The 54,964-nt window shown below is 62.4% G+C and carries 55 protein-coding genes and 2 pseudogenes; 29 read left to right on the top strand and 28 right to left on the bottom strand.

Annotated elements, in window-relative coordinates; all coding sequences use genetic code 11:
• Window positions 1-516 precede the first annotated feature (516 nt).
• The gene (locus D8Y22_RS11130; protein ID WP_141464784.1) at window positions 517-1,209 is read right to left on the bottom strand and encodes a DUF7546 family protein; all 693 of its coding nucleotides are present in this window, start codon (window positions 1,207-1,209) and stop codon (window positions 517-519) included.
• 184 nt (window positions 1,210-1,393) lie between these two features.
• Here D8Y22_RS11130 and D8Y22_RS11125 point away from each other — a divergent pair, with 184 nt between their 5' ends.
• From D8Y22_RS11125 to D8Y22_RS11115, 3 genes are all read left to right on the top strand, one after another.
• A complete protein-coding gene (locus D8Y22_RS11125) occupies window positions 1,394-1,615 on the top strand; it encodes a hypothetical protein (protein WP_141464783.1) in 222 nt (73 codons plus the stop codon).
• A gap of 37 nt (window positions 1,616-1,652) precedes the next feature.
• Window positions 1,653-2,936 (top strand): histidinol dehydrogenase, encoded by a 1,284-nt coding sequence (gene hisD, locus D8Y22_RS11120; protein WP_141464782.1) that lies wholly within the window; start codon window positions 1,653-1,655, stop codon window positions 2,934-2,936.
• 273 nt (window positions 2,937-3,209) lie between these two features.
• Window positions 3,210-3,584, top strand: a complete 375-nt coding sequence (locus D8Y22_RS11115; protein WP_141464781.1) for a HesB/IscA family protein — start codon at window positions 3,210-3,212, stop codon at window positions 3,582-3,584.
• A 313-nt stretch (window positions 3,585-3,897) separates the two neighbouring features.
• On the opposite strand, the gene D8Y22_RS11110 is transcribed toward D8Y22_RS11115, so the two are convergent.
• Entirely contained in the window at window positions 3,898-4,098 is a 201-nt protein-coding gene (locus D8Y22_RS11110) for a dodecin (protein WP_141464780.1), read from the bottom strand.
• A 181-nt stretch (window positions 4,099-4,279) separates the two neighbouring features.
• On the opposite strand from D8Y22_RS11110, the gene D8Y22_RS11105 reads away from it, so the two are divergent.
• Window positions 4,280-5,485 (top strand): pyridoxal-phosphate-dependent aminotransferase family protein, encoded by a 1,206-nt coding sequence (locus tag D8Y22_RS11105; protein WP_141464779.1) that lies wholly within the window; start codon window positions 4,280-4,282, stop codon window positions 5,483-5,485.
• A gap of 43 nt (window positions 5,486-5,528) precedes the next feature.
• Here the strand turns inward: D8Y22_RS11105 and D8Y22_RS11100 are convergent, their stop codons facing one another.
• Window positions 5,529-5,837 carry a DUF7116 family protein gene (locus D8Y22_RS11100; protein WP_141464786.1) on the bottom strand — a complete coding sequence of 103 codons (309 nt, stop codon included), beginning with the start codon at window positions 5,835-5,837 and terminating at the stop codon, window positions 5,529-5,531.
• 94 nt (window positions 5,838-5,931) lie between these two features.
• Window positions 5,932-6,171 (bottom strand): DUF5816 domain-containing protein, encoded by a 240-nt coding sequence (locus D8Y22_RS11095; RefSeq protein ID WP_141464778.1) that lies wholly within the window; start codon window positions 6,169-6,171, stop codon window positions 5,932-5,934.
• Between the two features lie 146 nt (window positions 6,172-6,317).
• Between D8Y22_RS11095 and D8Y22_RS11090 the strand changes: the two genes are divergently transcribed.
• The gene (locus tag D8Y22_RS11090) at window positions 6,318-6,728 is read left to right on the top strand and encodes a universal stress protein (protein ID WP_141464777.1); all 411 of its coding nucleotides are present in this window, start codon (window positions 6,318-6,320) and stop codon (window positions 6,726-6,728) included.
• A gap of 33 nt (window positions 6,729-6,761) precedes the next feature.
• Here D8Y22_RS11090 and D8Y22_RS11085 read toward each other — a convergent pair whose 3' ends face one another.
• Together D8Y22_RS11085 and D8Y22_RS11080 are read right to left on the bottom strand one after the other, a co-directional pair.
• On the bottom strand, window positions 6,762-7,193 hold the full coding sequence (locus tag D8Y22_RS11085) for a universal stress protein (protein ID WP_141464776.1): 432 nt from the start codon (window positions 7,191-7,193) through the stop codon (window positions 6,762-6,764).
• 98 nt (window positions 7,194-7,291) lie between these two features.
• A complete protein-coding gene (locus D8Y22_RS11080; protein ID WP_141464775.1) occupies window positions 7,292-8,281 on the bottom strand; it encodes a mechanosensitive ion channel family protein in 990 nt (329 codons plus the stop codon).
• 203 nt (window positions 8,282-8,484) lie between these two features.
• Between D8Y22_RS11080 and trmB the strand changes: the two genes are divergently transcribed.
• The 8 genes from trmB to D8Y22_RS11040 all read left to right on the top strand — a co-directional run bounded on the left by trmB (window position 8,485) and on the right by D8Y22_RS11040 (window position 17,258).
• On the top strand, window positions 8,485-9,549 hold the full coding sequence (gene trmB, locus D8Y22_RS11075; RefSeq protein WP_141464774.1) for an HTH-type sugar sensing transcriptional regulator TrmB: 1,065 nt from the start codon (window positions 8,485-8,487) through the stop codon (window positions 9,547-9,549).
• A gap of 198 nt (window positions 9,550-9,747) precedes the next feature.
• On the top strand, window positions 9,748-11,247 hold the full coding sequence (locus tag D8Y22_RS11070) for an extracellular solute-binding protein (protein ID WP_141464773.1): 1,500 nt from the start codon (window positions 9,748-9,750) through the stop codon (window positions 11,245-11,247).
• Window positions 11,237-12,286, top strand: a complete 1,050-nt coding sequence (locus D8Y22_RS11065) for a carbohydrate ABC transporter permease (protein ID WP_141464772.1) — start codon at window positions 11,237-11,239, stop codon at window positions 12,284-12,286. Before D8Y22_RS11070 ends, D8Y22_RS11065 begins: the two co-directional genes overlap by 11 nt.
• Window positions 12,286-13,353 (top strand): carbohydrate ABC transporter permease, encoded by a 1,068-nt coding sequence (locus tag D8Y22_RS11060; RefSeq protein ID WP_141464771.1) that lies wholly within the window; start codon window positions 12,286-12,288, stop codon window positions 13,351-13,353. Before D8Y22_RS11065 ends, D8Y22_RS11060 begins: the two co-directional genes overlap by 1 nt.
• Window positions 13,354-13,355: 2 nt before the next feature.
• A complete protein-coding gene (locus D8Y22_RS11055) occupies window positions 13,356-14,537 on the top strand; it encodes an ABC transporter ATP-binding protein (RefSeq protein ID WP_141464770.1) in 1,182 nt (393 codons plus the stop codon).
• 116 nt (window positions 14,538-14,653) lie between these two features.
• Complete coding sequence (locus D8Y22_RS11050) at window positions 14,654-15,727, top strand: Gfo/Idh/MocA family protein (protein WP_141464769.1); 1,074 nt, start codon at window positions 14,654-14,656, stop codon at window positions 15,725-15,727.
• An 87-nt stretch (window positions 15,728-15,814) separates the two neighbouring features.
• Window positions 15,815-16,111, top strand: a complete 297-nt coding sequence (locus D8Y22_RS11045; RefSeq protein WP_141464768.1) for an Ig-like domain-containing protein — start codon at window positions 15,815-15,817, stop codon at window positions 16,109-16,111.
• A 178-nt stretch (window positions 16,112-16,289) separates the two neighbouring features.
• The gene (locus D8Y22_RS11040; protein WP_141464767.1) at window positions 16,290-17,258 is read left to right on the top strand and encodes a sugar phosphate isomerase/epimerase family protein; all 969 of its coding nucleotides are present in this window, start codon (window positions 16,290-16,292) and stop codon (window positions 17,256-17,258) included.
• Between the two features lie 23 nt (window positions 17,259-17,281).
• On the opposite strand, the gene D8Y22_RS11035 is transcribed toward D8Y22_RS11040, so the two are convergent.
• The 4 genes from D8Y22_RS11035 to D8Y22_RS11020 all read right to left on the bottom strand — a co-directional run bounded on the left by D8Y22_RS11035 (window position 17,282) and on the right by D8Y22_RS11020 (window position 22,103).
• Window positions 17,282-17,590, bottom strand: coding sequence for a HalOD1 output domain-containing protein (locus D8Y22_RS11035; RefSeq protein WP_141464766.1), 309 nt, complete (start codon window positions 17,588-17,590; stop codon window positions 17,282-17,284).
• 168 nt (window positions 17,591-17,758) lie between these two features.
• On the bottom strand, window positions 17,759-19,171 hold the full coding sequence (locus D8Y22_RS11030; protein ID WP_141464765.1) for a cryptochrome/photolyase family protein: 1,413 nt from the start codon (window positions 19,169-19,171) through the stop codon (window positions 17,759-17,761).
• Window positions 19,172-19,312: 141 nt separating this feature from the next.
• The gene (locus D8Y22_RS11025) at window positions 19,313-20,230 is read right to left on the bottom strand and encodes a phosphatase PAP2 family protein (protein WP_141464764.1); all 918 of its coding nucleotides are present in this window, start codon (window positions 20,228-20,230) and stop codon (window positions 19,313-19,315) included.
• Window positions 20,231-20,360: 130 nt separating this feature from the next.
• Complete coding sequence (locus D8Y22_RS11020; RefSeq protein WP_141464763.1) at window positions 20,361-22,103, bottom strand: ABC transporter substrate-binding protein; 1,743 nt, start codon at window positions 22,101-22,103, stop codon at window positions 20,361-20,363.
• A gap of 348 nt (window positions 22,104-22,451) precedes the next feature.
• On the opposite strand from D8Y22_RS11020, the gene D8Y22_RS11015 reads away from it, so the two are divergent.
• Together D8Y22_RS11015 and D8Y22_RS11010 are read left to right on the top strand one after the other, a co-directional pair.
• Window positions 22,452-23,612: a tubulin/FtsZ family protein gene (locus D8Y22_RS11015; RefSeq protein ID WP_141464762.1), complete on the top strand. Its 1,161-nt coding sequence runs from the start codon at window positions 22,452-22,454 to the stop codon at window positions 23,610-23,612.
• A gap of 158 nt (window positions 23,613-23,770) precedes the next feature.
• The gene (locus D8Y22_RS11010; RefSeq protein ID WP_141464761.1) at window positions 23,771-23,962 is read left to right on the top strand and encodes a hypothetical protein; all 192 of its coding nucleotides are present in this window, start codon (window positions 23,771-23,773) and stop codon (window positions 23,960-23,962) included.
• 159 nt (window positions 23,963-24,121) lie between these two features.
• Here the strand turns inward: D8Y22_RS11010 and D8Y22_RS11005 are convergent, their stop codons facing one another.
• From D8Y22_RS11005 to D8Y22_RS10990, 4 genes are all read right to left on the bottom strand, one after another.
• Window positions 24,122-24,820, bottom strand: coding sequence for a 6-hydroxymethylpterin diphosphokinase MptE-like protein (locus tag D8Y22_RS11005; RefSeq protein WP_141464760.1), 699 nt, complete (start codon window positions 24,818-24,820; stop codon window positions 24,122-24,124).
• 214 nt (window positions 24,821-25,034) lie between these two features.
• Window positions 25,035-26,228 carry a dihydropteroate synthase gene (gene folP, locus D8Y22_RS11000; RefSeq protein ID WP_141464759.1) on the bottom strand — a complete coding sequence of 398 codons (1,194 nt, stop codon included), beginning with the start codon at window positions 26,226-26,228 and terminating at the stop codon, window positions 25,035-25,037.
• A gap of 72 nt (window positions 26,229-26,300) precedes the next feature.
• On the bottom strand, window positions 26,301-27,449 hold the full coding sequence (locus D8Y22_RS10995; protein WP_141464758.1) for a class I adenylate-forming enzyme family protein: 1,149 nt from the start codon (window positions 27,447-27,449) through the stop codon (window positions 26,301-26,303).
• Window positions 27,450-27,606: 157 nt separating this feature from the next.
• A complete protein-coding gene (locus D8Y22_RS10990) occupies window positions 27,607-28,866 on the bottom strand; it encodes a Cdc6/Cdc18 family protein (protein WP_141464757.1) in 1,260 nt (419 codons plus the stop codon).
• A gap of 711 nt (window positions 28,867-29,577) precedes the next feature.
• Between D8Y22_RS10990 and D8Y22_RS10985 the strand changes: the two genes are divergently transcribed.
• Window positions 29,578-30,249 (top strand): HAD family hydrolase, encoded by a 672-nt coding sequence (locus tag D8Y22_RS10985; protein ID WP_246084410.1) that lies wholly within the window; start codon window positions 29,578-29,580, stop codon window positions 30,247-30,249.
• 338 nt (window positions 30,250-30,587) lie between these two features.
• A complete protein-coding gene (locus D8Y22_RS10980) occupies window positions 30,588-31,349 on the top strand; it encodes an RNA methyltransferase (RefSeq protein ID WP_141464755.1) in 762 nt (253 codons plus the stop codon).
• On the opposite strand, the gene D8Y22_RS10975 is transcribed toward D8Y22_RS10980, so the two are convergent.
• The 8 genes from D8Y22_RS10975 to btuC form a co-directional block, all read right to left on the bottom strand.
• Window positions 31,350-32,132 carry a DUF7504 family protein gene (locus tag D8Y22_RS10975; RefSeq protein ID WP_246084409.1) on the bottom strand — a complete coding sequence of 261 codons (783 nt, stop codon included), beginning with the start codon at window positions 32,130-32,132 and terminating at the stop codon, window positions 31,350-31,352.
• A 59-nt stretch (window positions 32,133-32,191) separates the two neighbouring features.
• Window positions 32,192-33,457, bottom strand: a complete 1,266-nt coding sequence (locus tag D8Y22_RS10970) for a HEAT repeat domain-containing protein (protein WP_141464753.1) — start codon at window positions 33,455-33,457, stop codon at window positions 32,192-32,194.
• A gap of 171 nt (window positions 33,458-33,628) precedes the next feature.
• Window positions 33,629-34,285 carry an HTH domain-containing protein gene (locus D8Y22_RS10965; protein WP_141464752.1) on the bottom strand — a complete coding sequence of 219 codons (657 nt, stop codon included), beginning with the start codon at window positions 34,283-34,285 and terminating at the stop codon, window positions 33,629-33,631.
• Between the two features lie 100 nt (window positions 34,286-34,385).
• Entirely contained in the window at window positions 34,386-36,272 is a 1,887-nt protein-coding gene (gene gatE, locus D8Y22_RS10960) for a Glu-tRNA(Gln) amidotransferase subunit GatE (RefSeq protein ID WP_141464751.1), read from the bottom strand.
• 105 nt (window positions 36,273-36,377) lie between these two features.
• The gene (locus tag D8Y22_RS10955) at window positions 36,378-37,076 is read right to left on the bottom strand and encodes a class I SAM-dependent methyltransferase (protein ID WP_141464750.1); all 699 of its coding nucleotides are present in this window, start codon (window positions 37,074-37,076) and stop codon (window positions 36,378-36,380) included.
• Window positions 37,073-37,801, bottom strand: coding sequence for a creatininase family protein (locus D8Y22_RS10950; RefSeq protein WP_141464749.1), 729 nt, complete (start codon window positions 37,799-37,801; stop codon window positions 37,073-37,075). Before D8Y22_RS10950 ends, D8Y22_RS10955 begins: the two co-directional genes overlap by 4 nt.
• Window positions 37,802-38,055: 254 nt before the next feature.
• Entirely contained in the window at window positions 38,056-39,564 is a 1,509-nt protein-coding gene (locus D8Y22_RS10945) for a heme ABC transporter ATP-binding protein (RefSeq protein ID WP_141464748.1), read from the bottom strand.
• A complete protein-coding gene (btuC, locus tag D8Y22_RS10940) occupies window positions 39,561-40,661 on the bottom strand; it encodes a vitamin B12 ABC transporter permease BtuC (protein ID WP_141464747.1) in 1,101 nt (366 codons plus the stop codon). The genes D8Y22_RS10945 and btuC overlap by 4 nt, the downstream gene beginning before the upstream one ends.
• A gap of 60 nt (window positions 40,662-40,721) precedes the next feature.
• Here btuC and D8Y22_RS10935 point away from each other — a divergent pair, with 60 nt between their 5' ends.
• From D8Y22_RS10935 to D8Y22_RS10915, 5 genes are all read left to right on the top strand, one after another.
• Window positions 40,722-41,975 (top strand): PGF-CTERM-anchored ABC transporter substrate-binding protein, encoded by a 1,254-nt coding sequence (locus D8Y22_RS10935; protein WP_141464746.1) that lies wholly within the window; start codon window positions 40,722-40,724, stop codon window positions 41,973-41,975.
• An 86-nt stretch (window positions 41,976-42,061) separates the two neighbouring features.
• Window positions 42,062-42,343: a signal recognition particle subunit SRP19 gene (gene srp19 / locus D8Y22_RS10930; RefSeq protein ID WP_141464745.1), complete on the top strand. Its 282-nt coding sequence runs from the start codon at window positions 42,062-42,064 to the stop codon at window positions 42,341-42,343.
• Complete coding sequence (locus tag D8Y22_RS10925) at window positions 42,343-42,594, top strand: H/ACA ribonucleoprotein complex subunit GAR1 (RefSeq protein ID WP_141464744.1); 252 nt, start codon at window positions 42,343-42,345, stop codon at window positions 42,592-42,594. Before srp19 ends, D8Y22_RS10925 begins: the two co-directional genes overlap by 1 nt.
• A gap of 126 nt (window positions 42,595-42,720) precedes the next feature.
• Window positions 42,721-43,761, top strand: coding sequence for a presenilin family intramembrane aspartyl protease PSH (locus D8Y22_RS10920; protein WP_141464743.1), 1,041 nt, complete (start codon window positions 42,721-42,723; stop codon window positions 43,759-43,761).
• A gap of 122 nt (window positions 43,762-43,883) precedes the next feature.
• Complete coding sequence (locus D8Y22_RS10915) at window positions 43,884-44,441, top strand: HD domain-containing protein (protein WP_141464742.1); 558 nt, start codon at window positions 43,884-43,886, stop codon at window positions 44,439-44,441.
• A 21-nt stretch (window positions 44,442-44,462) separates the two neighbouring features.
• Here D8Y22_RS10915 and D8Y22_RS10910 read toward each other — a convergent pair whose 3' ends face one another.
• On the bottom strand, window positions 44,463-45,221 hold the full coding sequence (locus tag D8Y22_RS10910; RefSeq protein ID WP_141464741.1) for a DUF6517 family protein: 759 nt from the start codon (window positions 45,219-45,221) through the stop codon (window positions 44,463-44,465).
• 91 nt (window positions 45,222-45,312) lie between these two features.
• Window positions 45,313-46,830 carry a cysteine--tRNA ligase gene (gene cysS, locus D8Y22_RS10905; RefSeq protein ID WP_141464740.1) on the bottom strand — a complete coding sequence of 506 codons (1,518 nt, stop codon included), beginning with the start codon at window positions 46,828-46,830 and terminating at the stop codon, window positions 45,313-45,315.
• 124 nt (window positions 46,831-46,954) lie between these two features.
• Between cysS and D8Y22_RS23530 the strand changes: the two are divergent.
• A pseudogene (locus D8Y22_RS23530) lies at window positions 46,955-47,089 on the top strand (DUF7861 family protein); the annotation flags it as partial.
• 73 nt (window positions 47,090-47,162) lie between these two features.
• On the opposite strand, the gene D8Y22_RS10895 reads toward D8Y22_RS23530, so the two are convergent.
• The 3 genes from D8Y22_RS10895 to D8Y22_RS10885 form a co-directional block, all read right to left on the bottom strand.
• Window positions 47,163-47,663: a DUF7523 family protein gene (locus D8Y22_RS10895; protein WP_141464739.1), complete on the bottom strand. Its 501-nt coding sequence runs from the start codon at window positions 47,661-47,663 to the stop codon at window positions 47,163-47,165.
• Window positions 47,664-47,859: 196 nt separating this feature from the next.
• Window positions 47,860-48,069, bottom strand: coding sequence for a helix-turn-helix transcriptional regulator (locus D8Y22_RS10890; protein ID WP_141464738.1), 210 nt, complete (start codon window positions 48,067-48,069; stop codon window positions 47,860-47,862).
• Window positions 48,066-48,506 (bottom strand): hypothetical protein, encoded by a 441-nt coding sequence (locus tag D8Y22_RS10885; protein ID WP_141464737.1) that lies wholly within the window; start codon window positions 48,504-48,506, stop codon window positions 48,066-48,068. Before D8Y22_RS10885 ends, D8Y22_RS10890 begins: the two co-directional genes overlap by 4 nt.
• A gap of 182 nt (window positions 48,507-48,688) precedes the next feature.
• Here D8Y22_RS10885 and D8Y22_RS10880 point away from each other — a divergent pair, with 182 nt between their 5' ends.
• From D8Y22_RS10880 to D8Y22_RS23360, 6 genes are all read left to right on the top strand, one after another.
• Window positions 48,689-48,940: a BolA family protein gene (locus D8Y22_RS10880; protein ID WP_141464736.1), complete on the top strand. Its 252-nt coding sequence runs from the start codon at window positions 48,689-48,691 to the stop codon at window positions 48,938-48,940.
• A gap of 112 nt (window positions 48,941-49,052) precedes the next feature.
• Window positions 49,053-49,514 carry a PH domain-containing protein gene (locus tag D8Y22_RS10875; RefSeq protein ID WP_141464735.1) on the top strand — a complete coding sequence of 154 codons (462 nt, stop codon included), beginning with the start codon at window positions 49,053-49,055 and terminating at the stop codon, window positions 49,512-49,514.
• A 28-nt stretch (window positions 49,515-49,542) separates the two neighbouring features.
• Window positions 49,543-51,225, top strand: coding sequence for a PH domain-containing protein (locus D8Y22_RS10870; protein ID WP_141464734.1), 1,683 nt, complete (start codon window positions 49,543-49,545; stop codon window positions 51,223-51,225).
• 101 nt (window positions 51,226-51,326) lie between these two features.
• Entirely contained in the window at window positions 51,327-52,742 is a 1,416-nt protein-coding gene (locus tag D8Y22_RS10865; RefSeq protein WP_141464733.1) for a class II fumarate hydratase, read from the top strand.
• A 248-nt stretch (window positions 52,743-52,990) separates the two neighbouring features.
• The gene (locus tag D8Y22_RS10860) at window positions 52,991-53,224 is read left to right on the top strand and encodes an HVO_2901 family zinc finger protein (RefSeq protein WP_141464732.1); all 234 of its coding nucleotides are present in this window, start codon (window positions 52,991-52,993) and stop codon (window positions 53,222-53,224) included.
• Window positions 53,225-53,464: 240 nt separating this feature from the next.
• Complete coding sequence (locus D8Y22_RS23360) at window positions 53,465-53,791, top strand: DUF4395 family protein (protein ID WP_141464785.1); 327 nt, start codon at window positions 53,465-53,467, stop codon at window positions 53,789-53,791.
• Between the two features lie 578 nt (window positions 53,792-54,369).
• Here the strand turns inward: D8Y22_RS23360 and D8Y22_RS23525 are convergent.
• Window positions 54,370-54,867 (bottom strand): annotated as a pseudogene (locus D8Y22_RS23525) (IS6 family transposase); the annotation flags it as partial.
• Between the last annotated feature and the right edge of the window lie 97 nt (window positions 54,868-54,964).

The following is a 54,964-nucleotide window of genomic DNA, read 5'->3' as shown; positions in this document are numbered from 1 at the left end:
TCAGATCCCATCTGTACGGAAGACCGCAGGGGTAGGATCCTCATTTCCTTCGGACCTAATCGTAAGCCATCCGGGGTACATAACCCCTTCGAACTCTGACGGCCCGAGACGACCGAGCGAGTTGAACGCCCGGTCAGTCACATCGTCTGTTGCATTACCATCCGAGTACCCTAATACACTTAAGGGCGTCGGATCGGGGTCGCCGCCGGAAACCGCATCCGGCGGGCGATTGGTCCGATTTATCGGTACGCCACTGGAGCATATAAGGGCGTCGGTCGAGACCGGCGCCGAATGCCCCGTGTACAGGGTGGATGTGTCAGCCTCCGTGCCGGGAAACGGCCGGAGGGGACGCGGCGACTTGCGCCACGTCGTTCGCATTCAATACGAGGACCGGGTTCGTACATAAGGCCGTCGTCTCGAGCCCGGCGTGGTCTGCGTTGATCAGTGTCGAAGATGCTGGACAGTCCCATAGCCCTCGGTCCAATACCGCTCACACAACGTGGTCTCGAGCAGCCGTTACTCGAGGGGCCGCCAGTAGAGGAGCAAGACTGTCAGGACGAACGCGATCGTCGAGAGTTCGTACGCCTGCGCGTAGATACCCGCTACGAGTGTCGTGGATGTCCCGGCGCCGACGAACGCCGAGGCGATGATCGGCCAGGTGCAACTGATACAGGCGAAGAGTCCGAGGATCCCCGGGGCGGCCGCGTTCGCGGCGTCGAGAACGGTGACGTAGACGAGGTACGCAAGCGTCAGATAGCCGATAAGCGCGTAGGGAGTAATCGAGAGGGCGAGCGTGGGACTGACGTAGAACAGCGCTGGACCGTACCCTGGCGGCAGGGTCACTGCGAGATCGAATCCCTGCATCTGTTCAAAATATTGGAGATGGTGTTCCGGGTGGTCGAACAGAGGGAGCCAGCCGTATAGTCCGCCGAAGAACCCAAGAATTGCGAAGTAGCCGATGGCGATCGACCCGGCGAGGGCGTGTTGTCGGCGGTCCGCCGTTGGGATATCGGTTTGCCAGAAGACCCAGAGGCTGAGGTTGATCCAGACGAACGGATAGACGTGGAAGAGCCCGATTTGAGCGTTACTGGCGGCTGCGTACGTCACAACGAGCACCGTCTGAAAGACCAGGACGGTCAGCCACGTGGCAACCGTAATCGGCGTCGGCCGTGGAATCGTGATCGATCGGCCGGCGACGGAGACCGACATCACGGCTCGTCGACCTCCGGGTGACCGTCGACCGACCATCTGATAATGCGGTCGCGACCGCGCATGCGTATCACGTTGACCGTCGAGCGTAAGTATACTACTGTCTCGAGTCGGCCGTTCGAATCGAGTCGTTCGATCGATAGAATTTAGCCCTTGAGGCCGTAGAGACACCGATACGGGCACTATGAACCAGTCAGGATTCGTCAAGCTCGCGGTGATCGGGTTCGGGTTCGTCATCGCGAGTTTCTTCGTTCGAGGCTTCGGACAGTTGGTGATCGGGCGGCCCACCGCAGAGCTCTTCCAGGCACCGATTCTCCTCGTCGGATTCGGGATCCTCGTCTGTCTCTTCGTGCGGGCGACGCTGGACGCCGTCGGCATCTGGGAAGTCGAACGCACCGACGCGTAAGGAAACCGTTTTTCGGTCGCCATCCGAACGCGTATACATGAGTATCGACGTTCGGGCAGTCGCCGATCTCGGACCGGACGATCGCGCTGCCTTTTTCGAGCGTGATGCAGGTATCGAAGCTGTCACGGACGACGTCGGCGAGATCGTCGACCGGGTTCGCGAGGAGGGCGACGTTGCCGTCCGCGAGTACAGCGAGGAGTTCGACGGCGTCTCGGTCGGCAATCTCGAGATCACCGACGACTGCGAACGAGCACTCGAGGAGATCGACGACGAGTTACGCGAGGCGATCGAGACCGCTATCGCAAACGTCAGGGCGTTTCACGAGGCGCAGCTACCCGAGGACTGGCGGCGGGAGTTCGACGACGGTCGGGAGCTCGGCCGGCGATTCCGACCGATCGATCGGGTCGGCGTCTACGTTCCCGGTGGGTCAGCGGCCTATCCCTCGAGTGCGATCATGGGGATCGTGCCGGCCGTCGTCGCCGGGGTCGGGCACGTCGCGGTCGTCACGCCGCCGGCCGACGAGCTCAATCCGGCGACGCTCGCGGCGATCGACCTCGCGGGCGCGGACGCGGTCTACAGCGTCGGCGGTGCGCAGGCGATCGCGGGACTGGCCTACGGGACGGAGACGATCACGCGCGTCCAGAAGATTGTCGGGCCTGGGAACAAGTGGGTGACCGCAGCCAAGGCGGTAGTTCGCGGTGATGTCGAGATCGACTTCCTCGCGGGCCCGAGCGAAATCGTCGTCGTCGCCGACGAAACGGCCGATCCGGACCTCGTCGCCGCGGACGTAATCGCACAGGCCGAACACGATCCGAACGCGCCGGTCGTCGCGATCACGGACGACGAGGCGACTGCGGAGGCCATCGCCGAGGCCGTCGAGAATCAAGCGGGCGCGCGCGAGCGCGAGGACGTGATTCGGGCGGCCTTGGAGAACGACGCCAGCGCCGTCCTCCACGCACGATCGATGAGCGAGGCGATTCTCTTTACGGAGGCGTACGCGCCCGAACACCTCACGATCGTAGCCGACGACGACGAATCGATCTTGGATCGTATCGACAGCGCCGGCAGCGTCTTCCTCGGGCCGAACACGCCCGTCGCCGCAGGTGACTATGCAAGCGGGACGAACCACGTGCTCCCGACCAACGGCGGTGCACGCGTGACCGGCGGGCTCGCGGTCGAGACCTTTCTGCGTTCGACGACGGTTCAGCGGCTCTCCGGGGACGGACTGGACGCCATCGGCGAAACGATCACGACGCTCGCGGAAGCGGAAGGACTCGAGGCCCACGCCGAGAGCGTACGACGACGACTCGTGGACGACTGATACGGATTGCTGTAACGATTTACCGGCGCAACCGCGACCCGGGCGGCGGTTGCGCCGGCAATGACTTACAGTAAACCGTATGAGACGGCCTATTGGTGCGTTTTACCGGGGTCGCTGGTCCAGTCGAGCGACCACCAGTAACGAATCACAGTAGATGGTATGACACCCGTCCCGTTCGAGTACCGGTATCCTGGGGGACGAAACCAGATGAGACTAGCGACCGGACGAGTTGGTGGCGTCACAGTTAACATCGTTGCGCCGGAATGGGGTGATATGAGCACGGAATCCGTGGACGGCGGGAACGCCGAGACGCGCCCCGAGATCGAAGTGACCGAAACGGCAGCCCAGCAGGCACTCTCGTTGCTTGAGAGAGAGGGCATGGACCCCGGAGAGTCCGGCCTACGGCTGTTCGTTCAACAAGGCGGGTGTGCGGGCCTGTCCTATGGAATGCGGTTCGACGATGCGCCCGACGAGGACGACACGATCTACGAGCACCACGAGCTGCGCGTCTTCGTCGACCCCGCGAGCCTGAAGTATATCGAAGGAAGCGTGCTGGACTACGAGTCCGGCCTCCAGGCCGAAGGGTTCCACGTCGAGAATCCAAACGTGGTGAGCGAATGTGGCTGTGGCGAATCGTTCCGCACGTAACCCGTTTTAACCGCCGGTATCCACGGTCGTGTTCGGAGTTAGTTGCTCGCGGAGTGACGACTCAAATGGGAGTAGCTGGAGGGACCTGCGGACAGTTGGTTCGTGAGCAGTGACCTCCCTCCGAGCCCGCACTCACGGATGTCTGTCTCAGGGAATCTGTTGTTCCCGTGTACCGGCGCGACCGAGGGGCAGGTGACGGTCGCGGCGATACTGTCGTACAGCAGACCGCCTCATACGGTTTACTGTAAGTCATTGCCGGCGCACCCGCGACCCGGGCGGCGGTTGCGCCGGTAAATCGTTACAGCAATCCGTATCAATCCTCGAGTTCGAAGGCGACGGTCACTTCCGCCTGATACTCGCGGTTTTCGACGCTGGCGATTTCGACGCCGAGTTCGTCGATTTCGATCCAGTAGACATTGTCGAGCGTGTCCTCGGCGCGATCGATAGCGTTGTCGGCCGCGTCGTCGAAACTCTCGGTACTCGTTCCGATCAGAGTGATCTTCTTGAAGACCATCGCCTGTCGAACTACGGTGCGAATCCCTATTAATGTGTGTCAGGAGAGCGCAGCCCTCAGCATTCGTGATCGATTCGGTGACGAATACGGTGAGACAGAAGCGCTCGGGCAACGAACTGAGGCGGCGTCGAACTGGCCGAGGCGTGAACGTTTTTGAGGGTGCCGATACCACGTTTCGAACATGCCTGGCGCTGACGATGCGATCGACGTGACCGAAATCGACGAATTGACGCCGCCAAACCGAACGCTGATGGGACCGGGTCCGAGCGACGTCCATCCTCGAGTGCTTCGGGCGATGAGCACGCCGCTGGTGGGCCATCTCGATCCGTCCTTCGTCGAGATCATGGACGAGGTCCAGGAGCTGTTGCGGTATACGTACCGAACGGACAACCAGTGGACGATCCCGGTGTCTGGCACCGGCTCCGCAGCGATGGAGGCGGCGATTGGGAACGTCGTCGAGCCGGGCGATACGATGCTCGTCCCGACGAACGGCTACTTCGGCGGCCGGATGGCCTCGATGGCCCGACGGGCCGGTGGGGAGGTCGTCGAGGTCGATGCGCCATGGGGTGAGCCCCTCGAGCCAGCCGATGTTTCCGATGCGCTTTCCAAACACGACCCTGACGTCTTCGGGTTCGTCCACGCGGAGACGAGTACGGGTGTCCTCCAGCCGTCGGTTCCGGAACTGACCGCGGCGGCTCACGACCACGACGCGCTGGTGATCGCCGACACCGTCACCTCGATCGGCGGGGTCGAACTCCGCGTCGACGACTGGGATATCGACGTTGCCTACGCGGGGCCACAGAAGTGTCTCTCCTGTCCGCCGGGTGCGAGCCCGCTCACCCTCTCGGACGAAGCCATGGAAAAAGTTCTCTCGCGAGACGAAGATCCACGGTCGTGGTACCTCGATCTCTCCTTGCTCGAGGGCTACTGGGGCGACGAGCGGGCCTACCATCACACCGCCCCAATCACGAACGTCTACGCGATCCGAGAGGCGCTGCGGCTGGTCGCCGAGGAGGGAATCGAAGAGCGCTGGAACCGCCACGAGCGGGTAGCTGGCGCGCTGAAAGCAGGTGTCAAGGAGATGGGCCTCGAGATGAACGCGCCCGACGAGTACTGGCTGCCGAGTCTGAACGCCGTCCGCGTGCCAGGCGGTATCGACGACGGCGAGGTCTGTTCGGCGCTGCTCGAGCGCTACGACCTCGAGATCGCAAGCGGTCTGGGCGATCTGGACGGCGAAATCTTCCGGATCGGTTGTATGGGCCACTCCGCGCGGCCGGCAAACGTCATCTACGTCGTGACGGCACTCGGTGATGTCTTGGAGTCGATGGGCGCAGACGTCGATCCGGGCGCCGGTGTGACGGCGACACGGCGTGCGCTCGAGGAGTGAGACGGTCTGTTATAAAAATTCGAGTTGGCGGCGATTCTGACTTCTATACTGATGCGCGTGGTCCTGGTGGGGCTCGTTCGACCTGATAGTCTTCCCCGTCGACGACGATAATCGCCCACTCGTAGCTGGGATCTTCCCGTTCGAGTCGTGTCTCGAGATCGTCGGCATCGTCGGCATCGGCGACGAAACAGTGGAACTGTCCCGACGACGATGTCGGCAACGATCCCTGCTCGAGAACGGTATTGACGTGGACGACTTTCCATGCTCGTTCCGCACGGAACGCCGGCCCGGTTCCTTCGACGGTGTATCCAAGCTCAGCGAAGATCGACCTGGCCTGCTCGACGAGACGCATGTTAACAGGACCCATTCACTACGATGTACGACCCCGTCCATGATAAGTGTTGCCACTGTGGCGATTGTTGTCTATGTCCGAGATATAAGCGACGTTATTCGTGGGCTGCGTCCCATTCGGTTGGCTTTCGGAAGTTTCCACACACGTTGCACTTGATTCGTCCCATCGAGTCCATCGCGTTATCGAGACTTTCGCAGTTCGTACAGAACCAGCCGTATCGGTGGTCCCGTTCTTGAGAGGCGTAGGTGACGAGAAACGGGCCCTTCGATCCTCTATCGCCGTCGGTCTCGGAGACGTAGACCGTCTCCCCATCTTCGATCGAAATCGATCGCATGCCGAGATCTAGCACTGGGATCGGTAAATGACTGTCTCTCCGAATCGGGAACGAGAGGGCTGCCAACGCCCCAGTATTGCGTGGTAATACCACACGAATTGAGGCAACTGAAACCTTTACCCGGACGCACCTCGTTCGCCTTGCTAATGGCGCTGGTCGTGGTTCCTGTTCGATATCCTCTGACGAAACACTCGCGACGCACCCTCGAGAAGGCGATTCAACTCGCCGACGAGCGGGATGCGACGCTGACGGTCTTGCACGTGAATCTCTATCAAAGCGGGAAAAATGTGACCCGGATCGATCTCAAGACTGCCGTCGAACGGGCGTTCGGATCGATCGAGAACGCACGCTACGTCGTTCGATCGGGGTTTTTGGTCGAGGAGAGTATTCTCGACGAGGTCGCAGCCGAAGACGCGGACGCGGTCGTTATCGGCGGCAAGCAGGCCAGTCGCCTCCGACGGCTCTTTCAGCGCTTTACCGACAATCCGGATATCGATCGCTATCTGCGAACGCACCTCGAGTGTGAGGTTATCACCGTCGAGAGCGCCCGCGCGTAGGTGAGCGTAACGCGGCTTGATACGGTCTGGCGTCTACGCGTTTCGAACGACGAACACTGGCACGGATGCGTTGTCGACGACGCGCTCGGAGACGCTGCCGAGTGAGGTGACTTTCTCTCGAGGGCTCTTTCCTTTCGTGCCGATGACGATCAGATCGATCTCGTTGTCCTCGGTGTACTCGAGAATCGTTTTGGCAGGCGTGCCGGTTTCGATCTCGCTGACGGTATCGAGACCGGCGTCGGTCGCCCGCTGTTCGACGTCCGCGAGGGCTGCCTCGCCGTCGGCTTCGAGCGACTGGGTGAGATCGGTCGCGCTATCCTCCGACGCTGCGGCGGTGATACGACTGTCGACGACGTATAGCCCGTGAATGGTCGCGTCGTTGTCCGTTGCGATCGGGAGCGCGTGTGCAAGCGTTTCGGGAACGGTTTCGCTTCCGTCGGTCGGGACGAGAATGTTGTCGTACATGCTATCTCGAGCGTTTGGTCGGAGTCCGTATAAATCACTGCGACACGGAACCCCGAACCACTTCGGCCCTTCATATTCGGCTCGCGTGTATCGCTACGTCACTCGTCGTCGCGGGCCGAGGGTTCGACACCCGGCTCGGCTGACGAGTGTGGAGACTGCCGGGCTGGTCGAGAGCCGTCGAGACCGAGGTGGGACACGCCGCTGGTGTCGTCGAAAACGTGGTGGCGATGCGGGTAGGCGAACTCGACATCGAGATCGCTGTAGCGGTCCCGTATAGCCGACTGTACCGCAGAACGGGCAAGCGCGCGCTTGTACGGCCGTTGGACCCAGAACCGAAGCTCGAGTATAATCCCGTTGTCGGCGTACTCCAAGACCGTACAGACGGGTGCCGCACCGTAGCGTGCGCTGCCGATGCGAATCGCGGGACCGCCGGAGATCACCGAATCGACGTTCCGGGCCGCTCGTTCGGCCGCGTCGCGGGCGGCATCGAGGTCGCTCTCGTAGGTGATTTCGAACTCGACGGAGAGGCGGGTTCGTTCGTCTTCCGCGGAGTAGTTGATGACATCTCGTTGCTGGATCTCGGAGTTCGGAATGACGATGAACGTGTTCTGGAGCGTGAAGATCTTGGTGTAGCGGATCGTGATATTCTCGACGAAACCCGTGTGGCCCTCGTCGGTGATCTCGATCATGTCGCCGATCTCGTAGGGGCGATCGGCGAGCACGAAGAAGCCGTTGATGAAACTGCCCACAAGCGGCGCGAGGACGACGGCGATAACCGCCGAGATGACGGTCACCGAGAGGAGGATTTCGGTACCGCTGACCCCGAGAATCCCGGCTGCGATCGCGCTGGCCAGCAGCAACACGGAGGCCCTGATCCCGCGGAGGACGGTTCGAGTGACGCTTGGGCGCTCGATCTTGCGCGCGACAGTGCGACCCAACACCCGGACGGCGAGTTTCGAGAGGAACCAGCCGATCAGCATTACGGCGATTGCGAGTCCGATCTGATATGGTTCGGGAAACGACGACGGAAGCCACCCCTGGACTTCGTCCGGGACGCCGTTCTCGCCTGCCGCGAGGAGGCCGCGCATGCAAACAGACTCAGTCCCATGGTGGTTAAGGGTTCTGACCGGTCCGTACGTGGCCGACAGCGGGATTCGAATCCCAAACCGAGTCACATCGTCGGCCGCTGTAGAGACGCCGCTCGAGTCGGGCGGTTGACTACTTAATTTCGAAAACAGGTGCTACTCGAAGCATAATAAATCATTTATCCATCGCCACCGTGATGGACAATATGGCACCAGACGAACTGCGCTCGACGGTCGAGCGTGTCGGGGATCGGTTCAACCTCGGGGAGTACGAGATCGACGCCTATCTTACTGTGTTAGAGCAAGGACAGCTCACCGCGAGCGAGATCGCCGACCGAACCGACATCCCACAGCCGCGCGTCTACGACACCGTCCGCAGCCTGAGTGACCGCGGATTGGTCGAACTGCGCGAGTCCCGTCCGATGAAAGTCGTCGCGATCGATCCCGACGAGGCCTTCGACGATGTCCAGACCTCGCTGGCCCAGATGGTCGACGAACTCGAGGCCCGCTATACGGCGCCCGCTCGAGACACGGAGGCCGTCTCGCTGGTCAAGTCCCGATCGACGATCCTGCGCTACGTCGAGGAGGTGATCGACGCCGCCGAGTTCGAACTCTCGCTGTCGTTGACGCCGGATCTGCTCGTTCGCTACGAGGAAGAGCTCGCAGCGGCCGTCGATGCCGGCGTCAGCGTCGACCTGATCGTCACGCCCGCGAGCGAAGCACCCGATCCGTCCGAGTTCGACTACCTCGAGGTTGCGACGACGGCGCGTGCCCGCCGTGGCATCACCACGCCGGTCGTCGCCGTCGCCGACGGTAACTACTCGGTCTATGCCACCCAGGACGCTCTCAGAGACGACCAGGACCGCTACGGCGTCATCTTCAACCGCTCGGCGCTTGGCTTCCTGGTATCGGGGTTCTTCGGGACCGTCCTCTGGACGACGGCCGAACGAACGCTCGGCGAGAACGGCGCCGGACGGTCCTACCCGCGCCGGTACGCCTCGATCAGGCGCTGCGTGAAAGATCTCATGGACGAGGGTGGCGAGTTCTACGCGACGATCGAGGGTCGCGACGTCGAAGTTGGCGGTTCTCGCGTCGTCAGTGGGCGGATCCTCGACGTCTCCTTCGAGGTCAGCGAAGAGGTCGCCTCGCTCACCCTCGAGACGACCGACGGCGACGAACTCTCGGTCGGTGGCCGCGTCGCCGCGCTCGAGGACATCGAGGCCCACGAGATACACATCGGACGCCACGAACCCCCGACACTCGAGGAGTAACCGGTCTGGTGTAACTCGTCACCGGGCCAATCCAGGACGGCTTGCGGTTGTTCCGGGAAAGCGTTACAACAGTCCGTATAACGGGTCGTCGACGGCGTCGATCGATCCCCGCGTTCGGTACCGACGGCAGACTGTTTTCGCCGGTGATAGTGTGCAAGCCCGTCAATTAAGCCCCGAAATGCCCTATAGTAGGGTCGGATGGCCTCAGACAACGCGGGACGGTATCCCCGATCGGTCCTGTCCCGGCGGTCGATGCTCGCGGCAACGACAACATCCGCAGCGACCGGCACCCTGGCGGTGACCGGTTGTCTCGGTCGCGGTCGACAGCCGACTACCGTCGTGATGACCGGTGCGACGGATTTCGAGGAGATTTTGCACACTGACGAAGGCGAGCCGTCGGTCCAGCAGGCGCTGTGGGACGCGGGCCTCGACGAGGACATCTCCGTCGAACTCCAGACCGTCGTCAGCGATTCGGCCCAACGGATGCAGGACGCCCAGTCGACGCTGCAGGCGGGACGCGCGCCGCCGGATATCCACATGATGGACAGCGGGTGGACCATCCCGTTTATCCTCCGCGAACAGACGACGAACCTGAGTGAGGCGTTACCGACCGATATCGTCGGTCGGGTCGAGGACGACTATCTCGAGGCGGCCCTCGAGACCGCTCGTCATCCTGAGACGGGGGACATCCACGCGCTGCCGCTGTGGCCCGACTTCGGAATGCTCCTGTATCGGCAGGATCTCCTCGAGAACGTTGGCTACGATACCGGCGGCTGGGACGTTGAGCCGCCCTCCTGGGAGGAGTTCGCTGCGGCCGTCGCCGACGCACGGGACGAACACGACATCGACTACGGCTACACGACGCAGGCCGCCGCCTACGAGGGGTTGGCCTGCTGTACGTTCACCGAGGTGATGTCGACCTGGGGCGGGGGCTACTTCGGGGGTACCGACGATCTGTTTGCGGCCGGCGATCGCCCGATCACCGTCACCGACGACGCGGTGCTCGACGCGATTCGAATGATGCGGTCGTTCATCCACGGGGAAGCCGACGACTATGCTCTCGAGGGCTACCCCCAGATCGCCCCCTCGTCGATCGTTCAGTGGACCGAAGAGGAGTCACTCGCTCCATTCGAGTCCGGTGACGCCGTGTCCCACCGCAACTGGCCGTTCGCGATCGCCGCGACCGGTGCGGACGACGTCTTCGCGGAGGATCTGGGCGTGATGACCCAACCTTACGCGGTCTCGGCGGACGACGCCGAGTTCGAGGGTGTCGGCGGCACCGCCGCCGCGGTCGGTGGCTGGCATCTCGCGGTCAGTCCCTACAGCGACCGAACCGAACTGGCTCTCGAGGTTCTTGAGGCGTTCACCCACGAGGAAGTCATGTTAACGATTTTCGAACTGCAGGGCTTTCTCCCGCCCCACCTCGAGCTGGTCGAAGAAGCCGACCCCGGCGAAATTGGACCGATCGCACGGTACACCGACCAGCTTCGGTTAGCCGGCGACAACGCCGTCGCGCGGCCGGTCACCGATGTCTGGCCGGAGCAATCGGCGCTGATCTTTCAGGAAGTCCACGCCGCCTACCGCGGTGCGAAGACGCCCGAATCGGCGATGGCGGATCTGGCCGAGCGCCTCGAGCGCAGCGAGGCCGATGTCGCCGAGAGCGAACGACTGGATCAGGAGGAGACCGATGGCGACTGACACCGAATCGGATCGAAACGATGTCTTGATCGGCAGTGAGGAGCCCGATACCGAACGCGACCGGTCGGGCAACGGCGTCGTCAACTGGATGGAAAATCTGAGCGAGGCGGCCTACGCCTATTTGTTGCTTGCTCCCGCGTTCGCGTTGCTCGCGCTGATCGCGTTCTACCCGCTGGTGATGACGTTCGTGATGTCCCTTCGCGAGGACCAGACACGCGGCCTCGAGCCGCTGGGCGGCTTCGTCGGGGTCGAGAACTACGTCGACATCCTGACCGGTAACGCCAGGCTCGCCCGGCAGTTTCTGGACGTGTCGGTGTCGTCGTCCTTTCCGTTTCTCGAGTTGGGAACGCCGTTCCTCCAGCAGGCGCTGTTTGTCACCGTCACGTTCGCGGTGATCAGCGTGGTCGTGGAGACGGTCATCGGCTTCGGGCAGGCCTACGTGCTAGATCAGGACTTTCGCGGGCGGCGCTGGGTGCGGGTCGCGATCATCCTGCCGTGGGCCGTCCCGATCGTCATCCAGGGAATGATCTTCTTCCTGCTGTTTCAGCCGGAGGTCGGCTTCGGCAGTGATCTCATGCAGTGGCTCGGCGTGTTCGGTCCCAACCCGCTTGCAAACAGCCAGGACGCCTTCATCATCATCCTCGTGGCGGACATCTGGAAGTCCGCGGCGTTCATGGCCTTGCTCATCCTCGCGGGTCTCCAGAGCGTCGATCGCAGTCTCTACGATGTCGCCCGGGTTGCCGGCGCATCGCCGTGGCAGCGATTCAAGCTAATTACGCTGCCGCTCGTGCTCCCGGCGCTGCTGGTCGCGATGTTGTTCCGGACGATGGATGCGATGCGGGTCTACGGGTTGATCGAGTCGACCGCCGGCTGTACGACCGTGCCGTCGCTGACCTGTCTCGTCGTCGAGGCGATGTTCGGCGGCACCAGAATCTTCGCGACGGCCGCCGCCGTCGCGTTCGCGACGGCGCTCGTGATCGGGCTGATCATCTCGGTGTACGTGGTCGTCTTCCGCGACACCGAGGGAGGGCTGTACTGATGAGCGAGGAATTCGAGGACGAACCCAGTGAATCCTCGGACCAAGTGAGCGGCGAAGCCGTGAACCGCGTGGACAATCCTCCTACGCCACTTCAGGGTCGAACCGACGGCGGTCACGACGCCCAGCGCAGCGGCGTCCTGCTCGAGGACGAGGACACCGAACTCGACCGGGGGCCACTCCAGCGGTGGGTCGCGCGTTCGATCCAGCGCCCCGAACGCGCGTATCGGGCGATGTTCTACACGGCGACGATCTTCTTTCTGCTCACGACGCTGTTTCCGTTCTACTGGCTGCTCATGGTCGCGCTGACGCCCGAGGGCCAACAGCAAGACATCATCCTCACGCCGAACGGCTTCAACCCCGGCGCGTTCGTCGAGGTCTTTCAGGTGATCCCGTTTCACTGGTACATGTTCAACAGCTTCGTCATCGCGACGGCCTCGACGATCGTCGTCTTGATCATCGGAAGCCTGGCGGGCTACGCCTTCGGCCGCCTCGAGTTTCCGGGCCGGGTTCCCCTGATGTTGCTCGTGCTGGTCATCTCCTTTTTCCCGCCGGCCGCCTTCTTCATCCCGCTCAACGACCTGTTCAACACGTCATTTTTCGTGCTCGAGCCGATCACCGGCGACGGGACGCTGTACAACACGCCGGGGGCGATGGTGTTGCCGCTGTCGGCGATCTTCATGCCGCTCGCCATCTTCATCCTGACGACGTTCTACAGCCAGATTCCGGACGGACTCGAGGACGCCGCCCGCGTCGAGGGCACCACGAGATTGGGCGCGCTGTTTCGGGTCATCATCCCGCTTTCTGCACCCGGCGTCGCGACCGCGGGCGTGTTGACGTTTATCGCCGTCTACAACGAATTCTTCTTCTCTTTCTTGATGACCGACGGCCAGCCGGAGAACTGGGCGCCGATTCTCGAGGGCATTCTCGGGTATCAGGGGCAGTACGAGGTGATGTACCACCTGATGGCTGCCTCGAGTATCATCGGCGTCATCCCGGTCGCGGTCCTCGTAATCGTCGCCCAGGAGAAGATCGTGAGTGGACTGACCGCAGGCGCACTCAAAGAATAAATATGGCACGAGTACGACTCGAGAACGTCACGAAACGCTACGAAGATGTCACCGCGGTCGACGACGTGAGCATGGCGATCGAGGACGGCGAGTTCGTCACCTTCGTCGGCCCCTCGGGCTGTGGCAAGTCGACGACGATGGAGACCGTGGCCGGGCTCACCAGACCTACAGAAGGCTGCGTCTACATCGGCGACGACGACGTCACCGACCTCGCCCCCAAGGATCGGGGCATCGCGATGGTCTTTCAGAACATCGCGCTGTTTCCCCACATGGACGTCTTCGACAACATCTCCTTTGGCCTTCGGCTGCGAACCTACGACGACGAGGAGATCCGCCGACGCGTCGAGCAGGCCGCCGATATCGTCCAGCTCGAGGGGATGCTAGAGCGGATGCCCGACGAGCTCTCGGGCGGTCAGCGCCAGCGTGTCGCGATCGCTCGGGCGATCGTCCGGAACCCCGATGTCTTCCTGATGGACGAACCGCTTGCGAATCTCGACGCGAAGCTTCGGGTGCACATGCGCACCGAACTCCAGCGATTGCACCGCGAACTCGAGACGACGATCATCTACGTGACCCACGATCAGGCGGAAGCGATGACGATGTCCGATCGGATCGCCATCTTGAACGAGGGAAAACTCCAGCAGATCTCGCCGCCGCTTACCTGTTACAATGAACCGACCAATCGGTTCGTCGCGGGATTCATCGGCTCGCCCTCGATGAACTTCCTCGAGGGGACGCTACACGAAGATCGGGTCGAGACGCCGAACTTCGACATCGACCTCGGCCCCGACATCGTTGCGGATGCCGCAGTCGGCGACGAGGTGACCGTCGGCGTCCGCCCGGAGGATGTCCATCTCGCGGAGGCCCAGGCAGTGAGCGAGCCGACCGCGCCGATCGACGCCCAGACCGATGTCCTCGAGCCGATGGGTGACGAGATTTTCGTCTACCTCCTGCTCGCCGACGACGTGCAACGGTCGATGGCAGAGGAACCGGCAGCGGCAGCCGGACAGTTGTTGATGAGTCTCCCCCCGGATACGGACATCCGCGAGGGCGAATCCGTCGAGGTCGTCCTCGACCGCTCGAGAGTCCACCTCTTCGAGCGAGCGACCGGTGTCGCACTGACACACGACGTGACCGGCCACGCCGACCCCGACTCCGGACCGCCAGCGACGGAAGCCGAGTAGGTGTCGGGGCGAGCACGGCAGTTCGTTGGCAACGAAGGGAAGGTGCTGCGGCACGAAGATTCGATATAGCGTTAACGAGTGTATTAGCTCGGAACGAGACCCCCACAGATCTACTGATGACACCCAACGGAACGGACATCGAAACCGGAATCGTCGGCCTCGGCAACATCGGGCAGTACCACGCGGAGCGACTCGTCGATAGCAACCAGTCACTGGCCGGCGGCATGGACGTCGCTGCCGAGGCCCGTGAGCGATTCGCTCGACGGTACAACGTCCCCGTCTACGACGATCACGAGGCGCTCTACGAGGGCGTCGACGCCGTCATCATCACGACGCCGAACCGGTACCACGAGGAATACGCCGTCGATGCCTTCGAGCGCGACCTGCATGTCCTCCTCGAGAAGCCACTCGCACACTCCGTCGAGAGCGCAACGCGGATCGCCGAGGCGGCTGCAGACGCCGAGAGCTACAGCATGGTCGGGTTCAACAACCGGTTTGCGAACACGGTTCAGATCGTCAAACGCAGAATCGAACGCGGCGAGCTCGGGGCAGTGTCACACGTCGAGGCCAACTACGTTCGCCGCCGCGGAATACCTGGACGCGGAACGTGGTTTACGCGCCAGCAGATTGCCGGCGGCGGCGCGCTCATCGATCTCGGCGTCCACGCGGTCGACCTCGCGCTCTATCTTCTCTCGTACCCGCCCGTCGACGAAGTCACCGGCGTCACCCGGGACGAGTTCGGCTCACGCGAGAACTACGCCTACCTCGAGATGTGGGCCGACGACGACGGCCCGGGCGAGTTCGACGTCGACGACTCCGCGAGCGCGTTCGTCCGCTGTGCTGGCGGGCGGACGATCAACCTCGAGGTCGCGTGGGCGACGAACCGGCCGTCAAACCACGAGTTCGTCATCCACGGCACCGAGGCGGCCGCCCGGTTCGATCTTCTCGAGGGCGAACTGAGCTTCCATTCAGCAAGCACCGACGGTCCCGATCACTTCGAGGATACCGCGATCGAAACGCGTCAAAACGACACTCACTCGGTCGAACAGCGCGCATTCTTCGAGGGCATCGAGGCCGGTGCGTTCAATCAAACGAGCATCGAACAAGCGCTCTCCGTACAGCGGGTTATCGACGGCATCTACCGCTCGAGCGAGGACGAGCGAACGATACACATCGACGAGCAATCGTGACCGTCCAACGATTGCATCGCGGACCGTCCCGACCCCCGCGCTGATCACAGCCCGGGGTTTTAGCCCACTGGTGTGGGAGGACTCACCATGAGAGTCGAGCGCCAACTCGTCCTCGAGGTCGAACGCCACGAACTGCCCGTCGGGCGGCCGGTCACGGTCCGCGTTCGCGACCGCAGTGGTCGGCCGGTCGAGGACGCGACCGTCGCGGTGGGTTCGACACGCGAGCGAACCGACGCCCGAGGTTACTGTACGATCTCGCTCCGGTCGCCGGGCTTCTGGAAGATCGTCGCGAGCAAACCGTCGACCGATCGTCACAGTTACCGATCGATATCCGGACTGTTGCGCGTGTTGCCACGGTCCCAACGCGCTCGAGCGATGCCGTAGCTCGACGGCAGCGAGTCGCGGCCGTTCGCTCGAGTCAGCGGAATTGGCGTCGCGTTGGACCGGTACCAACTCGAACGGGAGCGATCACCGGTACGGAACGACAACGGGCCGTACCAGCCGTCGATGCAGGAAACTGCCACCATCGATTTCTTTTCGCTTGCGGTGTCCGTGTCGTCGTATGGATCTCGGCGTTCACACCCCAGCGCTGGCAGACGAATCCCTCGAGGAGACACTCGCGTATCTCAGCGAACGGGGCGTCGACGCGATCGAACCCGGCGTCGGCGGCCATCCCGGCGAGGACCACCTCGTCCGTGAGGTCTATCTGGACGACGAGGACGCACAGGCCGACCTCCAGTCGATCCTCGACGAGTATGACGTCCGTCTCAGTGCCCTGGCGACGCACAACAACCCGTTGCATCCGAACGACGACCGCGCACAGCGTGCCGACACCGAACTGCGCGAGGCGATCCGGCTCGCGAGCCAGCTCGAGGTCGGCGTGATCACCTGTTTTTCGGGGTTACCGGCCGGCGCGCCCGACGATACGGTGCCAAACTGGATCACGGCACCGTGGCCACCGGAACACGCCGACGCCCTCACATACCAGTGGCGCCAGGCTATCGACTACTGGGACGATCTCGCGACGGTCGCCCACGAGCACGGCGTCGATATCGCCATCGAGATGCACCCGAATATGCTAGTCTACGAACCCCACGGGATGGCACGCCTGCGAGCGGAAACCGGGGACCGTATCGGCACGAATTTCGATCCCTCACATCTCTACTGGCAGGGAGTGTCGGTGCTCGATGCGATCCGATATCTCGGCGCACGGGATGCGATCCATCACGTCCACGCCAAGGATACGCGCATCTACGACGCTCAAGCTCGCGAGAAGGGGGTTCTGGATACCACCGCCTACGAAGACGAACCGAACCGATCGTGGATCTTCCGATCGGTCGGCTACGGCCACGACGAATCACACTGGAAAGACATCGTTTCGACGCTTCGAATGGTCGGCTACGACGACGTACTCAGTATCGAACACGAAGATTCGCTGACCAGTCCGCAAGAAGGACTCGAGAAGGCGATCGAACTGCTCGAGCGCGCGATATTCCGGACGCAACCGGGCGAGCCAGACTGGGCGACGTGACTCGGCAAAAACGTCACGCTTGCTTACTCTTCGATGGCGCTGTCGGGGGAATCATCCGACGGAGGAGTCTCGCTGACATCGACATCACCGTCGCTGTGGACGACGATGTCGTAGCCCTCGTACTCGAGAGTGACCCGGACCGGGTTCGGCCGCGAAGCGGACTGGAACAGCGCATCGAGCGCGTCGGGGTTGACGACGGCATAGAGCGGTTCGTACGCCGGGGGTTCGATGTCGGTTACGTCGACACCTTCCCGCTGGGCGACGCGCTCGATGATAGCCTGGGACGGAGGGACAGTGCCACCGGTCGACGGCGAATCGTCCGGGGGAGACATACTAGGCGGTAGGATGTTCACGCGGATAAGAATAGTGGCGGGTTCGAACGACGAGTCCGGGCCGAAGACGGCGCTTCATACGGTTTACTGTCAGTCATTTCCGGCGCACCCGCGATCCGGGCGGCGGGTGCGCCGGTACATCGGTACAGTCATCCGTATCAGACCACCTTACCCGTTTTTCGCCTGTTCGAATCGCTCGATTGCCAGCTCCCGTCGCTCGGCGTGGTCGACGATCGGTCCCGGATACGACGGCGCCAGTCGATTCCGTTCGTCCGTCGACAGTTCGTGCCACTCGTGGATCTGTTCCGGATCGACCGCGGCCAGTTCCGGAACGTAGGTCGTGATGTATTCTGCGTCCGGGTCGTACTCCCGGCCCTGCTTCATCGGATTGAACACCCGGAAATACGGCTGTGCATCCGTCCCAGTCGAGGCCGCCCACTGCCAGCCACCGACATCGTTTGCGGTATCGTGATCCGCGAGGTGTCGCCGGAACCACTCGTAGCCGCGTCGCCAATCGATCAACAGATCCTTGGTCAGAAACGACGCGACCAGCATTCGCACCCGATTGTGCATCCAGGCTTCCGTCCGGAGCTGTCGCATCCCGGCGTCGACGATCGGATATCCGGTCCGGCCGCGCTGCCAGGCCTCGAGTTCGGCTCGTTCGTCGCGCCACTCGATCTCGTTTGGATAGTCGGTGAAATTCTCGGACACCGTTTCGGGATTGAACGCCAGGACGTGTGCGTAAAACTCCCTGAACGCGAGTTGGCGCTGGAACGCGCTGACGTTCTCTCGAGCGGCTTCGTTAGGAGCGTCTGTGGCCGCTCGTTCGGTGGCGGCGTACAGCTCTCGGAGGCCGATCGTCCCCCACTTTAGATGGACGGAGAGTCGCGACGTGGCACTCCGCGCGGGATACTCGCGATCGGTCTCGTATCGGTAGATCGGTCCGCCACAAAACGACGCCACCCGATCTCGAGCCCCCTCGGGTGTCACCGTCGGTCGGTTCGCTTCCGGCGGGTCGACCCCGAGGTCCGTGATCGAGGGGCGTTCCGAACGGCAGCCCTCGATCGATTCAGTAGCGAGCGCTTTGGCCGCCGGCGGGTCGACCGGATCGCGTTTCTCGCGATCGCGCCACTTCTTCCAGAAGTAGGAAAATACCGAATAGTGTTCGCCCGCGTTCGTCGTGATCGACCCGGGTTCGGACAACAGTCCGTCGTGGACCGTCTCGACCTCGATACCGTCCCCCTCGAGCGCCGATCTGACTGCGGCGTCCCGTCGTTGTGCGAGCCCGCTGTAGTCCGCGTTCCAGACGACGGTCGACGAACCTGTTTCGGTTGCGACCGTCGTGAGAACGTCACTCGGCGTCCCCCGTCGAACGAGGAGATCACTTCCGCGGTCGCGATACCACGCCCGAAGAGCCGACAGCCCCTCGAGCAGACACGCCGTCCGAACCGGCGAGGAGTGTTCTAAGACGGCGGGATCGAGGACGAACAGTCCGACGATCGGCTCGTCGACCGATCGCGCACGGTCGAGACCGAGGTTGTCGGCTGGACGGAGATCGCGGCGGTGCCAGTGGATGACCATACTCGAGGGAGGGACTCGAGGGGCAAAGACCTGATACGTAACCGATCGAGCCGTGCGCTCGTATGACGCGCAAACGGACACTGTGGTCCAGACAAACAGAACGGGTGGTCTCGAGGTGTCGGACGGTCGGTCGTACCGATATCAGGAGCGACGGTCGCGGACGAATCGGTTGATTGCGGACAGTCGATCGGCGACGTAGCCGGTGAGTCCGCCCACGTGTGGACCGAGATATCGTCGCCCCATCTCGAGGAGTCCGTTGGCCGTGTAGTTTCGCCCGATGTAGACGCTTATCGCTGCGAGTGCGGTGCCGGCGACGACATCGGAAAACCAGTGAATGCCGAGATACATCGTCGATGCCGCGACGCTCACGGCGAGAACGCCGGAGATCGGCACCCAAAGCGGATACTTCGCTCGGGTGAGCCACGCGAGGAAGAAGACGGTCATCGAGAGCGACGTGTGAAGCGACGGGAAAACGTTCGTGTTCTGGTTGACCCGATTCGTGAGCATCCGCGATTGGGGAAACGCATCGTACAGCAGCCCCTCGAACAGCATCGGATCGAAGTTACGAGGGCCGTAGGCGATAAAGAGAATGTAGAAGAGTAATCCAATCGCGTAGTTCGCCGTAAACGCGAGAATGAGCGTCGAGAAATCGTCCATCGAATCGAGCACAAAGTAGGCGAGAAACGGAAACAGGAGCAAGAATGCGTAGCCATAGATGTAGACGAACACGAAAAACGACGTCAGCTCCGGCGACTGGAACGACTGCAAGACGATGACGGGGTTTTCCGGCAACAGTGCCCGTTCCATGCCGAACAAAAGCGGCGTGATGTTGTTGCCGATGACGCGCCGCTCGAGACGCATCGTGATGTCTACCGTCGACCACCGAATCACGAGCACGACTGCAAGCATGGCCACCGGAAGGGCACACACCTCGAGTCGCCATCGGAACTCCCGGAGCGAAGCGACGAGTCGACGCGGGCCGATCATGGCTAATGCTCCCGTGACGAGCATCGTCGCGACGATGAGGGCGAGCTCGAGGGCGACGGCAACGAGAGACATACGGTCTGTCCGCTAGAGTATGGCTGGACCACACTAATAGCGATCGGTCGACGGAGTCGACGGGACCCATCGAGCGCTGTTTGGGTGAAGTGGATGTCCGTCCGGAAACGACCACGAGCGTGGCTAGTGCTTACTCGATCAGCGCGTCGTTTTCGTACTGATAGCCGGCATCTTCGAAGAGGGATCGAACCTCCTGTGTGGCGATCTCGCCGTCGGTTCCGGGGAAGGTTGTCACCGACGATGCTCGATTGTCGTCCCACGCATCGTCGGTGATCCCGACGAGTGAGTTCCGTGACATTGCTGGCTCGGCGAGTCCGTCGAACAGTTCCGAGACGACGTGTTCGCGGTCGATCAGCCGCGAGAGGATTCGCCGAAAGTGGGGGTTGACGAGCGACGAGTGGTGATAGTTGTAGCCGATCATGTAGAAGGCTCGGCTCTGTGTAGATACGATGGTGGCCCCAGACGCCTCACGGAACGTATCGAGTTCCGATGGCGGGATGTTGCTCGCGGTCAGATCGATCTCACCATCGAGCAACGCGTCGATCATCGCACCGACGTTCGGATCGATCCGAAAGTGGATGCCCGTAAACGCCGACTCCCCGTCGAGGATCTCGGGTTGGGCTACCGGATCGCGAAGGACGTGATCGTCGAACGGCGCAAGCTCGAGCGAGTCAGCGGTGACCGACTCGAACCGAAAGAGGCCAGCGCCGATCGGTTCCTCGTTGTCTGCAAGCACCGCTTCAGTTCGGTGTTCGGCGACGACCTCGCTTCGTGGTTCCCAGATGTGTTCGGGCAACAGCGGTATCGTCAGTACGCGGGCCGCAGCCGATCGACGGGTCGATCCAAACGACAATTCGACCGTCCGCTCGTCGATACGAGTCACCCCTTCGAGAAGGGCCAATCGAGCGCGATATCTCGGTGCCGGAACGCTCCCGTCGATGGCACCGAGTGACGTATCTTCGAGAAACTCCATCGTAAAGACGACATCGTCGGCATCGAGTTCGGCACCGTCGTGCCAGCGAGTGCCTTCGTGTAGGGTAACCGTCGCTCGCGTGTCGTCGGTTTCGTCCCAGGACACGGACTCGGCGAGCCACGGAACGACATCGTCCTCGGATGGAACTCGCCGAGCGAGTGGATCGTACACCAGTCCGAGCAGTCCAGGAATCGAATTTTGATCGACGACGATCGGGTTGAACCGGTTGGTCAACCCTTCGCCGTAGACGCCGATCGCTATCGGTCCGTCTCGAGGGCCGTCAGCGCGTTCGGTAGCCAACACGTCGACGTACTCGAGCGGGTGCCGCGGTGAGATCGAAACGTCGAGATCCGGCCGAACGCCACCGACCTGGTGGGGATACGCGATAGTCGTATACGGTGCTGTTTCCTCGAGAAATTCGAACAGCTCCGCCAACGACTCGTCTCGATCGGCGTTGCTGGATTGTTGTGACTCGAGGAGGTCGTCGATAGTCACGTCGGAGAATCGAAACGGGTTCTGCCACCCTCGCTCGGTGGTAAACGAGGAGTGAAGCAAGCCACGAAGCGCATCGAACTCTTTGAGGCCAGGATGGCGAATAACGAAGACATCGTAGTCGCCCTCGAGAAATATATCGCGATAGAGATCGGCTCTCCCCAGCGGTTCGTGCGTAGCGTCGATGCCGGCTGCGATATAATTCTCCCGGAGCTGACTCATGAGTTTGGCAGCGACCGCGTCGTCGTCAGCCGGGAGGGTCTTGATCGTCAATTCGACCTGTTCCGGGCCGGTGTCTTCGGCTCGCGACCAGAACTGTTCCGAACAGCCAGCAAGGGTACTGGCGCCGAGGCTCCCGGCACCTGCAAGTATCGTTCGCCGACTAACCCGCGACGCACCCTCGTCCATGTGTGGGCCGGTAAGCTATCACAGAGTATAGGACTTACGTCAACGGAAGATGGGTCCGTTCGGGTGGTATCGACGACTGCGTTCGCGGAAACTCGTCGTTCTCACTGTCTGAAAGTAGTAGTCGAGTACACACTCGTTAACCAGCGACTATAGCTCTCAAGCGAATGTCGTTATTCGAAGACAGTGGTTTCTTCGATCGTATGCTGGCCATAACAATGGCTCCGATAGCCGACAAATGGTACGTGGTGCCTGCCCCCACAGTAATCGAACTCGAACGATCTCTAGCGGTCGACGAACGATCGCTAGCGACCGCTTGTGTTCGGCGGGGCGAGCCCACGAGAGACAACCATGAAACTCGCACTAATCGGCTTCGGTCAGGCAGGCGGGAAGATCGTCGACGAGTTCCTGGCGTACGACGATGCGATCGGTGGCGGCTTTATCGAATCAGCGATCGCTGTCAACTCGGCGACGACTGACATTCAGGGACTTGAAAACGTACCACGGGCGAATCGCGTACTCATCGGACAGGCACGCGTGAAAGGACACGGCGTCGGTGCCGACAACGAACTCGGCGCGACGGTAACCGAGGAAGACATCGACGAAATCCAGGGGGCGATCGATCGGATTCCGGTCCACGAGATCGACGCCTTCCTTATCATCGCTGGCATGGGCGGTGGCACCGGTTCGGGCGGCGCGCCCGTCCTCGCGACGCACCTGAAGAAAATCTACAGCCAACCGGTCTTCGGGCTGGGCATCCTCCCGGCGATGGACGAGGGCGGGATCTATACGCTCAACGCCGCCCGCTCGTTCCAGACGTTCGTCCGCGAGGTCGACAACCTGCTCGTCTTCGACAACGATGTCTGGCGCAGCGCCGGGGAATCGGTCGCCGACGGCTACGATCGAATCAACCGCGAGATCGTCGAGCGATTCGGCCTCCTGTTCGCTGCGGGCGAAGTCGGCAACGGCGATCACGTCGCCGAAAGCGTCGTCGACTCCTCGGAGATAATCAACACGCTCAACGACGGAATCTCCACGATCGGCTACGCCAGCGAAACCGTCGATACCACGGGCAACGGGCTTCTCTCGTCGTTCAAAGAGGAGGACGGATTCGACGAGGGGACGGCGACAAATCGCATGACGAGTCTCGTACGTAAGTCTACCCTCGGCCGACTCACCCTCCCCTGTGACGTCTCGAGTGCCGATCGCGGCCTCGTCGTCGCGACTGGCCCACCGGAGGAACTGAATCGGAAAGGTGTCGAACGCGGTCGCCAGTGGCTCGAGGACGAGACGGGCAGCATGGAGATTCGCGGCGGCGACTACCCGATGCCCCACCGCGACGAGGTCGGTGCGATCGTGCTGTTGTCGGGTGTCACCGACGTGCCTCGCATCGAGAAACTCCAGCAAGTTGCGATCGACGCGCAGGATCGCACCGAAAACTTGCAGGCCAACGCCGACGAGGAGTTCACGTCGCTCGTCGACACGGGCGGCGAACTCGACGCGCTGTTTTGAACCGTCGCTTCGCAACATCGGTTACGGACGCAATACCAGTTGGTTAACGGTCGATTTCGGCGATGTTTTCTCGCCGATTCGTACGTCGCATATATCAATAGTCGTGATACTCGTGGTATCGTGAGGATAACGAATTAGGTACAGTCTGTCGTGGCTCTATGGCCAGTTCGAAGCAATCCAAACGAACGGCATCGTCGGCGGTGCGGGAAACGGTCAAATCCGTCCTCTTTCGAACCGACGAGTCGACCACGATCGAAGAGTGTCGCCGCTGTGGGACGACGATCGAATCGCGCGGTCCCGAGTGTCCGACCTGTGGCTGTGAGGACATCGTCACGTATCGGATCCAGTAGCCCCGCGGGATCGACCACGGTCGGTGCCGACAGACGACCGGTTCGGTCGTGATACTGATATGGATTGTTGTAGCGTTTTACCGGTGATCACCGACCCCGTCCGGGTGATCACCGGTAAAGAACTACAACGGTCCGTATGAACGGACGGGTGCTCCGGTGTCACTCGAGTGAAATAGCGCCGCTGTCGATTTCCTCCCGGCGCTCGTCTAACACTCCGAATCGGTCGTTTCGACGCGACTCGAGCCAGTACAGCAGTCGCTCGGCCCACTCGAGTTTTCGAGTTTTCATCTGTCCGACGGCGTCGTCGTCGAAATCCCAGCCGACGAAGATCAGGCGGTCGGCCCCGAGATGATCCGCCAGGAACGCAGCCCGATCGCCGTCGGTGAAGCCGCCGAAGTTTCGGACGGGACCACAAGGCGCTGCTTGGGTAGTTGGCAACACCCACCGGTCGCGACAGGCGGGAACGACGCTCCGCACCGCCTCGAGGTTGTCCCCGTGGGCGTGGACGGCCACTGGTGTGCCCTCGGTCGTCAGTCGCCGGACGGTCGCCGGATTCTTGTCGAGGTCGGTCACCATACAGTCGACCTCGACATCCTTGGACTCGAGGACATCGACCGCCGTGGAGGCGGCGACGACGAGGTCCGCGTCTCGCGCTCGCTCGAGTGACTGCCGGTCCGATAGCGACGGTCCCGCACCCGCGACTGCGACCGTCGCCCCGCGAGCGGCCGAGAGCCGCTCGAGGTCGAACGGGTCACTCAACGATGCGAGTTCGTCGCGTGCACGCTCGTCACCGGCCCGGTCGTAACCGAAGTCACGGCAGATCGCCTCGTAGACGGGTTCCCACTCCTCGAATTCCATCACGTGCTACTCGAGGTTCGATCCGTTTGGCTGTACTGGTTGTGCCGGGAGCCGATCGCGCCACGCGGCTCTGTTCGGTGGTTGCGTCGCTACGGATGAGTAGTGCCACAATAATTCCGTGTTGTGGGCCGGGAGTCGCCTCCAAAGTACCCCTACCCGGGAGGCCGCCCGGCGTCCACTCGCTCATTTCGAAGCCTCCGTCATAAGCTTTCTCTTACTGTAGTAACTCTGCAAGTGCGTCACGAAGGCCGTCAGACGAGTCGTATTCCTCACGTAGACCCCGTGAAATGTCTCGGATATCGGTGACAGAACCGACCAACAATCCGGAGTGGTCCGTCACCGTATGCCAGGACGCGTCTCGGTCGGTGACGAGGGCGTCTATGTGCCGGCGTTCTCCGATCGACAGCCCGTCGATGTCGAGGGCAATGGGCTGGCACTCGTCGGCGACAGCGGGATCGATGCCCCGTTCTCGCAACTGTCGTCGAAGCGCTCGGGGTGATCGGACCTCGAGTCGCGAGACCGACACCGAGTCGGATATCGCATGCGAGGAGTCTGCGAAGGCGTCTCCGATCAGGGCCGCGTCGCGCGTCTCGGCGACATCGTGGGTTCGAATCACGTCGGCACCTCGCTCGACGGCCATCGAGGTCGCTGCGAGACTGGCTGCCAGTCGCTGGTCGGTCTCCCGGTCGACGAGGTCGCCGAGGAAGTTCTTCCGATTGATCGAGACGAGAATCGGTTGCCCGAGCACGCGAAACTCTCCCAGCCGATGGAACGTCTTGCGGTCGTCAGCAACCGTCTGCGCCTCGCTCCAGCCGCCGAATGCCGGATCGACGATCGTCTTCTCGGTGAGGCCGTGCTGTTTCAACGCCTCGTAGACCTGGTCGACGTAGTCGGCTTCGGCGGCCCAGCCAGTTGATTTGCGACCGGCCCAATCGGTTTCCTCGACCGCACCGGGCCGCGTTAGGTCCGGTGGGCTGGCCATCTTTCCAACCGCAACGTCGTACTCCCGACAAACCTCGGGCATCTCCGGGTCGGCGAACCCGCAGATGTCGTTGACCATGTCGAACCCCTGTGATAGGGCGGCCTCGGCGACCTCGGCGTATCTGGTCTCGATCGAAAAGATCGCGTCGCCGGAGACGCTCTCGATCGTTTCGAGAGCCACGTGCAGTCGCTCGAGTTCCGCCTCGGCGGTGAGTACGTCGAACCGTTTGTTGGCCGACTCGAGCCCGATGTCGACGATGTCGGCGCCCTCGTCGATCAGTTCCTTGTCGACGTACCGGGCCGCGTCGCCCGGATCATCGTAGACGCTTGGATCGTAGGGTGACTCCTCGCTGACGTTCAGCACGCCCATAATCCGTGGCGGGTTGCCCCCGCCGATCCCCAGTCCTGCTGCGTCGACGCCGTTCATATCCGGACTGGGGAGGACAGCCCTATAGGTACCGCGGTTGGCGACGGTTGCGAGCGGTAACAGCCGCCGTGCTCAGACGGATTCGATGTCCGTTCGTTCACACTCGGTAAGACCGGTTCGAACCCACCGCTGACCGTCGATCGTACGAATCCGATCCTCGGTTAGCGTCGGTCGATCGACGTAGCCGTCCATCGTCGTCGGACCGGCGACCGCGAGTTCCCCCGACGAGGGGCCCTCGATGAGCCGCGTCTCGATACCGGGCAGGGGGTTGCCGAGCCGATTCGCGTCGGCGTCGTCCGGCGTTCGGACATGAGTCAGGCCCGTTTCCGGGCGGCCACGTACTCGTGTCGCCGCGCCGTCGACGGCTGACTCGAGCGACGAACTGGTCGGCTCGATCACTGCAACGGCATCCTCGGCAGGGGTATCGAACGACAGCAGCGTCTCGTACTGCCGTGGTGTGACGAACGTCCGAATGCGTTCCGTATAGAGTATCGACCGAACCGTTTCAGGGTCCCACGAGATGTGTGGAACGTACGTACCGCCATCGAGAATCGTCCCCGTCACACCGTAGAGAAGTTCGAGCGGATTCGACAACGGGAGGACGCCAAGATGCGTCGGTTCGTCCGGTTCGAGGTGCGACCCACCGCGTTCGGCGGCGGCCGCCAGCGTCGCGTGCGTGTAGACGATGCCGAGTGGCTCGCGGTCCTCGTACCCGACGTACGCGATCAGTCCGGGATCGGTATCCGATTGACTCACGATATCGATTCCGGTCCGCGATCCGGCGCTGTTTATCCCATCGTTCTCGAGGAACGTCGACAGCTCGACGCCCATCTGTGCATCACAATCGACCGTAATCGCGAGACGGACGTCGTCTGCACCGTGGAGAATCGACAGAAACGGCGTCTCGTCGGTAACGTAAGCGGTGGCACCCGTCGCGTCTAATACGGAAACGATGTCCCGCGTGGAGTACTCCGACGGGACGGTTACGGGGATACACCCGTTTCTGAGCGTGCCGTATAACGCGACGAGAAACGCCCGTGGATTCGAAACTCCAATTGCGACGGCGTCGCCGGCGGTGATATCTCGATCCTGTAGTCCGCCGGCAAACGCGTCGGTTCGAGACCAAAGAGTCGAGTACGTCACCGGCGACTCCCCATCGATCGCCGTCCGAGATTTGTTCTCCATGACGATACGTTGGAGAATGGTGAGTATATTGGACATATACACTACCATTCAGTTACGCGTGTTAGTGTTATCTGCAATGGAATATAAGATATTAACCCACAATGCCTCGATAGGGTTTTCCTAAAAGCATTCGTATGAGTGCTGTCGACCAGCTGTCAATCAACACGCGCATCGGCGAGGTCGACGCGGTCCCTTATCGGTCGGTTGGCGTGTCACTGGGCCCCTCGCCGTCACCCTCGAGGACCGCGAGACGAGAGTCGCGAAGCAGTACCTTCTTGACGATCGATGGGTTCTCGAGGAGTCGGTGTTTGGCATGTGCACCGCGTCCGCGTCCACGGCCTTCCCGCTCGGACTGGATCACGTTGAGGAAGTTTTGCTCCTGTAAGATCTCCTGGACGCGCCGTTCGGAAAGCACGTCGAACTCGAGTTGACGGGCGATCGCCTTGTACTGGTTGTAGATGATCTTCGTCGGGAACTCCTTCTCACTCGAGTTTTCGGTCAGAAGCGTCAGCGCGTAGAGGATCGCCTTCGCCTGCTGGGGCGAGCCCTCGATCAGCTCGTTGAACCGGTCGGCCTCGGTCTTTTCTTTTGCGTCGCGGACGTGATCGGCGGTCACGCGCGTATCGGTTCGTTTCTTCGCGATTCGACCTGCGTTGCGGAGAATGTCGATCGCCTTGCGTGCATCACCGTGTTCCTGGGCGGCAAGCGCTGCGGTGAGCGGAATCACGTCGTCCGAAAGCACTCCATCGTGAAACGCGTCGCGTCGTTTCTCGAGGATTTCGACGAGTTGGTTGGCGTCGTAGGGCGAAAAGACGAGTTCGTCTCGAGAGAGACTCGATTTGACACGTTCGGAGAGATGATCTGGGAAGTCGATCTTGTTCGAGATACCGATGATGCCGATGCTCGAGTCAGATATTCGACGGTTCTCGCCCGCACGCGAGAGTTTTCGCAGCACTTCGTCATCCTCGAGCATGTCGATCTCGTCCAAGATGACGATGGTCACGTCGGTACAGCGGTCGACGGACTGCCAGAGTCGTTTGTAGTAGTCGCCCGTTCCGAGTCCACGGTCAGGGATCGAGACGCCGCTGTCGTCGGGTTCGTTGACGATTTGGGCGATCGTCTTGATGATCGACGCTTCGGTGTTTTGCTCGCCGCAGTCGATGAACGCGTACTTGACGGTCACGTCGTCCTTTTGGGCCTCCGAGATGACGCGTTTTGTAACCGACCGCGAGATGAGCGACTTGCCGGTACCCGTCTTCCCGAAGATAAACAGATGGTTCGGTTCGCTCCCGAATATCGCGGGGTTCAGGGCGTCCGCAACTCGTTGCATTTGCTCGTCGCGTCCGACGATCCGGTCCGGACCGGGAAGATGTGTGATCTCGAGCAATCGCTCGTCGGCAAAGACCGGATCGTCGTACCGAAAGAGAGGATCACGATCGTCGTTGGCGGACATTGCAGTACCCGGTGCCTTCAGACCAGACTGAAATAAATGTATGGGGTTCGATCGCGGGTGTAAATTCTCTGTGTTAGCCCACAATAGCCCGATTCAAAGGAGATACCACGAGACATCGACAAAGAGCTATCATCGCGGGTCTAACGGGAAATCAGGTCGGAGACACCCACCCCCCTCGCGGGTGTAACACCGAACGCGTCTACCCTAGTTAACGACGACGATAACCGGTCGGGGAGTGTCGAACCGCGGACGCTATTCGCGTCGTCCACGGCCGCACGGACGACGATTGTTCAGTACTGGACCCCAATTTCCTCGAGTCTCCGGGTGAGAAACCGCGTTTCGTCCGGTCCGCCGGGGGTCGAATGCACGTCTGCTCACACCATTCGGGACACACACCCCCGTCGCGTATGTAACGGTAAAAGGGTGGGGGCATCCAGATCGCATCCCCAAATTCTTCGTATAATTGCCTCTATTCACCCAGATTTACATCCGCGACGAGGGTGTGTTGTCATCCAACTGTCCCACGGACAACTACCGTTACAAACGCGAACGGGGTGTGTCCCCCCTTCCGAAAGGGCTAAAAGGAACGACTGAAGGCGACTGCTACGGACTGCAATACGGTATTCTATCGACGATGAAACACACTCTTCCCGATTCGAATAGTCGAAACACGTAGGGCGTCTATCAATGAATACCAACAGCAGCGATCACGTGGAAGCAATATCCTTCGACCTCGACGACACCTTGCTACAGTACAACCGATCCCCGGGCGAAGTACTACAGGCAGCGTTCGACCGGCTCGAGCTCTCACCGATATTTTCCGTCGAACAGTATTACGATCGCTTCGACGAGTTCGCACAGAGGTGTGAATCGATAACCGAACTCCGCTCGGAATGCTTTGCAACGCTCGCCGCGGAGAACGGGTACGAACGCCACCAAGGGCGGGAGGTTGCAGCAGCATTCAGTTCCGAACGCGATCAATCGAACGTCGAACTTCTCCCGGCCGCCACCCGCGTCTTGGCCACTCTGTCCCAGGAATATCAATTAGCGATCGTAACGAACGGCACACGAGATGCACAACGGCGGAAAATCGAGGCTGTCGACCTCGAGCGCTGGATCGATACGATCGTCGTTGCCGGTCACGAGACACAACCGAAGCCGGATCCAGAACCGTTCGATCGGGTCGTCCACTCTCTCGGAACTGCTCCCGAAACGACGATACACGTCGGTGATTCTCTCGAAACGGACGTTGCTGGTGCTACCGCTGCTGGACTCGATTCCGTGTGGCTCTCCGAGTCGTCCCCACCACCACAGTTCGATCCAACGTATCGGATTCCGTCCCTCGAGGCCCTGCTATCATCGCCGAATGATATTCTATTATGAATAGCAGGTCGCATGATATCCCATATGAATAATATATAACTAGTAACTAAGTATACAACTAGTAACTATCTAGTCTAGATATTACCATACACCTTCGTGATTACCATACACCTTCGTGATTACCATACACCTTCGTGATTACCATACACCTTCGTGTGTATATACGCATGACACTGTGTCTCCGGCATGTGTATTCGACGCTGTGTTGCCGTCTTGCAATCGAATTGATTCGATGTCCTCTCGGCAATCTCTCCTGGGACCGATGCTCGAGTCGGAGAGAGAACACATCACTTTTGGCTGGATACACCGACTGTATCGGTATCCGGCCACAGACACCGATGACTGACTCGCCATCTTCAACTCCGACCTGTCGGACACCACCTGCCGTTGCCGTCGTCGATGCCCAGTTTCCCGGCAACGTTGGGACGATCGCTCGAGCGATGAAGAACTTCGGTTTCGAGGAATTATTGTTGGTGGATCCGCCCGAACTCGATCCCGACGGTGAAGCCTACGGGTTCGCCGGCCACGCTCGAGACGATATCCTCCCGAATGCGACCGAACTGTCGTTCGACGACCTCGTTAGCCGGTATCATACCATCGGCTGTACGGCCGTACCCAACGAGGACGACCGAAGCCACATTCGGTTTCCGTTCGCGACGCCGTCGGAACTCCGGCGCCGGTTACCGACGGTCGAGGCACCCACCGCACTCGTTTTCGGTCGCGAGCGGGTCGGCTTGACAAACGAGGAGTTGGCTCGTATCGACGAAATCTGTTCGATCCCGGCCAACGAGGAGTATCCGGTGCTCAACCTTGGCCAGGCCGCAACGATCACCCTTTACGAGCTTCGATCGCTCGCACTCGCCGACGAACAGACTCAACTTCCCGATGTCGAACGCGTTCGTGCGGACGAACAGACCCTCGAGCGACTCTACGACCAGTGGGGTGCCTTGCTCGCGGAACTCAACCACCCCACGGAGAAACGTCCGAAGACGATGCGAATGCTGCGACGTGTCCACGGTCGAGCAGATCTGACCGAACGCGAGGCAAACACGTTGCTCGGGCTCTTGCGGCGAGCGACGGAGCGTCCTGCCGAGACGTGACTAGCCTGTCGAAACGAACCGGTTTGCAGTCGTCTCGAGTTGCAGATCGAACAGTTCTCCCAGCAGGTTCAGGGTCGGTCCCGTTTGCTGTTGGGGATGCCAGTAGTAGTGGCCCAAGGCGTCGGCGCTTTCGATACGGGAAGTAAGCAAGTGAAGAAATCGGAACACGCGCTCGAGGTCGAACTTCGCGACGATCTCCGAGACGATTTCGAACCCGACCGAGAGCTTGTAGCCTGGGTCGTTGTGTTCGTCGATAACTCGCGAGATCGTCTCACCGAGGCCGGCAAGCCCGAGACCGCTATCCAGTTTCACGATCTCGAGCGAGACGTCGCTGAGGTCGCTCTCGATCCCTTCCAAGGGCCGCTCGCTCGTCGTCAGCACGATGGTTCGTGTCGGCCACTCCGAGAGTCGGGTGGCTAGTGTGTCCAACCGATCGTCGACGTTCGTCGTCACGAACAGCGCGACATCTGCAGGGGCGGTAAAGTGAATGCGAGCGTCGTCGGCGCCGTCGGTTCCAGGCGGTGACAACACGAGGACGTTGCCCGTCCCGCCGATTTCGTTGCCGACGTGGACGCCGGACCGTATCTGATCTTCGACGTGTTCGAAGAGGTGTCGTTCGTACTGGGAAACCGCCTCGTCGACGTCGTGACCCAGCGAACTGGCCTGACAGTGCGGGCAGTTCCAGCCGATCTTGAACCCCTCCTTGTAGAGCGTCTCTCGGTCGTGATCGAGCAGGTGTGACTGGACGCCGGTCCGCAGCGCCGCTCCCGACTCTGCCCACACGACGAACTCACACCGATTACAGTTCCAGCGATATACCATTGATCAGTTCTCGGTCGTCGTCATTCGTCGGCCGATTCGATATCTCGCTCGCGTTTTTTCGCCGTATAGTCGGCCGGATCGCTCACGTACGTTACCTCGACGGCGTTCGTGACGGCCGTTCGGGACGGGCTCCCCTCGAGTTTCTGGCAGACGAACTCGGCCCTGGAACGGGCGGCCGCCGAGATATCGTCGCGCTCGGCGTACCGGCGCAATCGGACGAGGAGATTCGCTCCCTCGAGTTCCGACAGCGTCGACATCGCAAACTTCGCGGTGATGTCGTCCGGATCGTCGAGCGCCTCGACGAGAGTCGTCTGGGCATCCTGGAGACGTGCCGTCTCGCTATCGACGACCTGGCCGAGCAGCCACGTCGCGTTGCGGCGGATGTAGTCCGGCTGGTTTCCCCCGAGAATGGTCAGCAGTTGCGAGACGAGATCCGGTGGCGTCGCGGACATCACCGCGGATGCGACTTCGTTTCGAACGTCATGACTGCTGTCCGATGGCGCGTTCGCGAGCAACTCGAGCAACGATCGTGTCGCCGTTCGTCGGACGAGTTCGTCCGAATCGTCCAGACCCTCGAGGAGCAACGGAAGCGGCTCGAGCGTCTCGAACCGACCGAGTTCACCGAGAGCGATCCGGCGAACCGCTTCGCTATCGGAGCGTGCCGCGGGTGCAAGCGCCTGCAACGCGGATTCGGTCCCGATCGAGGCCAGAGCAGCCGCAGCTTCGCGCCGCACCTGATCGTGCCCGTCGGTCAGCCGTGCTGCGAGAGCGTCGACACAGCGGGGATCGCCGAGCTGCCCGCACGACTGCACCGCCCGCGCTCGAACGCGGACGTCGGGATCGTCGAAGACGCCCACGAGTGGCTCGGTAGCGGCTCGATCACCAATTCGACCGAGCGCCGCCGCGGCGATCAGTCGCAACTCCGCGTGGTCGCTCTCGAGCCAGTCGGTTACCCGCTCGGTTCTCATCCACGCCGGTGTGTCGTCGATATCACCCTCCGTGACGGCATCGATCAGGCTTTCGAGCGAATCCTCGTTACGGAGGTAGAGGGCATCGATCGCGGCTGCACGCACGGCGTCGCTATCGTCGGCCTTTGCCGTTCGATGCAGTGCCCGCGTAATCCGCTCTTGGACCTCGGGCGAGGTTCCCGTCGTGAGTCCACCGAGCAGCTCCGCTGCACGGTGGCGAATCATCGGTTTCTCCGCGCCTGTGAGATACTCGATGAGTTGCAGCTCCTCGGAATTTCGTGCGAGGTCGTACAGAAATGTCGTATCGTCGTCTAGCATGCTGGCGATCAGGCGTTCCCCTCCCCGTCTGTGACGGTCTCGTCTTCAAATTAGTTCAGTCCGACATAATAATTTGGGCCCTGATAATCGAGTTGCCGTCGGATACTCACGAAAGGAACGGCTCTCCGTCTCGAGGTCGTCCGCTCGGACCATGTCTCGGGCAACTGGCGATCAGTCGATATTGTCGACCGCCGCCTCGAGGTCGGTATCCGTCCCGGACCGATCGTCGGCACTGGCCTCGGATCGGTCGGCGAGTTCGCCCGACGGCGTCATCGTGGCGATCCACCCACAATCGCTACAGGCGAACAACCCCTGTCCGTCGACGAGTTCCCCGCCACACGCCGGACAGTCGTCGGCCACCGATGCCACGTCTTCGGTTGCCTTCCCGAGCGGTGTCGGCACCGTTCCCGTTCGAAGCGCCGCGATGACTTCGTTGGCCGTGTACGTTTCTTCGCCCGCAGAGTGGGGGTAGACGCCGACCAAGTCGTCGCCGGCATACACTTCGAGACACAACAGCGGCGTCACGAGTAACTCGGTCGTCTCACCCGTTATCTGGGACGTACTCGAGCGCTCGGTAAACGGTGGCGCGATGCTCACGCCACGCTCTCGAGCCCACGCCGAGAACCGATCGTAGAGCTCGAGGACCTCCTGGTGGGCACTCGACTCCGAACGAGCCACTTCCTTGGGCCAACTTCGAAGCAGTAGTTCGTCGATCGTCCCCTCGGACTCGCAGGCCTGCAGCGTTTCGACCTGGCGGTCGATCGGCTCGAGTAGTAACGGCGCACGAACGTGGCAGACGACCGTTGTTTCGGATGAGACATCACTCATGGGGTAATCATGGGAGTGGCCAACGGCACTGCTAATAAACGTTGTCGATGGCTCAGAATTCGCCTTCGGCGTTCCGAGACGACCGGGCGGGTCGTCGCGTTCAGGAGCGTTTTTGAATCTCCTCGCGCAGCAGTTCGCTGACGAGGTCGCCGTCGGCTTTGCCCCGGAGGGCTCCCATACACTCGCCCATGAGACCCGAGAAAGCCTGCATACCTTCCTCCTCGACCTGCGCTTCGTTTCGTTCGACGACATCGATGATGGCGTCTCGAACCTCGTCCTCGTCGGCGCCACCGAGGTCGGCCTCCTCGGCTGCCTCCTGGGCTGTCCGGTCGGGGTCTGTCGCCAGTGCGGTCAGCAGGTCCGTAACGCCTTCGTTGGGGAGCTCACCGTCGTCGACCAGTCCGAGTACGTCCTCGAGATGCTGTCGAGTGAGGGTCTCGACATCGACATCGTCCCGGCGGAGTTCGGTCAGCGTCGACTCGAGCGTGCTGGCAGCAAGCGTCGGATCGATGCCGTCGGCGACGACATCCTCGAACAGGGGCATGTACTTACCGTAGGCGACCTGTTCGGCAAGTCCCGAACTCAGGTCGTACTCGTCCTGATAGCGCTCGACCTTCTCGGTGAGCAGTTCGGGTTCGGGCACGTCGCTCGGATCGGGTTCGACCGGCGGCACGTCAGTCTCGGGATACATCCGCGCCGCACCGGGCAACGGTCGCAGATAGCGGGTGGTCCCGTCGTCGTTCGCACCGCGAGTCTCTTCTGGCACGCCCTCGAGGGCGGTCTCGGCGCGTTCGCCCGCCGCTTCGATCGCGGCGTCGGCCACCTCGGTCTCGTCGGCGACGATGGCGACGGCGTCTTCGGGATCGACGCCGACGGCCTCGCGGAGGGCCTCGACTTCGTCCGCGGTGACACCGTAGGCCGGTAGCTCGTCGGTATGGAAGATACCGCCGGCACCGTGGCGCTTGGCGTGATCGGAGAGCTCGGTTCCCAGGCGGCGGTCGGGCGCGATCTCCCGGCCGACGACGCCGTCGAAGCCATAGAGTGGGACGGCCATCACCGACCCACCATCACCCAACGCGCCCGCGATAACGCCACTGTCGGTCTCCTCGAAGACGTCGGTCACGTCCTGTCGGTCCCCGACCGCGGCCTCGCACTCGGTCAGTTCGTCCGCGATCTTGACGAGCGTGGCCTGCCGGGCGACCTCGTTGCGGACGATGTCGTCGATGTCGTCGAGACTCTGGACGCCCTTGATCTCGACGCGAGCCCCCTCCTCGATCGAGACGTTGACGTCCTGGCGGATCGTCCCCAGTCCGCGTTTGACCTTCCCGGTCGATCGCAGGAGCATTCCAATTCGTTCGGCCGCCTCGAGGGCCTGTTCGGGGCTCGAGATGTCCGGTTTCGTCCCGATTTCGACCAGCGGGATGCCGAGACGGTCGAGGCTGTAGCGGACGCCGTCGTCGATCTCTGCGACTCGCTGGGCGCTCTCCTCCTCGAGCAGGAGGTCCTCGATGCCGACCGTACCCTCACTCGTTTCGATCTCGCCGTCGGTCGCGATCAGCGTCGAGCGCTGGAAGCCGGACGTGTTCGAGCCGTCGACGACGATCTTGCGCATGATGTGGGCCTGATCGACGGGCTCCATTGCCATCAGCTGGGCGACCTCGAGGGTCGTCTCGAGGGCTTCCTCGTCGAGTTCGTGGGGTGGCTCGTCGTCTTCCTCGACGAGACAGGTTGAGTCGTAGGCGAGGTACTCGAACTCGCGGTCGACCTTGCTCTCCTCGACGGCGGCGTCGTCCAGTTCGCCCAGTTCGCTCCGGGTCGGGTGGAGATACCGGGTGAACGTCCGCGTCGCCGCTTCGGGGTCGCGAAGCTCGGTCGGACACTGACAGAACAGTTTCGTCGCCGTATCGAGTTGCTGGTGGATCTCCAGCCCGGCGACGAGTCCGAGGGCTTCGTAGTCGAAATCGGCCGTCTCCTCGTTCGCACTCATTGAGGTGTGCTCGGTGACGGAGGGGTAAAAAACCGTTCAGTCTGCGTCGGCACCGGCCGCTGGTGCTCGTCTTCGCCACCGAGGATGGCCGACGGCGCGGGAGCGTTAGTTCGGCACGTCGACAGCCACGACGTACAGCTCCTGTTGTGGGTTCTGTCCCCACAGCGTCGAATCCATCAACGGCTCCGCGTCGGTCTGCTCGAGCCCCCTGGACGCGAGAAACTCGACCAACTCCGCCGGCGGACGGCCGTCGTACAGCGGCAGGTCGTCACGGATTTCGCGGTAGCCCTCCCAGGCGTCGTCGAAGTCCCAGTAGCCCTCGACGAGGAGGAGTCGACCGCCGGGGCGAACGACGCGACGCCACTCCGCGATCGCCCGCTCGGGGTTGGGCAGCGTCCAGATGAGGTGACGCGCCGTGACGACGTCGAAGGCGTTCTCGGCGAACGGGAGCGCCTCGGCGTCACCGACGCGCAATTCGACCGCTCGATCCCTCGCCTGGGCCTTTCTCCGAGCGCGCTCGAGCATCCCTGGTGAGAGATCGACACCCGTCACCTCGTGACCCAGTTCGGCCAGCAGCAACGAGACCGTGCCCGTTCCGCAGCCGAGATCGAGAACGCGCCGAGCGCCCTCACCCGTCCGCGACCGGAGCATGGACAGCCACGCCTCGCGCTGGTCGGTGGTGTGAATACCGGAGATTCCGTCCTCGTCGTACTCCGCTGCGCGACCGTTCCAGTACGCTTGGACGGTCTTCTTGACTCTGTTAGCAGCGTCCGCGTCTTCGGTGGACCGGGGTGCGTCCGTCACGAGTCGTTACCCCGTTCGGTCGATTGCCGTTTCGTCTCCCTGGCGCGCTCGAGAAACGAGACGAGCGCGTCGACGGCCGTCTCGAACACCGCTTCACCCTGTTCGGTTGAGGCGTCGGTCGCGTCGCCAACCGCGCCGTTCTCGCTAAAGTCGTCGGTGAACTGATGGAGGACTCCACCGTCGACCGTGTCGTCCCAGGCATCGGCCTCGCCGGCTACTGGCTCGCCGACATCGTTTGGGCGGAGGTGGAGTAACACCGAGGTCTCGAGTTCGCCGGCGTGGCCAACGTGGTCGTCGACGGCGCGCATCCACTCCCAGAGAAACGCATCGAGGTCGACTGTCGAGTCGTCGGCAACGTCGCGGGCCAGGTTCCCGAGCGTCCCACCGTTCCCGCCGTGGCCATTGACGAACACGACGATCTCGATGCTCGAGTCCGACAGCGAGTCCAGAACGTCTCGGACGTACCGTCGAAGCGTCTCCGCAGAGACTGATAGCGTACCCGGAAAGTGACCGTGATAGGGCGTGATCCCAACAGGAACCGTCGGCAAGACGACCGAGTCGAGATCGCTGCGCTGGTCCGCCTCTGTCGCCATTGCCCGGGCGACGATCGTGTCCGTACCGACGGGTGCGTGTGGCCCGTGTTGTTCCGTGCTCCCGATGGGGAACAGTGCTACCGTCGGCGTCGCGTCTTCGACATCGGTCCAGGTACTCGTCTCGAGGTGCATCGTCGGTCGCTACTCACGATGTCGCATAAGGGATACCGATCCTGGCGCTCGACGAAATCTCGAGCTGGAAGACTAGTGGGTCGTACTCTCTATCCCGAAGTTGTGCCATCATTCGCCAATCGGATATTGAAATACAATTTATCTGTTCTAACGACACCACTCTCTCGTCGTAGCGACGAACACAGCACTCGCCAGCACAGTACGACATTTCCGAAAACGAATCGTGGACGGTGATCGTCGCCGCCGCTCGAGCGCTACTCGAGTCGGTCCGAACCGACTCGGTCCTCGAGACTCGCCCCGACGGCCTCGAAAACTGTCTCGACGGTCGCCTCGTAGCCCTGTTCGCGACACTGATCGTACCGCCACCCCGAGCCGCCGTCGCCGACGGCACGATCCGCGACCGACGACCGATCGGTGACCACGACGGTGTGTTCGGGCACGAACGAATCGGCAGTCTCCAGTCGCTCGAGGAACGCTCCCGGGCCATCTCGAGAGCCGCCATCCGCATCCGCGAGGACGACGACGTCTGCAGCCCGAAGCCAGTCGTCGATCCGCTCGCGGTGCTCGCTCGAGAGCGCCGTGAACGGGTTGACGATCACCGAGTCAGTGGCGAACTGATCGGCGAGATCGGCCGCGACGCTGCCGCGTGCAACGGGCCCGACCGACACCTCGAGGGCGGCCGACTCCGACACTGCGTCCTCACCGTTGCCATCCCCGCGATCATCGTCTCCACACTCGCGATCATCGTCTTCATCATCGGCAGCAGGGTCGACGGTGGCAGTCTCGAGTCGAGCCAACGCGCCTGCAGCAGTCGTTCCCGATCCGAGGACGTGAACTCGGGGATTGGAGGGCCGACCGGATACCTGTCTGGTGGACTGGCCGGCCGACTGGCTCGAGTCCGATTCCACCGACGACAGGACATCCGTCTCTAGCGATTCGTTCGGCAACGCGGTCACCGTCTCCGTTCCGGTCACGGGATTCGTCGTCACAGTTGCAGTCGCGTCGAAGGCCGTCGAGAGCGCGTCCGTCGAGAGGACCGCCGCGGGCGAACCGACGCTGTGAACGCCGCCGTCGGCGAGCAACGCCAGCCGATCGCAGTAGCGTGCCGCGAGCGTGAGGTCGTGAATCGCCGCCACGACGGCCTGTCCGTCCGCGAGGAGTTCCCGGACGAGCTCGAGCGTCTCGATCTGGTGATTGATGTCGAGACTCGCGGTGGGTTCGTCGAGCAACAGCGCTGGCGTCTCCTGTGCGATCGCCCGCGCAAGCACCACGCGCTGGCGCTGGCCGCCGCTGACCTCGTCGATCGGGCGCTCCGCGAGGTCGGTCGTTCGGGTGCGCTCGAGGGCATCGTCGACGGCCTCGCGATCGTGCTGGTCCGGTGTCGAAAACCGCGAGCGGTGGGGATGGCGGCCCATCGCGACCACGTCGCGGACGGGAAACGAAAACGACAGCGACGTATCCTGTGGAACGACCGCCACGAGTCGACTCGAGGTTCGTGAGCCGACCTCGTGAACGTCCGTCCCGTTGATCGCGATCCGACCGGTATCGGGCTCGAGGGCCCCGCTGATAGCTCGAAGCAGGGTCGTCTTCCCCGCGCCGTTGGGGCCGACGAGCCCGACGAACTCGCCGGATTCGACGCCGATCGAGACGTCCTCGAGGACGTCGTGGTCGCCGAACGATAGCGAAACGTCCTCGATGTCGATCGTGGTCGACTCATCGTCTGTCGTCTCGTCAGTTGCGCGGGGAGCGTCGGTACCGATCATACCGAGTGCACCTCTTTGCGGGTCAGTAAGAACAGGAAAAACGGCGCGCCGAGGGCGGCCGTGACGATGCCGACGGGGACTTCGGCGGGGCCGGCTCGAGCGATCGTATCGGTTGCGACCAGGAATGAAGCGCCAGCCAGCGCGCTTGTGGGCAACAGGATGCGGTGATCCGGGCCGACGATCAGGCGCATGATGTGGGGGACGACGAGGCCGACGAAGCCGATGACGCCGGCCACGGCGACCCCGGCTGCGGTGACGACGCTGGCGAGTGCGAGCAGGAGGATCTTGGTCCGTTCGACGTTCACGCCGAGATGGTGAGCGTCTTCCTCGCCAAGCAAAAGGACGTTCAACTCCCGGGTGTAGGCACAGAGGACGGTTACACCGAGGAGGCTGACTGGCAACGCGAAGCCGACGTCGCTCCACGTGCTGTAGTTGAGCCGCCCCATCATCCACAACACGGCTTGCCGGAGGTCGTCGCCGCTGTGGACGAGCATGTAGGAGATCATCGCGCCGAGAAACGCCTGGATCGCGACGCCCGCGAGCAACAGCGTCGCGACGGGGGTCCGACCACCTTCGGTCGCGATGGCGTAGACGAGAAACGCCGCACCGAGTGCGCCGACGAACGCCGACAGGTGGAGGCTGGCGAAGGGAACCAACGTCGGAAACGCGATCGCGGCGACCGCGCCGGCAGCCGCGCCCGAGGAGACGCCGATGATCGACGGATCGGCAAGCGGATTACGGAAAAATCCCTGCATCACCGTCCCCGCCGCCGCGAGCGCGAAGCCGACGACCGCCGCGAGCGCGATTCGCGGGAGTCGGATATCCCCGACGATCGTCTGGTGGGTGTCTGGGACCGCGAATTTGAAGACGGACGCGTACTCGAGGCCGGGAACCGGGAGCCCCCACTCGAGGCCGGGGATCGTGACCGAGCCGTCGAAAACGACCCCAGTCGGGACGACGATGGCGTTCAGGATCGCCATGGCGACGACGGTTGGATCGATCCTGACGGGGCCGAGTGCCGCGCTGGCGATCATGACGCCGACGAGGACGACCGCCAGTCCGACCGACCACGAAAGCGTTCGAACTGGCGCGTACATACAGTACAATCCCGGTTGCAGTAGTCAAATATTTGTTGAAGTGAGTGGTGGGACACAACAATGCGAAGACTCCGTTCGATACTGCTCTGTGTACTGGTGGTCGGTTCGCTCTGTGTGGCTCCCCTCGGTGCCGTCGCGACCGCAGATTCGACTGTGGCGGGGAGTCAGACGGCAACCGAACCGACGACTGATCGAACGTCGATCAGCACCAGCCAATCCGACGCGACCTGCGAGTACCCCCTCGAGCGAACCGACGCGCGCGGCGAGACCGTAACCCTCGAGGACGAACCCGACGAGGTCGTCGCCCTCTATCCGGGTGACGCCCAGTTAGCCTTCCAGATCGGTGCCGAGGACCGCATCGTCGGAATGCCGATCGGCCCATTTACCGACTCGCTCGAGGTCGACGACCAGACCGATATCAGCGCCGACGACGGCGTCACGCCGGTCGCCGAGGAGATCGTCGCACTCGATCCCGATGTCGTTATCGCCGGTAATATCGCGATGAGTGAAGAAGCCCTCATCGAGCAACTTGAGGACGCCGGCATTACGGCCTACGTCCACGAGAGAGCGATGTCGATCGACGACGTGCGCGAGAACGTCGAGGCGACCGGCGAATTCACCGGCGAGTGCAGCGGCGCCGACGAATCGATCGCCTGGATGGACGACCGCCTCGAGGTCGTCGACGACGCGCTCGCCGAGGAAGACGATCCCCTGGCCTACTACGTCAGCGACGACGAGGGAACGACGCCCGGCACGGACACGTTCCAGCACGAAGTCCTCGACGCCGCAGGGCTCGAAAACGTCGCCGAACGCGCCGGTATCGAGGGCTGGCAGGAGATCAGCGCCGAAGTCGTCGTCGATGAAGATCCCGAGTGGATCATCTACCCGGACTGGGTGGACGAACCGCCGATCGTCGAGAGCATCGAGACGACGACCGCCTTCGAGGAAGGCAACGTCGTGGCAGTCGACGACAATGCGATGAGCCAGCCTGCGCCTGGAATCGTCTCCGTCGTCGACCACCTCGTCGAAACTGTCCACCCGGACGTTTACGACGAGATCGAAAGCGACCTCGAGGCAGTCGACGAGGAGTACGGTGTGGACAACGGCCTTGGCGACGGCACCGAGAGCGACGCCGCCGACGGCGAGAGCGAAAGCGGGAGTACCGACGATGGCGACCCAGCCGACGATGAAAGCGCGACCGACGGCGAAAGCGACGGGTTCGATTCGATGCCCGGATTCGGACTCGCCACCGCGCTCGTCGGAATCACGCTCGTCGTCACTCGAGTCGCGATCGGCGTCCGAGCCGGTCGATAGAACCAGCGGCGACCGGGCCGGCGTGTCACTCGAGTGGTTCGTCCCATTTTGAAAAGCGTTTACTCGGCGGCCCCCGCAGTGTTCGTATGGTCGAGAACGTCATCTGGCCCGCCTATCTCGATGCGACCCTCTCACGGGCGGAGGGACGGCGCGTACCGGCAGATCTGGCCGTCGACGAGCCGACGGTCGACGAGATCGCGAAAGCCGTCCAGCAGATCGGCTACGACGCCGTAGTCGAACGGGACAAAACCTACTCGCGGGAGCCGTGGGCCGATCGCGGCCGTGTGGTCGTCCGCGGGGCCGACGATTCGACGAAAAACGACCTCGTCCAGGCGGTCGCGGCGTACGTCGTCGCGATCCGGGAGTGATGCGTCGCGTTGGATCCGTCGTCCGGACGGCCCAGGGGCTCGCGATACTGCGGGTCGACGAGCCGGGCGAGGACGGCGTCGATAGCGACACGCTTCGGAACGAAATTGGAACGATGGTACTCGACGACTCCCTCGAGGAGGTCGGTCGCGTTGTCGACGTCTTCGGCCCGGCCGATCGTCCGTATTTGGCGGTGACACCCGAAGGGGTTCACCTGCCGTCGCTGGTCGGCTCGACGCTGTACGCGCGGTAGGGACATCGAAGCGGGCGTCACGACGAGTCGCCGTTTGCAGCGGGCGTCACGACGAGTCGCCGTCCCGTCTCGAGCCTGCAGATCGAGAGGAAAACACCCATAACAGCCACGCCCAAACGGCGGGGCATGAACGACCGCATTCGGGTTTTCGCCGCTGTCGGCTTTACCGTGCTTCTCTTTCTCGGCGTGCAGTTCGGCTCGCTGGCGCTGATCGAGCCGTTTTACGAGTCGGACCGCCAGGCCGTCGACGATCCCCAGAACCCGACCAACAGTGCCGTCTACTTCGGGATCATCCTCGTCGCGACCGCGTTCATGCTCGCGGCGTTCAAGTACGACCTCCAGTGGACGATCCGAGGGTTGATCGTCGGCGTGAGCGTGATGCTCTCGTGGTTCGTCTTCACCGAACTCGTCCCGCCCGCGGTCACGGTCGGCGGCGCGAACGTCCTCGCCGTCCTGGGGGCGCTGATCGTCGGCCTCGCCTTGCTCGTCTATCCGGAGTGGTACGTCATCGACCTCTCGGGGGTGTTGATGGGGGCCGGCGCGGCGGCGCTGTTTGGCATCAGTTTCGGGTTGTTGCCCGCACTCCTGTTGCTTACCGCTCTCGCGATCTACGACGCCATCAGTGTCTACGGCACCGAACACATGCTCGACCTCGCGGAGGGCGTCATGGACCTCAAGATACCTGTCATCCTCATCGTCCCGACCTCGCTGTCGTACTCCTACCTCTCGAGTGGCCAGTCCGACGGCGGGATGGGCGACGAGGAACTCGCACCCGCCGAAACCGACTCGGCAGCCGACGGTAGCTCTCCTGCCGATGCGTCCGCGGGGGCGACGACGGATGCTGAGTCGGTGGGGGACGACGAGCGCTCGTTCGACCGGGACGCGCTCTACATCGGTCTCGGCGACGCCGTCATCCCCTCGATCCTCGTCGTGAGCGCGGCCTTCTTCCTCGATGCCGGCGCGCTCGAGGTCCCCGGCCTGTTGCTCAACGTCCCCGCCCTCGGCGCGCTGATTGGCACGATCGCCGGCCTCCTCGTGCTCATGTACATGGTGCTCGAGGGCCGCGCCCACGCCGGGTTGCCACTGCTCAACGGCGGTGCGATCGGCGGCTACCTCGTCGGCGCGCTCGCCAGTGGCCTCTCGCTCGCGACGGCACTCGGATTGTAACGGGCCTCGAACGCGGGCACTCGAGTTCCGACGGCCACCGTTTGGAAACGCCACTTCCACCGACGATCCGCTCGCCACCGGGACGGTTATTATCGTCGAATCGAATCGTTGTGCGTAGCACGATGTCCGGCTCTCCTGATCGAACTGCTCGGATCGAGACCTACACGGGCCATCCGTTCGACGTCTTCGATCCAGCGCCGCGTGATGTCCGCCTCGAGGATATCGCCGCGGGGCTTGCACACACCTGTCGGTTTGGCGGCCACTGCACCCAGTTCTACAGCGTCGCCCACCACTCCATTCACGTCAGCCGGGAGCTGCCGGCCGACGCCCCCCGACTACAGTTGCTCGGTCTCTTTCACGACGCCGGCGAGGCCTACGTTGGCGACGTTCCTCGCCCGATCAAAGCCGAGTTCGAGGCGTTCGAACGCGTCGAAGACCGAATTCTCCGGGCGGTGTGGACGGCGTTCGATCTCGAGGCACCGACCGAATCCGAGTGGGACCGCGTGATGGCCGCCGACGACCGGTTGTTGGCCTACGAGGCGGATCTCCTCCTCGCAGATGCCTCGTGGGCGCCGGACCCGCCGGATCGCGCCTACGACCTTCGGGCGGATTCGATCGACGATGTCCGCGAGCAGTTTCGAGATCGAGCACACACGTTACTGGCCGAACTCGAGGCCTAAGTTGCTCCGCTCGAGCTCCCCTCAGCGATCGCCGTTCGATGCCGCGTCTTCGTCGGTCGCTACGTCGACATCGTCGCCGTGCTCGATCCCGCCGATCATGGTATCGACGCGCTCGCGTTCCGCCTCGGTATCGAGTCGGTCGTCGTCGGGCGTCCCGCCGACGATCACGAGGTAGTCGCCGTCGTGATACACTTGGGCGATGTCGAGAAACACCTCGAGTTCGTCCTGGCCCTCGAACGACGCGGTGCCTTCGAAGGTGTCGACGGCGATCTCTTCGCCGAGTCCCGTGACGGTACGGTTTCCAGCGGCGTCGCCGATCTCGAGATCGACGCCCTCCTGTTGGACCTGATCGACCAGTTCGTCGCGACTCGCGTCCGCGAGCGGGTTGAACTCCCGGCCGGCGACGCTGACGTCCGGCGTCGAGAGCACGCCGAATAGACCGACCTCGAGGGAGTCGATACCGAGAATCGGGATCTCGATCGTTCGAACGTAGGAACTCACGTAGTAGGTAATTTCGACCGACGCCCCCGCCACCGTCTCGGTGTCGACGCGGGCCGCAGTGTCGTGATACTCGTAGCCGGTGTCCTCGACGACTGCCGGCGAGACGACCGCCGGCGCGGCCGAATATGAGGTCACGCTCTCGACGGCGTCCTCGAGACAGCCAGCCGTCGCTGTGAGTCCCCCGGCTGCGAGTGCCGACAGCAACCGCCGTCGACTGGCGAGTCCCTGATCGCGTCGCGAGCCAGCGGCCCCGTCACGATCGCATCGCGGTCGGCTCATAGGTGTTCGACCACAGTTGAGGGTAAAAACACCGGGCCCGGCTGCAGCCGGTGAGGGAACGACGGCGACGTTGTTCGCGATTTGACGGACGCTATAACCGGTAGCTTGGCCCTTCGTCGGTATCTTGCACTTCGACGCCGAGCCCCTCGAGTTCGTCGCGCAGTTCGTCGGCCCGTTCGTAGTTACCGGCGTCGCGTTCCTGCTCGCGCACGTCGAGGACGAGTTCGACGACATCGCCAGCTAGATCCGCGCTGCCGGTCGTCTCGCCGGCGAAGGAGAGACCGAGCACGTCGCCGAGTTCCTCGAGGGCCTCGACGGCGCTCCTGAGACCTCGGTAATCGTAGCCATTCTCGTCGAACGACTCGCCGCGGTCGTCGGTCGGGCCCCCCTCGAGATGGGTGTTGATCGCCGTCGCAACCTGTAGCAGCGCCGATTGCGCCTCGCGGGTGTTGAAGTCGTCGTTCATCGCCGCGACGAACCGCTCGCGAGCGCGGTCGACGGCCGACCGCAGGGACTCGTCTTCCACTTTCGTTCGCGCGTCCGGAGAATCGAGGCTCTCGACGGCCGCGTCGTAGGCGCGCTCGAGTTGGTCCCAGCGTTCGCGGGCTTCGGCGATCGTCTCGTCGGAGTAGAGTTGCTTGCTGTTGTAGGAGCCAGCGGTGAGAAACGTCCGCAAGACGTTGGTATTCCACTGTTCGACGGCCCGGGAGACGGTGACGAAGTTGCCCAGACTCGAGGACATCTTCTCGTCGTCCATCTGGAACAGTTCGCAGTGCAGCCAGTAGTTGGCAAAGGATCGGTCGGTCGCGGCCTCGGACTGGGCGATCTCGTTTTCGTGATGGGGAAAGACCAGATCCCGGCCCCCGACGTGGATATCGAGCGTCTCGCCGAGGTGGGTCATGCTCATCGCCGAGCACTCGATGTGCCAGCCGGGACGACCCTCGCCCCACGGGGAGTCCCACGTCTGGGCAGTTCCGCAGGCGTGTTCGGGATCTGCGGCGCCCTCGTGGTGGTGTTCGTCGATCGCGTCCACGTCGACACCGTCCGCCTTCCAGAGTGCGAAGTCGGCGGGGTGGCGCTTCTCGGATCGCTCGTCGGGATCGCCCTGGGATTCGATCTCCTCGACGTCCTGATTCGAGAGTTTCCCGTAGTCGTCGAAACTCGTGACATCGAAGTAGACCGAGCCGTTTGCCTCGTAGGCGTAGTCCTTCTCGATCAACGTCTCGACGAGGTCGACGATTTCGGGGACGTGCTCGGAGACCCGTGGGTAGACCTCCGCTCGGAGGAGGTTGAGCGAACGCATATCAGCGAGCGTGCGCTCGATGTAGGTCTCGGCGACGGCGGCCTCGTCCTCGCCGAGATCGTCTTCGCCAACGCGGGCGACGATTTTCTCGTTGATATCGGTGAAGTTCTCGACGTGGCGCACGTCGTAGCCCAGATACTCGAGCCAGCGGTGCATGACGTCGACGTGGACCCACGACCGTGCGTGGCCCAGGTGGGGCGGATCCGACACCGTGAGGCCACAGTAGTAGAGTAAGACATTCTCGGGGTCCTGTGGCTCGAACGGCTCGGTCTCGCCCGTCAACGTGTTCGTCACGTGTAGGGTCATTACGTACGTCTACCGCCGGCCCGTAGTTAAACGCTGTCAATAGCCGCGTTTCCACAGGCGCGACCCGGTAGACGGCGGCTGGCCGTAGGGAGAACTATACGGTGTTGGCACCCGTCGTACGACCGTGGCCCACGACCGCATCCACGCTCGACAACCGACCCACGATCGCGACCGGTGGTCTGTCGGCACGATCCGGGAAGTCGAGGACCGGGACGGACACTGTGTGGTCACCGTCGAAACCGACGACGGTGATACGGTTTACTGTACGTCATTTCCGGCGCACCCGCGACCCGGGCGGCGGGTGCGCCGGTAAATCGGTACAGTAATCCGTCTCAGTGATGCGAGGCTACGACGGTCTCGAGCGCGTTCTCGATCGCCCGCAGCGCCGTCGCTCCTTCGAGGTGATCGACGACGACGATTAGGGCGTCCTCGCTGACGCCCGCCGCGACCGGCGTCACCTCCTGGCTGTGTACTCGCAAGAGCACGGCCGTAAGCGCGTTCGAGTCGACCTCGCCCGTCGCGACGATCACAGTGAGATCGCCGCCAGTCGGGCCGAAGACGGCGGTACCGGCCCGGAGGAACGCCTCGCCGTTCGTCCCGTTCTCGAGACGACCGAACCCGCTCTCCATGCGCACGCGGACATCGCGAGACTCGCAGTCGTAGGGGGGCAGCTCCTCAGCATACCGGCGGAGGGCAGTCGCGACGGCGTCGGTGTCGCCGTCGACCGAGAGGAACCGAGCCGCGGCGGTGTAGTTTACGACATCGGCGCGCAGTGCCGTCTGCAAGAACGGATACTCCTCGAGTGCCTGCCGGGTATCGGCGGCTAACGACATGTCCGGGACACCGGAGCCGGCCGATATAAACGCCCGGACTCCGGCAGTTACGACGGGAACGGAGACGGGAAAATACCGACAACGTCGGCTCGTACGGCCTGGCTACAGCAAACCGTCTCATACGGTTTACTGTACGTCAGTTCCGCTCACCCGCGACCCGGGCGGCTAGGCCGGTAAATCGGTACAGTAATCCGTATCACTCGTTCGTGCCGTTCAGAGTTGGCTCGAAGAGATCCTCGATTTGACAATCGAAGTAGGCAGCCAGTTCGAACGCGAGCTCGAGCGAGGGATCGTACCGCTCGCGTTCGATCGCGTTGATCGTCTGCCTCGAGACGCCGACGGCGGCCGCGAGGTCGCCCTGGCTGAGGTCGGCCGCTTCGCGATAGGTTCTGACCTCGTTGTTCATGAATGCGTGTACTGGACGTAGGTGTACGCGATCGCAAAGAGGACGAACACGCCGACGTAGCCGACGAGCGCGTCCCAGATCGCTGACGGAACGGTGTAGGTTCCGGTCGCCGACAGGACGACCATGCCGGGCACACCGAAGACGACGACGTAGGCGAGGACGCCAAGCGTCAGGCCGCTGGCTTTCAGTTCCATCGCCTGTTCTCGCTCGTCGAACAGCGTTTCGCAGGTCCCCTTCCAGATGGCGAGATATCCCACGAAACCGAGCCAGTAGACGCCGACGCCGGCGAAGACGATCAGATCGTCGGGTACGAAGACCCAAATCAGCGTCGCGACGAACAGGCCGGCGATCCCACCCCAGAGCGAGACGTTCATCAGCCGTCGGTATCGGTTTCGCTGCTCGAGTTGCTGTCGGCCGCTGGTGATCGGTTCGGACATGCGTGGACACCAGGAGCGCGTGGAAAGCCTCCTTTACAGTAAAGCACACGTTACATCCATACTTAACTCTGTCTCACAGCGTTCTTGATTGTCGGTCAGGGTGACTAGTTCGCGGTAGCGTAGTTTCACCACTCGACACCGCGACCGCGGCGCTTTTGCCTCGAGCGTCCGTTCGACCGGATATGGACCTACAGGATGTCGAAGATCGCATCGAATCCGAACTCGAGGATGCCGAGGCGACGGTCACCCACGCTCGCGACGAACACGACGACGACCATCTGGCGGCGACGGTCGTCTCGCCGACGTTCGAAGACTGCCCGCTCGTCCAGCAACACCAGCAGGTCTACGACGCCCTCGGCGATCACATGACGACCGACATCCACGCTCTCGAGCTCTCGACGTATACGCCCGAGGAGTACGACGAACAGCAGTAGTTCGCCACTCGCCCGCTATCGATACGGCGGTGTCCGATTTGTCACCACCAGCTGATTCTCACCGCCAGCAGGGAACCGCAGGTTTATCCTTCAGTCCTGATAGGATACCCATATGGAAGCGCTGCACCCACGGATCCGACTGCTCTGGATTGGGCAAGGCGTCATCGCGGCCGTCCTCGTCGGCCTCGTCCTCGCTGGCGTCGACCGGTGGCTCGTCGATATCCCGACTGCGGCCTACGGGGGCGTCGTCGCGGCCGTCCTCGTCCTCGGTATCGCGTACGCCGTCCGCCTCTACCAGGTCTGGCAGTTCGAACTGCAGGGCGACGCCCTCTATCTCGAGCGCGGTGTCGTCACCTTCGTCGAGACGGCCGTCCCCTTCGTTCGCGTCCAGCACGTCGACACCCAGTTCGGGCCCATCGAGCGGGCGCTCGGGCTCTCGAGCGTCGTCGTCTACACGGCCGGTTCGCGAAACGCCGATGTCCGCATTCCCGGGTTGACGCCGGATCGCGCACGCGATCTACAAGATACACTTCGGGAACTCGCCGTCGAGAGCGAGGCCGACGACGCCGTCTAACGATGAACCGGACCCATTCTCCCTACCCATGAACCGGCTCCACTCACTCAGCGCGGTCGTCTACGCGATCCAGTACGGCTTTTTCTGGCTCTGGATCCCGATCTTTCTGCTGTTCGGGCTCGCGACTATCCTCGAGTTCGTCTCGCTGACCTGGATTCCCGTCGTCGGCGCACTCGGGTTCGCCGTCGGCGTCGCCTACGGAATCGCCTACTACTACCGGTTCGGCTACCAGATCACCGACGACACGTTCGACGTGGCCTCGGGTGTGATCGCCCGCCGCTCCCGCGAGATACCCTACGGCCGCGTCCAGAACGTCGACATCAAACAGGGCGTCTTTCACCGGCTGTTTGGCCTCGCTATCGTCTCCATCGAAACGGCCGGCGGCGGCGACACCGAAGCCTCGCTGAACTTCGTCTCCGAGGCCGAGGCGACGCGACTCCAAAACGAGATCCGAACGCGAACCGCGGCGGTCAAACAGCGCCGCAAACAGGCCGGCGATCACACTGGCGACGAGACCGCGGCGACTGACGACGCGACCCCCGACTCGAGCGGTGTCGTCGAACCGACGGAAACTACGGCTACCGACTCGGAGACAGGTCCGCTCGGTCCCGGCGCTGGAGCGGGTGATACCGTTCCCGATCGGGATCGGCCATTCGACGAGCCGACCGGTCCGAAGCGGCGGTCACTCTTCGACCTCGAGGCACGAGAGCTGCTGTTGTACTCCTTTACCTCGTTTCGACCCGCCGCGGTCGCTGCCGTCCTGTTCGTCTTCTTTCTGGCCTCGGATACGATCATCGAGATACTGCTTGCGATGTCTCAGCCGGTCGGCGGCCCCGAGGATCTAGGGACCGGGACGACCAGCAGTTACGGCATCTTCACCATCGTTTCGTTCGTCAACGGCCTGGTCATCACGTACCTACTCAGCGTCGCCTACACGTTCGCGACCTACTACGACTTCCAGCTCGGGCGCATCGGCGATGACTTCGTCTACGAGCGTGGTCTGCTCCAGCGCTACAGCGGCTCCGTCCCAGTCGAGAAGGTCCAGTCGGTGACGGCCACCGACAACCCGGCCCAGCGACTGATCGGCTACGCGGGGCTCTGGGTCGAGACGGCCGGTTACGGGCCCGACAGTAACGGCGGCAGTCAATCGGCGGTCCCGCTGGCCCAACACGACCGCGTCTACGGATTCGCGGAAAATCTGACCGGCGTCGAGACGCCGTCGTTCGAACGACCGCCGCCGCTTGCACGACGTCGATACCTCGCGCGGTACTCGTTGATCGCGGGTTCGATCGTCGCGGTCGCGTTCGGACTCTCGATGATCTCGCCCCTCGAGCGGTGGTATCTCGCCGTAATCGCCTTCGCGGCGGTACCGCCGGCCGCACACCTGCGGTACGTCAACCTCGGCTACTACGTCGGCGAGGACCACCTCGTCGTTCGCCGGGGGTTCTGGCGGCGACGGACGACGATCATTCCCTACTACCGGATCCAGACGGTCTCGACCCGACGGTCGATCTTCCAGCGCCGACTCGGACTCGCCTCCGTGGTCGTCGACACCGCGAGTTCGCGGACGTTCGTCTGGGCCGCCCCGACGATTTACGACGTCTCCCTCGAGGACGGCCGTGACGTCAACGAAACCAGCCGGAAGCGACTCCAGTCGGCGCTTCGAAAGCGCGCGGCGGGTGAGGCCGGGCTCTCCGTCGACTTCACGTAACCGCCGTCTGTTCAGATCGCCGACTGTGGCACGTGACGCCGTCGTCCGTGCGGGCCGAACGTTTCGGTGGATTTTACCTGACCCACCGCGAGCCACCGCGTATGGGAGACGAAGACGACTACCGTATCGAGGAGGACAGTCTCGGCGAGATGCAGGTACCGAAAGACGCCTACTGGGGTGCACAGACCCAGCGGGCGATCCAGAACTTCCCCATCTCGGGCATCTCGTTCAGTCGGCGATTCGTTCGCGGGCTCGGCGTCGTCAAGAAGGCCGCCGCACAGGCAAACCGCGACCTCGGGCTCGTCGAGGATGAGATCGCCGAGGCAATCGTCGAGGCCGCCGACGAGGTCATCGCCGGCGAGCACGACGACCAGTTCCCGGTCGATGTCTTCCAGACCGGCTCGGGGACATCCTCGAACATGAACGCCAACGAAGTCATCGCCAACCGTGCGGCCGAGATCATGGGCAGCGAGATCGGCGACCGCGTCGTCCACCCCAACGACCACGTCAACTACGGCCAGTCGAGCAACGACGTCATCCCGACCGCGATGCACATCGCCTCCCTCGAGGCCGTCGAAAAGGATGTCATTCCGGCGCTCGATACGCTCCGCGAAGCGCTCGAGGCCAAAGAAGACGAGTTCGACGATGTCGTCAAGACCGGTCGAACGCACCTGCAGGACGCGACGCCGGTCACGCTCGGTCAGGAGTTCGGCGGCTACCGCACCCAAGTCGAGAAAGGGCTCTCCCGAGTCGACAAGGTTCGCGAACACCTCGCCGAACTCGCGTTGGGCGGTACGGCGACTGGGACGGGTCTGAATACCCACGAGGAGTTCCCCGGCCGCGCCGCCGAGTACATCACCAAAGAGACCGGCGTCCAGTTCCGCGAAGCCGACAACCACTTCGAGGCCCAGGCCGCCCACGACGCCATGTCCGAAGCCCACGGCGCCTTGCGGGTCGTCGCGGGCTCGCTCAACAAGATCGCCAACGATCTCCGCCTGCTCGCCTCCGGACCGCGAAACGGTCTCGGCGAGATCGAACAGCCCGAGAACCAGCCCGGCTCCTCGATCATGCCCGGCAAGATCAACCCGGTCGTCGCCGAGGCCGTCAACCAGGTCCACAAGCAGGTCGTCGGTAACGACGCCGCGGTTTCCGCGGGCGCAGCTGAAGGCCAGATCGACCTCAACCTCTACAAGCCCGTGCTGGCCCACAACTTCCTTGAGTCGGCCGAACTCATCGCGAACGCGAGCCAGGTCTTCGCCGATCGCTTCGTCGACCCGCTCGAGGCCAACGAGGAGTTCTGTGCGAACCAGGTCGAACAGTCGATGGCGATGGCGACATCGCTGAACGTCCACATCGGCTACGACAAGGCCAGCGAGGTCGCAAAAACCGCGCTCAAAGAGGAGAAGACGGTTCGTGAGGTCGTCCTCGAGAAGGGCTACCTCGACGAGGACGAAGCCGACGAGGTGCTCGATCCACGCAAGATGGCCCAGCGCGGAATTCTCGGCCAGGACGACTGACCGGTCACCCGAGCCGGACCGCTCACATCGAAAATCTGTCACTGGTTCGTGTGGCGTATTTTCACGACTCAGTACTCGAGCGATCTGACGGCCTATCGTATACTCGATATCGAGTACCCACCCAGCACCTTCGTTCTTTTTTCCGTGATTGAGCCCGTCAAATCCGTACAAAGGGGCCTAATCACGCTCATTCACGACGGAATAAAAGAACCCAAGCAGTTTTGATGGAGGCTGTCGTCAGACAAAATATGCACACCTGTCGCAACTGCAACCAGTCGTTTCAGACCGAACTAGCCCTCGAACTCCACCGGGATACGTGCACAAAAGGACAACTTCTCTGTCAAGTATGTGGTAACCGATTCCGGGAAGGTGATGCGACCCAGGATGGGTGGCACTACGAGTGTCCCAAGGACGACTGCGAGGGCGAGGGTATTCAGGAGGACCTCTATCGCGTCGAAGACGTCCGGACGGCGACTCACTGACCCGGTCGACGATTCGACCATTCTCTCGCTTTTCGACTGGTTGCCCTTCCTGACTACAGCCTCTTTGCGCACGACGACGTATGGCTCGTGTGACCATGGTCCCCACGTCGGAATATTCGGGGGACTCCGACTCCCGCGAAGCCACCTCCTCGAGGCTCGATCAGCGAGTGCCCTATTTCGGACAATCAATTCCGCGACGCTGTTGCCCGTCGGCGTCGCGTTGGCTGAACCGGCCTTCGTATATGCCGTCGCAGCGATCCTCTGGCTTGCGGTCGTCTCCGACTGGCAGCTCGATGGTATCGGCTGCTATGGAACCGGCTCTTGATTCCGATTGTCGGTCGACGGGACGAACTCGAAACCGCTGCACCGCATCGGTTCGCGAAACTGCTCGGTGTAGTCGGATCCGCACTCGCTACGTTGGCGCTGGTCGGCGACACCTCTGGGGTTGGATTCGGGATCGCCGCACTGGTCGGTCTCCTCGCAGGACTGGCCGCGACAACCGGTTTCTGCCTCGGCTATCGGATGTATCGACAGGTGTCGTTTCTCGAGACTCGTGGAATTCATTGAGGATCAGTATCACTTGGACCACTCACAGCCCGTAGAGTCATAAAGTCACACTCGGCGGGATTATGAGCCGGTGCTTTCAACTGTCGAATGGCGTCTGCGTCGTTGTCCTCAATTTCTCCGTGCAAATCGCGTATCCCCGATTTCGTCATTGGCCATAACGTAGTTGGCGACGCCGACTCTCGAGTGGGACCTATCTCAGTGTCTACCGGTGAGAGCGATCCCTTTTTCCGCCCTGGTTCCTCCGGTCGCCTCGAGAGAACACATCGAATTCACCGGAATAATACCGCTCTGTACCTCGATATTGGGGCCCCCTTTCTCCGCCTTCGACGAGGAAGTCACACTGTGGCGAGAGCATAAAGTCGATACTGCTGAGTCTGCCATATGCCGAGACTGGGGTAGAATTCGGCCTCGAGATGCGGAACCCGTAGAACTCGGCGATATCGCCGGCGTATGTGACGGTGTCGAAGTCGTTGGGACGATTCGGACGTATCACGACCTCGGTTCGGTATAGCGCTATATGATATACCGGGCCCTCACCTTCTAAAAGACTTCACCCCTATGTCAGGGGCGGTGTTAACTTAGACGTAATTCCACCAGACGGCGTGGGCTTGAAGCCACGTTTCTGCGGTAGCCGGATTGGCGTAGCTGAAACAGTTTGAGAATGAAGAGGTACGTCGCTGTATCTCACGAAAGACACGTTCGACCTGATTCCTGTATCCGTGGAGTTGAACACGGTAGCTGAGCTCTTCTTGACGGAGTTCTCCGATGAGATCATCGGCGTCATCGATGAGAAACCCGGCGTCTCTGACATCGTGTATCTCGGCCAGTTCGGTGAGAAACTCTCGCGCAATCGCGATTGTATACGTCGGAAACAACCGCGAGTGGGTGATTCTATTGGTTTCCGGATCAACCGTGGCGCACAGCCAGTACTGTTCATCGTTGATTCGGATTGCCTTCTGATCGACCGCAACGCGATCCGGATTCTCACCGCCTCTGGGCTGAAGATTTGCCTTCTACACCCATTTGTGAATCGCTGTGTGACTCCGTTTGATACCCCAATTCTCGAGTAAAATAATTGGTATGTGTTTACCCCGAAGGCTCAACAGCCGGTACAGCGTGACTCCGTGAGATCATCTCATTGGTGCTAACGACTCGACGAAGTTCTTCGTAGGG

It is taken from the genome of Salinadaptatus halalkaliphilus, assembly GCF_006543045.1.
In the GTDB taxonomy this organism is placed as follows: domain Archaea; phylum Halobacteriota; class Halobacteria; order Halobacteriales; family Natrialbaceae; genus Salinadaptatus; species Salinadaptatus halalkaliphilus.
Note: the sequence above shows the minus strand (reverse complement) of the source record. Positions and strands in the feature narration are given on the sequence as shown.

Coding starts and splice junctions, on each gene's coding strand:
- D8Y22_RS10950 (WP_141464749.1), bottom strand. CDS start 37,801: ATGCACCTCGAGACGAGTACCTGGACCGATGTCGAAGACGCGACGCCG.
- D8Y22_RS10995 (WP_141464758.1), bottom strand. CDS start 27,449: ATGTCCAATATACTCACCATTCTCCAACGTATCGTCATGGAGAACAAA.
- D8Y22_RS11100 (WP_141464786.1), bottom strand. CDS start 5,837: ATGCGTCTCGTCGAGCAGGCCAGGTCGATCTTCGCTGAGCTTGGATAC.
- folP (WP_141464759.1), bottom strand. CDS start 26,228: ATGAACGGCGTCGACGCAGCAGGACTGGGGATCGGCGGGGGCAACCCG.
- D8Y22_RS11125 (WP_141464783.1), top strand. CDS start 1,394: ATGAACCAGTCAGGATTCGTCAAGCTCGCGGTGATCGGGTTCGGGTTC.
- D8Y22_RS11025 (WP_141464764.1), bottom strand. CDS start 20,230: ATGTCTCTCGTTGCCGTCGCCCTCGAGCTCGCCCTCATCGTCGCGACG.
- D8Y22_RS10875 (WP_141464735.1), top strand. CDS start 49,053: ATGGAAGCGCTGCACCCACGGATCCGACTGCTCTGGATTGGGCAAGGC.
- D8Y22_RS11085 (WP_141464776.1), bottom strand. CDS start 7,193: ATGTACGACAACATTCTCGTCCCGACCGACGGAAGCGAAACCGTTCCC.
- D8Y22_RS11065 (WP_141464772.1), top strand. CDS start 11,237: ATGGCGACTGACACCGAATCGGATCGAAACGATGTCTTGATCGGCAGT.
- D8Y22_RS10895 (WP_141464739.1), bottom strand. CDS start 47,663: ATGTCGTTAGCCGCCGATACCCGGCAGGCACTCGAGGAGTATCCGTTC.
- D8Y22_RS10885 (WP_141464737.1), bottom strand. CDS start 48,506: ATGTCCGAACCGATCACCAGCGGCCGACAGCAACTCGAGCAGCGAAAC.
- cysS (WP_141464740.1), bottom strand. CDS start 46,830: ATGACCCTACACGTGACGAACACGTTGACGGGCGAGACCGAGCCGTTC.
- D8Y22_RS10945 (WP_141464748.1), bottom strand. CDS start 39,564: ATGATCGGTACCGACGCTCCCCGCGCAACTGACGAGACGACAGACGAT.
- srp19 (WP_141464745.1), top strand. CDS start 42,062: ATGGTCGAGAACGTCATCTGGCCCGCCTATCTCGATGCGACCCTCTCA.
- D8Y22_RS11030 (WP_141464765.1), bottom strand. CDS start 19,171: ATGGTCATCCACTGGCACCGCCGCGATCTCCGTCCAGCCGACAACCTC.
- D8Y22_RS10970 (WP_141464753.1), bottom strand. CDS start 33,457: ATGCTAGACGACGATACGACATTTCTGTACGACCTCGCACGAAATTCC.
- D8Y22_RS11105 (WP_141464779.1), top strand. CDS start 4,280: ATGCCTGGCGCTGACGATGCGATCGACGTGACCGAAATCGACGAATTG.
- D8Y22_RS11070 (WP_141464773.1), top strand. CDS start 9,748: ATGGCCTCAGACAACGCGGGACGGTATCCCCGATCGGTCCTGTCCCGG.
- D8Y22_RS11015 (WP_141464762.1), top strand. CDS start 22,452: ATGAAACTCGCACTAATCGGCTTCGGTCAGGCAGGCGGGAAGATCGTC.
- D8Y22_RS11010 (WP_141464761.1), top strand. CDS start 23,771: ATGGCCAGTTCGAAGCAATCCAAACGAACGGCATCGTCGGCGGTGCGG.
- D8Y22_RS11045 (WP_141464768.1), top strand. CDS start 15,815: ATGAGAGTCGAGCGCCAACTCGTCCTCGAGGTCGAACGCCACGAACTG.
- D8Y22_RS11035 (WP_141464766.1), bottom strand. CDS start 17,590: ATGTCTCCCCCGGACGATTCGCCGTCGACCGGTGGCACTGTCCCTCCG.
- D8Y22_RS10910 (WP_141464741.1), bottom strand. CDS start 45,221: ATGAGCCGACCGCGATGCGATCGTGACGGGGCCGCTGGCTCGCGACGC.
- D8Y22_RS10890 (WP_141464738.1), bottom strand. CDS start 48,069: ATGAACAACGAGGTCAGAACCTATCGCGAAGCGGCCGACCTCAGCCAG.
- hisD (WP_141464782.1), top strand. CDS start 1,653: ATGAGTATCGACGTTCGGGCAGTCGCCGATCTCGGACCGGACGATCGC.
- D8Y22_RS10980 (WP_141464755.1), top strand. CDS start 30,588: ATGACTGACTCGCCATCTTCAACTCCGACCTGTCGGACACCACCTGCC.
- D8Y22_RS11040 (WP_141464767.1), top strand. CDS start 16,290: ATGGATCTCGGCGTTCACACCCCAGCGCTGGCAGACGAATCCCTCGAG.
- D8Y22_RS11080 (WP_141464775.1), bottom strand. CDS start 8,281: ATGCGCGGCCTCCTCGCGGCAGGCGAGAACGGCGTCCCGGACGAAGTC.
- D8Y22_RS10915 (WP_141464742.1), top strand. CDS start 43,884: ATGTCCGGCTCTCCTGATCGAACTGCTCGGATCGAGACCTACACGGGC.
- D8Y22_RS10870 (WP_141464734.1), top strand. CDS start 49,543: ATGAACCGGCTCCACTCACTCAGCGCGGTCGTCTACGCGATCCAGTAC.
- D8Y22_RS11110 (WP_141464780.1), bottom strand. CDS start 4,098: ATGGTCTTCAAGAAGATCACTCTGATCGGAACGAGTACCGAGAGTTTC.
- D8Y22_RS10990 (WP_141464757.1), bottom strand. CDS start 28,866: ATGTCCGCCAACGACGATCGTGATCCTCTCTTTCGGTACGACGATCCG.
- D8Y22_RS10935 (WP_141464746.1), top strand. CDS start 40,722: ATGCGAAGACTCCGTTCGATACTGCTCTGTGTACTGGTGGTCGGTTCG.
- D8Y22_RS10925 (WP_141464744.1), top strand. CDS start 42,343: ATGCGTCGCGTTGGATCCGTCGTCCGGACGGCCCAGGGGCTCGCGATA.
- D8Y22_RS11130 (WP_141464784.1), bottom strand. CDS start 1,209: ATGTCGGTCTCCGTCGCCGGCCGATCGATCACGATTCCACGGCCGACG.
- D8Y22_RS11060 (WP_141464771.1), top strand. CDS start 12,286: ATGAGCGAGGAATTCGAGGACGAACCCAGTGAATCCTCGGACCAAGTG.
- D8Y22_RS10860 (WP_141464732.1), top strand. CDS start 52,991: ATGCACACCTGTCGCAACTGCAACCAGTCGTTTCAGACCGAACTAGCC.
- D8Y22_RS11095 (WP_141464778.1), bottom strand. CDS start 6,171: ATGCGATCGATTTCGATCGAAGATGGGGAGACGGTCTACGTCTCCGAG.
- gatE (WP_141464751.1), bottom strand. CDS start 36,272: ATGAGTGCGAACGAGGAGACGGCCGATTTCGACTACGAAGCCCTCGGA.
- D8Y22_RS10965 (WP_141464752.1), bottom strand. CDS start 34,285: ATGAGTGATGTCTCATCCGAAACAACGGTCGTCTGCCACGTTCGTGCG.
- D8Y22_RS11020 (WP_141464763.1), bottom strand. CDS start 22,103: ATGGACGAGGGTGCGTCGCGGGTTAGTCGGCGAACGATACTTGCAGGT.
- D8Y22_RS11005 (WP_141464760.1), bottom strand. CDS start 24,820: ATGGAATTCGAGGAGTGGGAACCCGTCTACGAGGCGATCTGCCGTGAC.
- D8Y22_RS11055 (WP_141464770.1), top strand. CDS start 13,356: ATGGCACGAGTACGACTCGAGAACGTCACGAAACGCTACGAAGATGTC.
- D8Y22_RS11115 (WP_141464781.1), top strand. CDS start 3,210: ATGAGCACGGAATCCGTGGACGGCGGGAACGCCGAGACGCGCCCCGAG.
- D8Y22_RS10865 (WP_141464733.1), top strand. CDS start 51,327: ATGGGAGACGAAGACGACTACCGTATCGAGGAGGACAGTCTCGGCGAG.
- trmB (WP_141464774.1), top strand. CDS start 8,485: ATGGCACCAGACGAACTGCGCTCGACGGTCGAGCGTGTCGGGGATCGG.
- D8Y22_RS11050 (WP_141464769.1), top strand. CDS start 14,654: ATGACACCCAACGGAACGGACATCGAAACCGGAATCGTCGGCCTCGGC.
- D8Y22_RS10880 (WP_141464736.1), top strand. CDS start 48,689: ATGGACCTACAGGATGTCGAAGATCGCATCGAATCCGAACTCGAGGAT.
- btuC (WP_141464747.1), bottom strand. CDS start 40,661: ATGTACGCGCCAGTTCGAACGCTTTCGTGGTCGGTCGGACTGGCGGTC.
- D8Y22_RS11090 (WP_141464777.1), top strand. CDS start 6,318: ATGGCGCTGGTCGTGGTTCCTGTTCGATATCCTCTGACGAAACACTCG.
- D8Y22_RS10920 (WP_141464743.1), top strand. CDS start 42,721: ATGAACGACCGCATTCGGGTTTTCGCCGCTGTCGGCTTTACCGTGCTT.